The sequence below is a fragment of the Asticcacaulis sp. P2_B1 genome (assembly GCF_056404915.1).
In genome coordinates, this window is sequence record NZ_JBFUDD010000006.1 from 173,015 (window position 1) to 230,685 (window position 57,671).

Annotated in this window: 51 protein-coding genes and 1 tRNA gene (2 of these 52 running past the window's edge); 27 read left to right on the forward strand and 25 right to left on the reverse strand. The window is 58.6% G+C overall.

Annotated features, from left to right (window positions below; translation table 11 throughout):
- Both AC1DX3_RS15160 and AC1DX3_RS15165 read right to left on the reverse strand, forming a co-directional pair.
- On the reverse strand, positions 1 to 153 hold the 5' portion of the coding sequence (locus AC1DX3_RS15160) for a DUF167 family protein (RefSeq protein WP_476990154.1). It extends 117 nt beyond the left edge of the window; 153 of the gene's 270 nt are visible here — the first part of the coding sequence; it begins with the start codon at positions 151 to 153; its stop codon lies off the left edge, out of view.
- A gap of 1 nt (position 154) precedes the next feature.
- On the reverse strand, positions 155 to 478 hold the full coding sequence (locus tag AC1DX3_RS15165; protein ID WP_476990155.1) for a YggT family protein: 324 nt from the start codon (positions 476 to 478) through the stop codon (positions 155 to 157).
- Between the two features lie 120 nt (positions 479 to 598).
- Here AC1DX3_RS15165 and AC1DX3_RS15170 point away from each other — a divergent pair.
- Positions 599 to 674, forward strand: a tRNA-Ala gene (locus AC1DX3_RS15170).
- 138 nt (positions 675 to 812) lie between these two features.
- Here the strand turns inward: AC1DX3_RS15170 and AC1DX3_RS15175 are convergent.
- The 4 genes from AC1DX3_RS15175 to AC1DX3_RS15190 all read right to left on the reverse strand — a co-directional run bounded on the left by AC1DX3_RS15175 (position 813) and on the right by AC1DX3_RS15190 (position 7,220).
- Positions 813 to 1,559 carry a transposase gene (locus AC1DX3_RS15175; RefSeq protein WP_476990156.1) on the reverse strand — a complete coding sequence of 249 codons (747 nt, stop codon included), beginning with the start codon at positions 1,557 to 1,559 and terminating at the stop codon, positions 813 to 815.
- A 182-nt stretch (positions 1,560 to 1,741) separates the two neighbouring features.
- Positions 1,742 to 2,356 carry a DUF416 family protein gene (locus AC1DX3_RS15180; protein WP_476990157.1) on the reverse strand — a complete coding sequence of 205 codons (615 nt, stop codon included), beginning with the start codon at positions 2,354 to 2,356 and terminating at the stop codon, positions 1,742 to 1,744.
- The gene (locus AC1DX3_RS15185) at positions 2,350 to 4,791 is read right to left on the reverse strand and encodes an RHS repeat-associated core domain-containing protein (protein ID WP_476990158.1); all 2,442 of its coding nucleotides are present in this window, start codon (positions 4,789 to 4,791) and stop codon (positions 2,350 to 2,352) included. Before AC1DX3_RS15185 ends, AC1DX3_RS15180 begins: the two co-directional genes overlap by 7 nt.
- Before the next feature lie 23 nt (positions 4,792 to 4,814).
- Complete coding sequence (locus AC1DX3_RS15190; protein ID WP_476990159.1) at positions 4,815 to 7,220, reverse strand: hypothetical protein; 2,406 nt, start codon at positions 7,218 to 7,220, stop codon at positions 4,815 to 4,817.
- 634 nt (positions 7,221 to 7,854) lie between these two features.
- On the opposite strand from AC1DX3_RS15190, the gene AC1DX3_RS15195 reads away from it, so the two are divergent.
- Both AC1DX3_RS15195 and AC1DX3_RS15200 read left to right on the forward strand, forming a co-directional pair.
- A complete protein-coding gene (locus AC1DX3_RS15195) occupies positions 7,855 to 8,616 on the forward strand; it encodes an RHS repeat domain-containing protein (protein ID WP_476990160.1) in 762 nt (253 codons plus the stop codon).
- A gap of 85 nt (positions 8,617 to 8,701) precedes the next feature.
- Positions 8,702 to 8,986: a hypothetical protein gene (locus tag AC1DX3_RS15200; RefSeq protein ID WP_476990161.1), complete on the forward strand. Its 285-nt coding sequence runs from the start codon at positions 8,702 to 8,704 to the stop codon at positions 8,984 to 8,986.
- 6 nt (positions 8,987 to 8,992) lie between these two features.
- Here AC1DX3_RS15200 and AC1DX3_RS15205 read toward each other — a convergent pair whose 3' ends face one another.
- The 11 genes from AC1DX3_RS15205 to AC1DX3_RS15255 are packed head-to-tail and all read right to left on the reverse strand — an operon-like array spanning position 8,993 to position 18,205.
- A complete protein-coding gene (locus AC1DX3_RS15205) occupies positions 8,993 to 10,201 on the reverse strand; it encodes a type II secretion system F family protein (protein ID WP_476990162.1) in 1,209 nt (402 codons plus the stop codon).
- Positions 10,202 to 10,208: 7 nt separating this feature from the next.
- The gene (locus AC1DX3_RS15210; RefSeq protein ID WP_476990163.1) at positions 10,209 to 11,882 is read right to left on the reverse strand and encodes a GspE/PulE family protein; all 1,674 of its coding nucleotides are present in this window, start codon (positions 11,880 to 11,882) and stop codon (positions 10,209 to 10,211) included.
- Positions 11,879 to 12,622, reverse strand: coding sequence for a prepilin peptidase (locus AC1DX3_RS15215; RefSeq protein ID WP_476990164.1), 744 nt, complete (start codon positions 12,620 to 12,622; stop codon positions 11,879 to 11,881). The genes AC1DX3_RS15210 and AC1DX3_RS15215 overlap by 4 nt, the downstream gene beginning before the upstream one ends.
- Complete coding sequence (gspG, locus tag AC1DX3_RS15220) at positions 12,619 to 13,053, reverse strand: type II secretion system major pseudopilin GspG (protein ID WP_476990165.1); 435 nt, start codon at positions 13,051 to 13,053, stop codon at positions 12,619 to 12,621. The genes AC1DX3_RS15215 and gspG overlap by 4 nt, the downstream gene beginning before the upstream one ends.
- Entirely contained in the window at positions 13,026 to 13,691 is a 666-nt protein-coding gene (locus AC1DX3_RS15225; RefSeq protein WP_476990166.1) for a hypothetical protein, read from the reverse strand. Before AC1DX3_RS15225 ends, gspG begins: the two co-directional genes overlap by 28 nt.
- On the reverse strand, positions 13,663 to 15,591 hold the full coding sequence (gene gspD, locus AC1DX3_RS15230; protein WP_476990167.1) for a type II secretion system secretin GspD: 1,929 nt from the start codon (positions 15,589 to 15,591) through the stop codon (positions 13,663 to 13,665). The genes AC1DX3_RS15225 and gspD overlap by 29 nt, the downstream gene beginning before the upstream one ends.
- Complete coding sequence (locus tag AC1DX3_RS15235; protein WP_476990168.1) at positions 15,588 to 16,055, reverse strand: hypothetical protein; 468 nt, start codon at positions 16,053 to 16,055, stop codon at positions 15,588 to 15,590. The genes gspD and AC1DX3_RS15235 overlap by 4 nt, the downstream gene beginning before the upstream one ends.
- Positions 16,037 to 16,567: a GspMb/PilO family protein gene (locus AC1DX3_RS15240; protein ID WP_476990169.1), complete on the reverse strand. Its 531-nt coding sequence runs from the start codon at positions 16,565 to 16,567 to the stop codon at positions 16,037 to 16,039. Before AC1DX3_RS15240 ends, AC1DX3_RS15235 begins: the two co-directional genes overlap by 19 nt.
- Positions 16,564 to 17,307 (reverse strand): hypothetical protein, encoded by a 744-nt coding sequence (locus AC1DX3_RS15245; protein WP_476990170.1) that lies wholly within the window; start codon positions 17,305 to 17,307, stop codon positions 16,564 to 16,566. Before AC1DX3_RS15245 ends, AC1DX3_RS15240 begins: the two co-directional genes overlap by 4 nt.
- Positions 17,304 to 17,846, reverse strand: a complete 543-nt coding sequence (locus AC1DX3_RS15250) for a prepilin-type N-terminal cleavage/methylation domain-containing protein (protein WP_476990171.1) — start codon at positions 17,844 to 17,846, stop codon at positions 17,304 to 17,306. Before AC1DX3_RS15250 ends, AC1DX3_RS15245 begins: the two co-directional genes overlap by 4 nt.
- Positions 17,843 to 18,205, reverse strand: a complete 363-nt coding sequence (locus AC1DX3_RS15255; RefSeq protein WP_476990172.1) for a hypothetical protein — start codon at positions 18,203 to 18,205, stop codon at positions 17,843 to 17,845. Before AC1DX3_RS15255 ends, AC1DX3_RS15250 begins: the two co-directional genes overlap by 4 nt.
- Before the next feature lie 196 nt (positions 18,206 to 18,401).
- On the opposite strand from AC1DX3_RS15255, the gene AC1DX3_RS15260 reads away from it, so the two are divergent.
- Positions 18,402 to 18,983, forward strand: coding sequence for a hypothetical protein (locus AC1DX3_RS15260; protein ID WP_476990173.1), 582 nt, complete (start codon positions 18,402 to 18,404; stop codon positions 18,981 to 18,983).
- 612 nt (positions 18,984 to 19,595) lie between these two features.
- On the opposite strand, the gene AC1DX3_RS15265 is transcribed toward AC1DX3_RS15260, so the two are convergent.
- Complete coding sequence (locus tag AC1DX3_RS15265) at positions 19,596 to 19,880, reverse strand: hypothetical protein (protein ID WP_476990174.1); 285 nt, start codon at positions 19,878 to 19,880, stop codon at positions 19,596 to 19,598.
- A 95-nt stretch (positions 19,881 to 19,975) separates the two neighbouring features.
- Entirely contained in the window at positions 19,976 to 20,728 is a 753-nt protein-coding gene (locus AC1DX3_RS15270) for an RHS repeat domain-containing protein (RefSeq protein WP_476990175.1), read from the reverse strand.
- Positions 20,729 to 21,281: 553 nt separating this feature from the next.
- Between AC1DX3_RS15270 and AC1DX3_RS15275 the strand changes: the two genes are divergently transcribed.
- From AC1DX3_RS15275 to AC1DX3_RS15285, 3 genes are read left to right on the forward strand one after another with little or no spacing between them, the layout of a single operon-like run.
- Complete coding sequence (locus AC1DX3_RS15275; protein ID WP_476990176.1) at positions 21,282 to 23,486, forward strand: hypothetical protein; 2,205 nt, start codon at positions 21,282 to 21,284, stop codon at positions 23,484 to 23,486.
- A 23-nt stretch (positions 23,487 to 23,509) separates the two neighbouring features.
- Positions 23,510 to 25,921, forward strand: a complete 2,412-nt coding sequence (locus AC1DX3_RS15280) for an RHS repeat-associated core domain-containing protein (protein ID WP_476990177.1) — start codon at positions 23,510 to 23,512, stop codon at positions 25,919 to 25,921.
- 11 nt (positions 25,922 to 25,932) lie between these two features.
- Positions 25,933 to 26,247 carry a DUF6572 domain-containing protein gene (locus AC1DX3_RS15285; protein WP_476990178.1) on the forward strand — a complete coding sequence of 105 codons (315 nt, stop codon included), beginning with the start codon at positions 25,933 to 25,935 and terminating at the stop codon, positions 26,245 to 26,247.
- Positions 26,248 to 26,494: 247 nt separating this feature from the next.
- On the opposite strand, the gene AC1DX3_RS15290 is transcribed toward AC1DX3_RS15285, so the two are convergent.
- The 3 genes from AC1DX3_RS15290 to AC1DX3_RS15300 form a co-directional block, all read right to left on the reverse strand.
- Positions 26,495 to 27,007: an IS30 family transposase gene (locus AC1DX3_RS15290; RefSeq protein WP_476990230.1), complete on the reverse strand. Its 513-nt coding sequence runs from the start codon at positions 27,005 to 27,007 to the stop codon at positions 26,495 to 26,497.
- A gap of 648 nt (positions 27,008 to 27,655) precedes the next feature.
- On the reverse strand, positions 27,656 to 29,245 hold the full coding sequence (locus AC1DX3_RS15295; protein ID WP_476990179.1) for a cisplatin damage response ATP-dependent DNA ligase: 1,590 nt from the start codon (positions 29,243 to 29,245) through the stop codon (positions 27,656 to 27,658).
- 136 nt (positions 29,246 to 29,381) lie between these two features.
- Positions 29,382 to 30,386, reverse strand: a complete 1,005-nt coding sequence (locus AC1DX3_RS15300; RefSeq protein WP_476990180.1) for a ligase-associated DNA damage response exonuclease — start codon at positions 30,384 to 30,386, stop codon at positions 29,382 to 29,384.
- 43 nt (positions 30,387 to 30,429) lie between these two features.
- Between AC1DX3_RS15300 and AC1DX3_RS15305 the strand changes: the two genes are divergently transcribed.
- The 7 genes from AC1DX3_RS15305 (at position 30,430) to AC1DX3_RS15335 (ending at position 37,527) form a co-directional block, all read left to right on the forward strand.
- Entirely contained in the window at positions 30,430 to 32,883 is a 2,454-nt protein-coding gene (locus tag AC1DX3_RS15305; protein WP_476990181.1) for a ligase-associated DNA damage response DEXH box helicase, read from the forward strand.
- Positions 32,867 to 33,532: a ligase-associated DNA damage response endonuclease PdeM gene (pdeM, locus tag AC1DX3_RS15310; protein WP_476990182.1), complete on the forward strand. Its 666-nt coding sequence runs from the start codon at positions 32,867 to 32,869 to the stop codon at positions 33,530 to 33,532. Before AC1DX3_RS15305 ends, pdeM begins: the two co-directional genes overlap by 17 nt.
- 128 nt (positions 33,533 to 33,660) lie before the next feature.
- Positions 33,661 to 34,353 (forward strand): pyrimidine utilization protein B, encoded by a 693-nt coding sequence (gene rutB, locus AC1DX3_RS15315; RefSeq protein WP_476990183.1) that lies wholly within the window; start codon positions 33,661 to 33,663, stop codon positions 34,351 to 34,353.
- Complete coding sequence (rutC, locus tag AC1DX3_RS15320; protein WP_476990184.1) at positions 34,346 to 34,729, forward strand: pyrimidine utilization protein C; 384 nt, start codon at positions 34,346 to 34,348, stop codon at positions 34,727 to 34,729. The genes rutB and rutC overlap by 8 nt, the downstream gene beginning before the upstream one ends.
- Positions 34,719 to 35,519 (forward strand): pyrimidine utilization protein D, encoded by an 801-nt coding sequence (gene rutD, locus AC1DX3_RS15325; protein WP_476990185.1) that lies wholly within the window; start codon positions 34,719 to 34,721, stop codon positions 35,517 to 35,519. The genes rutC and rutD overlap by 11 nt, the downstream gene beginning before the upstream one ends.
- Position 35,520: 1 nt before the next feature.
- A complete protein-coding gene (rutA, locus tag AC1DX3_RS15330; RefSeq protein ID WP_476990186.1) occupies positions 35,521 to 36,588 on the forward strand; it encodes a pyrimidine utilization protein A in 1,068 nt (355 codons plus the stop codon).
- Positions 36,589 to 37,527 carry a nucleoside hydrolase gene (locus AC1DX3_RS15335; protein WP_476990187.1) on the forward strand — a complete coding sequence of 313 codons (939 nt, stop codon included), beginning with the start codon at positions 36,589 to 36,591 and terminating at the stop codon, positions 37,525 to 37,527. It begins immediately after the preceding gene.
- Positions 37,528 to 37,698: 171 nt separating this feature from the next.
- Here the strand turns inward: AC1DX3_RS15335 and dinB are convergent, their stop codons facing one another.
- A complete protein-coding gene (dinB, locus tag AC1DX3_RS15340; protein WP_476990188.1) occupies positions 37,699 to 38,790 on the reverse strand; it encodes a DNA polymerase IV in 1,092 nt (363 codons plus the stop codon).
- A 135-nt stretch (positions 38,791 to 38,925) separates the two neighbouring features.
- Here dinB and AC1DX3_RS15345 point away from each other — a divergent pair, with 135 nt between their 5' ends.
- The 5 genes from AC1DX3_RS15345 to AC1DX3_RS15365 all read left to right on the forward strand — a co-directional run bounded on the left by AC1DX3_RS15345 (position 38,926) and on the right by AC1DX3_RS15365 (position 42,730).
- Positions 38,926 to 39,717 carry a DUF72 domain-containing protein gene (locus AC1DX3_RS15345; RefSeq protein ID WP_476990189.1) on the forward strand — a complete coding sequence of 264 codons (792 nt, stop codon included), beginning with the start codon at positions 38,926 to 38,928 and terminating at the stop codon, positions 39,715 to 39,717.
- On the forward strand, positions 39,718 to 40,725 hold the full coding sequence (locus AC1DX3_RS15350) for a Gfo/Idh/MocA family protein (RefSeq protein ID WP_476990190.1): 1,008 nt from the start codon (positions 39,718 to 39,720) through the stop codon (positions 40,723 to 40,725).
- A 110-nt stretch (positions 40,726 to 40,835) separates the two neighbouring features.
- Positions 40,836 to 41,648: a class I SAM-dependent methyltransferase gene (locus tag AC1DX3_RS15355; protein ID WP_476990191.1), complete on the forward strand. Its 813-nt coding sequence runs from the start codon at positions 40,836 to 40,838 to the stop codon at positions 41,646 to 41,648.
- A gap of 21 nt (positions 41,649 to 41,669) precedes the next feature.
- Positions 41,670 to 42,101 carry a GFA family protein gene (locus AC1DX3_RS15360; protein ID WP_476990192.1) on the forward strand — a complete coding sequence of 144 codons (432 nt, stop codon included), beginning with the start codon at positions 41,670 to 41,672 and terminating at the stop codon, positions 42,099 to 42,101.
- Between the two features lie 77 nt (positions 42,102 to 42,178).
- Positions 42,179 to 42,730, forward strand: a complete 552-nt coding sequence (locus AC1DX3_RS15365; RefSeq protein ID WP_476990193.1) for a hypothetical protein — start codon at positions 42,179 to 42,181, stop codon at positions 42,728 to 42,730.
- 285 nt (positions 42,731 to 43,015) lie between these two features.
- Here the strand turns inward: AC1DX3_RS15365 and AC1DX3_RS15370 are convergent, their stop codons facing one another.
- On the reverse strand, positions 43,016 to 43,231 hold the full coding sequence (locus AC1DX3_RS15370; RefSeq protein WP_476990194.1) for a hypothetical protein: 216 nt from the start codon (positions 43,229 to 43,231) through the stop codon (positions 43,016 to 43,018).
- Between the two features lie 146 nt (positions 43,232 to 43,377).
- Here AC1DX3_RS15370 and AC1DX3_RS15375 point away from each other — a divergent pair, with 146 nt between their 5' ends.
- Both AC1DX3_RS15375 and AC1DX3_RS15380 read left to right on the forward strand, forming a co-directional pair.
- Positions 43,378 to 44,172 (forward strand): helix-turn-helix domain-containing protein, encoded by a 795-nt coding sequence (locus tag AC1DX3_RS15375; protein WP_476990195.1) that lies wholly within the window; start codon positions 43,378 to 43,380, stop codon positions 44,170 to 44,172.
- A 192-nt stretch (positions 44,173 to 44,364) separates the two neighbouring features.
- Positions 44,365 to 45,462: a serine hydrolase domain-containing protein gene (locus tag AC1DX3_RS15380; protein WP_476990196.1), complete on the forward strand. Its 1,098-nt coding sequence runs from the start codon at positions 44,365 to 44,367 to the stop codon at positions 45,460 to 45,462.
- Positions 45,463 to 45,572: 110 nt separating this feature from the next.
- Here the strand turns inward: AC1DX3_RS15380 and AC1DX3_RS15385 are convergent, their stop codons facing one another.
- Positions 45,573 to 46,523: an alpha/beta hydrolase gene (locus AC1DX3_RS15385; RefSeq protein WP_476990197.1), complete on the reverse strand. Its 951-nt coding sequence runs from the start codon at positions 46,521 to 46,523 to the stop codon at positions 45,573 to 45,575.
- Between the two features lie 241 nt (positions 46,524 to 46,764).
- Between AC1DX3_RS15385 and galA the strand changes: the two genes are divergently transcribed.
- The 6 genes from galA to AC1DX3_RS15415 all read left to right on the forward strand — a co-directional run.
- Positions 46,765 to 49,248: a beta-galactosidase GalA gene (galA, locus tag AC1DX3_RS15390; protein WP_476990198.1), complete on the forward strand. Its 2,484-nt coding sequence runs from the start codon at positions 46,765 to 46,767 to the stop codon at positions 49,246 to 49,248.
- A 64-nt stretch (positions 49,249 to 49,312) separates the two neighbouring features.
- Positions 49,313 to 51,976, forward strand: coding sequence for a glycoside hydrolase family 31 protein (locus AC1DX3_RS15395; RefSeq protein ID WP_476990199.1), 2,664 nt, complete (start codon positions 49,313 to 49,315; stop codon positions 51,974 to 51,976).
- 233 nt (positions 51,977 to 52,209) lie between these two features.
- Complete coding sequence (locus tag AC1DX3_RS15400) at positions 52,210 to 53,148, forward strand: M14 family metallopeptidase (protein WP_476990200.1); 939 nt, start codon at positions 52,210 to 52,212, stop codon at positions 53,146 to 53,148.
- Between the two features lie 339 nt (positions 53,149 to 53,487).
- Complete coding sequence (locus AC1DX3_RS15405) at positions 53,488 to 54,774, forward strand: efflux RND transporter periplasmic adaptor subunit (RefSeq protein WP_476990201.1); 1,287 nt, start codon at positions 53,488 to 53,490, stop codon at positions 54,772 to 54,774.
- Between the two features lie 10 nt (positions 54,775 to 54,784).
- A complete protein-coding gene (locus AC1DX3_RS15410; RefSeq protein ID WP_476990202.1) occupies positions 54,785 to 56,743 on the forward strand; it encodes a MacB family efflux pump subunit in 1,959 nt (652 codons plus the stop codon).
- A 2-nt stretch (positions 56,744 to 56,745) separates the two neighbouring features.
- A protein-coding gene (locus tag AC1DX3_RS15415) for an efflux transporter outer membrane subunit (RefSeq protein ID WP_476990203.1) crosses the window boundary here: on the forward strand, positions 56,746 to 57,671 show its 5' portion. It continues 409 nt past the right edge of the window; the window shows 926 of its 1,335 coding nt (coding positions 1-926); it begins with the start codon at positions 56,746 to 56,748; its stop codon lies off the right edge, out of view.

The window sequence follows — 57,671 nt, forward strand, 5'->3', positions numbered from 1 at the left end:
AAGAAAGAGGATGAGCGCCTCATTGGCGCGGCCTTCAATCGGCGCGGCGCGGACGCGGATTTTCAGGAATTTGCGTCCCTTGTCGTCGACGTCCCAGCCGTCGATGCGGTCCGCCGACGACTTCGGCGTCAGGCGGACATGCAAGCGAGCCAATTCAGCCGCCGATTAGCTGCTGCAGGTTAGAAAAGGCCGGATACAGCAGGTAGATCTGGATACCCTTGATGACCAGGCAGGCCAGGATGAAGCTGATGTCGAGGCCGCCAATGGGCGGAATCATGCGGCGGAAGGGCTCGAGAATGGGCGCTGTCACGCGGTCCAGCAGGTCCATGATGCGATAAACGGCAGGGCTGCGCGTATTGATGATATTGAACGCGACCAGCCAACTGATGATGGCGCTCGCCACCAGACAGAAAAAGATCAGGCTGAACAGGCCGTTGACAATGAAATAGAGAAAGCCGGCAATACCTGTAATGCCCATGTGCGGAACGCCCCATAATATGATGTCAAATTCATATAGGGGATTCCTTACACACTACAAGTCAACGGAGTCTTGACAGGGGCGTATCTTGCCGTATTAAGGCGGCTCCTGCGAAGGAATGGGGCTATAGCTCAGTTGGTAGAGCGCCTCGTTCGCAATGAGGAGGTCAGCGGTTCGAATCCGCTTAGCTCCACCATCTCCTTCCGGGCAAACAGGCGTTGCCGTCAGGCGACGCCTTTTTATTGGCCGTCGCTCGTCAGCAGGCTTTCCAGGACCTCCATGCGGTCGGCTTCGTTAGCCGGCTTGTCCCAGCGATGATTTCGGGGACGGCTGACTAGGATGGGAACCGAACTTTGGTATTTTCAATTGCATAACTATTTCCACCGAACAGGGTGGGCGCTGTCGGCAACCCGGCCTTGTCACCTTTCGGCTTGGGGCCGCGCTTTTGCGGTGCTAGCGTCCGGCCTGCTACGGCTTCAAGGCGTTCGATCCACGCCTTGGCACCGACGGGGCGGCCGGTGCGTTCGGCTTTCAAGACAGTAGCCCACAAGGTATTGTCTTCCCCCGTGTCCGCAAGGAATGCAGCAAAGTCGCCGACGCGGTCAAGCGTGGGGGCGACAACGACGTGGGCCGAATCGACGCCGGCGATGTGCGCCTGTGCGCTCGACCACGGCCAGTCTTCCGCCTTGCCGACAAGCTCGGCCTTGACGGGATTGAGCGCGACATAACGAAACGCCGCCATCAGGTGATCCTCATCCATGGCGACGGAACTGAAGCGCGCCTGGAACAGGTGTCCGGTCCACCGTCCTCGCGTGCTGACAAAAGCCGTGTAGCGGCGATGGGCTTCGCCGACTGCCCGGGCCAGGCCGGTTTCATCAGAGGGGGTGAGAATAAGGTGGACGTGGTTCGGCATCAGGCAGTAGGCCCAGCACTCGACGTGGTGCCGTTTGAGTTGCGCGGTCATGAGATCGAGATAGATTTGTTCGTCGCCGGCTTCGAAGAAGATTCTTTCGCGACGATTGCCGCGCTGCGTTACGTGGTGCGGCACGCCGGGAATGACAACGCGAGCGAGGCGGGCCATCAATGCAACTCCGATTGGTTAGGTCGTAAGACTAACACGAAGTTATAATTATGCAATTGATAACCTGTCCCCGAAATGCGCTCTGGAACGCTATCGGAAACCTCATAGACCTCATCAGACCAGACGAAAGCAGAAACTACTTCATCAGTTGCGGATATGATCCAGTGTGATCGGGAAACGCTCTAGATAGATTGCTTGAGATCAAAGCACTCCGCATCACTAAGAGGCGCTTCGTGATAAGCTAACTCGCGGACCTTACTGATATCCTCCATTTGTAAGAGATCGTAATCGCGAGATTGACGTTGAAGCTCACGCTGTACTACTTCGTGAGATTTAATTATCTCTTCTGAGCCAGGCTGACCTAACCGCACCTTCAACAATCGAATTACGATCTGGTCCGCCGATTCATATGCTCGTCGCGCGGCCCATGCAGCCTCTTCTATCTTGTGTGACATTAAACAGCGAATAGCATAAGCAATTGAAGCAACAGCGTCTTCTACGATGGCATCCGCTACTGTCCACACTTTATCTTGCTCAGGCATTAATGACATCACATCCTCATATCTTTGATTCCAATCACTCGCGTGAGTAGGATCGGTAATATATTCCCAAAGATATCCCATTATCTGGCTTGGCAGGATGCGGCGAGAGGCCTCGGTTTCAGACGTGAATGTAGAAAAATTTCTCACCTGTCGAGTTGCGCATGCGGCGGCAAAGGCCACCAATGACGTAGCGCTAAGCCCGGCCAGTTTGTCTATCAACCGTTTTTCATCGTATCTGTAAGTCATCTTTACCATGGCCACTTTGCTGTCGTTGGCCCTGTCACTTTACCACCAGATTGCTCAATCTTGCTCTGGCACGCAGTGCATATAGGCCGAGAAGTCTCCATCGTTTTTAGACTTTGCCCAGTCTGCCCGGTATAATCTATTATCGTCGCCTCTGCGTGTGCCCCCGGAGATGCTGCCGCTACTTCACCAGGCAAAAGTTGAGCTCGCTGCAGCTGCGTCAGATCCCGGCCGCCTGACGCAAAAATTGTCGTTCCATCTGTTGTTGTCGCAGCGGCCGTTGTACGCATATTTGCTGCTATAGGATCAAGCACGCCATGAACATCGGCGACTCGGCTGGCCAAGTTGACACCCTCCGCTGTCTCCAAGGTAGGGGCAGCTAATGCAGAAGCTGGCGTGGCCGTGGCAACAACTGCGGCCACGTTGAGGTAATAATTGCCCACATTTTTGAGGTCCCCACTGGTTCCCTTGCCGGTTACAATATTTGTGGCGGATTGCGTCAGGCCGGCGGCGTAATTCACTGCGCCATTTGCGAAATCGTTGGAAGTCTTGTTTATCCAAGCCCCAAGATCGTGAACCCAATCCTGATTTCCAGTTGGATCACTTCCGTTTATAGGATCGCCCGCAGTATACGCGTACAGGTCCAGGTCATCCTTGCTACCGATGGGATCGGTTTGGAGGAACCTGCCATATTTGGGGTCGTAGACCCTAGCCTTATAATAATAGAGATAGGCTTCCGGCAGAGTCGTCTGGCCGGTGTAGCGGAAACGGCTGCCCGACCACAAATCGGTATCGCTGGCACTTTTCGGCTCGCCGTAAGGACCGTATTTGTAGAGTTCCTGGACCGTACCGGTGTTGTTGGTATAGGCGATGACGCTGCCTTGATAATTGCTGATCAGATATCGGGGACTGGCCGAGGTCTGGCCCTCGAACCATACCAATGGCTCATCCGTGCCTGCGCCGAAGACATAGCGGCGGCGCTGCGTACCACCGCTGGAGTATTCGCCGATCAAATTGACACCGTCATAGAGATAGGTATCTGTCGTGGCGCCGTATGTCTTCACATATAGACGTCCCAGCGGATCGTAGGACAGGGTCAGGTTGGCCGATCCGCCAGTCGCGGTCAGAAGACGGTTTTCGGCGTCGTAGGTGAAGGTGCGCGCGCCCGTACTTGTGCCTTCGCTGGTCAGATTGCCGCTGCAATCATAACCGGCCCCGGCCGTCGCGCACGTCGCCGCCAGGCTGGCGATGCCGGAATCCTGGTTCAGGCCATTATAGGTGCGCGGATCAATGGAGTTAGCGACTTCCCTGTAATCATAGCTGGTGCTGGATGCGTCCCAACCGACGATCTGGGACGCCGGGTTGTAGGCCGAGAATGTCCAGTTGATGTCATATGCGGTTGCGGCGAGGTCGTTGTTCAAGCTCGTCAACCGGCCGAGATTGTCGTAGCCATAGGTCGTCGTTGCCACCGCCCCTGAAGCACCGGCCGCACCGCGATAGAGATTGGTGCGGTGACCGAGGTTGTCGTAGGTCTGACCGAACAAGACTGAGGTTGTCGTGCCGGCGGTATAGCTTAGCGACAGAAGCCGGTTCAGGTTATCGAGGCTGTAGGTTTCATAGTCATAGGTTGTGCTCGACGTCTGAACGTACGGCAAGGTCATCTTCGTACGCGCATTGGCCTGATTATATTCGTAGATGATAGGCCGACTGATGGCGTCGGTCGTCGTGACCAAGCGCCCGAGTGCATCATAGACATTGGTGATGCCGGCATTGGTCGGCGCGGAACCGATAAAGCGGGCGTAAAGGGCATGCCCTTGCAGATCGTAACCGGTATAGACATCTTTCGAGGTGCCGTTCGTATTGCCGGCCCAAACCGGCATGTCCTTCAGGGTCTCGCGGTTCAGGGCATCGTACGTGTAGGCGATCGTTGCGCTATTACGATGACGATATGCCATGCGGTTACCATTGGCATCGTAGGTGAACTGCTCATAGTCGGCAGCGTTGATAGCACCCGACCCGACCATGGTACTGGGATATTGGACCTGCGACAACCGGTCGAAGCCGTCATAGACGAACATCGTCTTGTTGCCCTTGGCGTCCATTTCGGACGTCTTCAGGCCGTCATCCGAATAGGTATAGCGGGCATAGGCGCGTTGCGCCGACGTGCCGAAAGCCTGATCGATTTCAGTAACCTGGTTGGCGGCATCATAGATCGTCTTGGTGATTCGATCCGGGCCGTAGCTGCCTTCAGTACCAAGCGTACAGGCATCGGTACTCGAAATCGTGCTGTATACTCCCGGGTTCATCCGAACAGCGGTGCACTGGACTCTTAGGTTGGCATCGTAACGGACCTGAATGATGCTGGCGACCGTCTCTGTTGCCTCGGCAAATTGAGGCGCCATACTTCCCAGGATCAAGCCGGCTAAAGCGACGATAAAGCCTTTCATGACTCCATTTCCCCTACGCGTCATCATGGCTGCCCAACCTCCGTCTTGATAGGAAGGCCAGTGGTCGCATCATAAGTCTTACGTGTGAAACTGGTGGGGACAAAGTTGGTAACGTCCGTCGGCAGGCCCGCCGTATCGAAGACGATGGCGTCGATTGTTCCCGTCTTCGTCAGGTCTTCGCGGCCGTCGCTATCATAGTGGTGATAGACAGCGACTCGTTTCAAGCTGCCCGAACCATCTGGATCGGCACCGATCTCGTAAACGGGCCGACGCAGCAGATCATAGGTGGTGTAGGTCTTGTCATCGACATCAATACGCGGACCGTCTACCGCAACCAAATTACCGACATCATCATAGGTGTAGGCGGTGGATTCCCACAGATTGGTTGCCGAATAGGGCAGAGACGGATTCGCAGTCCCCGAACGCACCGTCTTCTTTGTCAAAAACAGGTTGGGCGAATTGTATTCGAAATCTGTGGTGGTTTCGAGGTTGGTGCCGACACATGATGCCGGGTTGGTTGCCGTTGCACTGCGGCAGGAAGAGGTCTGCGTAAGGCGCCACACAGGCGTTGACGCTATCAAGGCGCCGGCACTGTTTTTGATGTAAGGCGTTAGTTGAGCGTAGACGTATCGAGTTTGAGGATGCACCAGTTGGCCATTTACCAGATCGATGGGGGCAAGGGGATCGAAGACAGCCGGTCCCGTTTCTGACAAAATGCCCCCATGAACGGGGTCATACGTAAAGGAAGTCGTATTTCCCATTGCATCGGTAATGCTGGTGGGCTTGGTGCAATCCGCACCACAGTTGACGTAGCTATAAGAAAACGTCTGCGAAGAACTCCCATCTTTGGACGTGATATTGGCGCCGACGATTCGCTTAAATGTGTCATAAGTGTAGGTCGTTACTATACCTTCGGGACTGCTGGATGTCAGAACCAAGCCAAAATCAGAACTCCCCGAGGGATCAGTCTCGATGGTCTCGGGAATGTAGCTGTTTGAAGACTGCCTGTTCAGCGCGTCCTTAACCGACTCCAAGCCAAAAGACGACATCTCGTAGGTAGTCTTGGCGCCGGAGGGGTCGGTGACCGTTGTCGTGATGCTCTCCGGCGTGTGCGTACTGGTTGTTGCAGAACGCGTAATCGCATAGGTCCAGGTGTAGCCACCGATCTTGTAGGTGCAAGTCGCAGTGCCAAAGCCACGCAACGTTTGGTAATCTACGCTTTCGGCATATTGGTGTATAAATGCGTCCGAGCCACCTGTGTATTCCCCAGTTTTGCTGTCGTAGCTGACGCCGTCGATTTCGGTGCCCCCGCTGCCTCCCAACAACACCGTTTTATGTGTGAACGTGGTTTGCAAATCCTTGTCACAATTGAAGTAAGCCGTAATGTTGGATGGTGACGCAATAACGTCAGCGGGAGGACTATTTACATCCGAAAACTGGTTTTGCGCCATCAAAATGTTATTCCGGTAAATGCCAGAAATTTCGCCGGCGCTACCCTGTTGCGTGTAAATTTTCTGTACCGTTGGAAAATGAGCATCCACCGAACAACCTGACGCCGCTGGATCGCAATAGGTCACGCTGCTGTTGACGGCAGTGACACGATTGTTAGCTGAATCATAAATTAGAGCCCAGCCAAGAGAACTCACGACCGATTTTATTGGTTGTGGCGGCTCAAGGTCGGGCTCCTTGCCGGTCCAATCAAAGACCGTATTATCCGTCGTTATCTTGATGACTTCACCGTCGGGCCGCGTAATGCTAGTCAGAGTTCCCTTGTTCTGCCAAACACCACAGTCGGTGTAGCTGCTTGGGACGCAACTGTTGACGGCATAAGTTGCAATGCGACCGTCAAGCGTTTTCAGTGTGCAGACGCCACCTTGGTACCAACTAGCATAGGCTCCCGTGCACGTGAAACTTGTGCCAATCCCCCCCATGGTGCCTTTCATAGCCATATACGGGCCCGCGCTGGTCAGGTGATGTGGATTAACCAGGACGTTTTGCCACCGCGGGCCATCATAATTCAGCCTTTCCATGCGGAAATAGTAGTGTTGGCCTTCGAGCAACAGATCGGCAACCGTATACCGGTTGAGCAATGTCTCCGAGTACATGATGCCCCAATGCAACGACCCCGACCAATGGTCGGAATAGCTGTCTGGCTCAAGCGGGTGCGATTCGCCAATGGAACGCTGAAGTCCGCTCTGCTTATTACCTATTCCAACATCCATTTGTGGATGCGAGAACCTTCCCGTGAGGAGATTAAAGCCATTTTGATCTACCGGATGGAAGGGCGGCGGATTGAGAACGGATTGGGCAAACACTTCCGATGCAAAAGTACCTATTCCCGCGATACCAAGCAATATAACCGAACACAGGAATCGCAGATGTCTGGGACGGTGTGGTTGTAATATGTTATGTCCTAAAGGTTGGTTCACGAACCTAATCCCCCGATGCTATTAAATTCAATATGCGGTCTTGTCGTCCTTGAGGCAGCTGCCTCATACGATGCTCCAAAACAGAGCGAACTGGCACGGCCACCGCCAACGACGATTTATTACGAAAATGAACGCGTCGGCGAGGTCGGGTATGGCACCGCAGTTTGCGGTCTGGGCGATACTCGTCGCCAGCCCTTTATGTCGCATATCGCATCATGCCCCCGTTACCACTACCAAGTGGCTATCAACCAGCCAGTTGGTCCCCAATTCCACTTCACGAAGCACAATTCCCTCATCTGGGCAAGATCGATTTACACGTTTACATTGTCTAAAAAGGTTATATTCTAACAACCATCTGATTTATCTTGAGAATTTTTCCAAGTAAAATATTATTTAGCTGCGAAAATGTTTTTCTTGCGTAAATTGAAATTACGCACCAATTTGTGCTTCAGCAAATTGAGCGGGGGCTTCATTGTCACAAAGCAAATCATCAATATCAGCTGCGACACGACGCGATCTGTTCAAAGGCGCGATGGCAACGGCTTGTGTTGCTGCAACAGGGTTTGCGGCTAACCAAGCCTTCGCAGCCAGCACCGCATACCGATACGATGCCCTCGGCCGGGTGATTCAGGTCATGCTTCCCACGACCCAGATCGACTATGCCTACGATGCCGCCGGGAATCGAACGGAAGCCACCAAGACTGTCGCCATTCAGGTAACGGCGACCTCGTCCAACAATCTGCGTACTCTGGCGAATAGTGCGGGTTACACCGGCACCGCCGGTGCGCGATACTATTTTGTGGTCGACGCGGGTGTCACAATTACCGGCACCGCGGGCGGCGGTAAAGGTATCGAGACCGGCACCTGGCCCGCGGACGCTGTTCTTACCTTATTGGTTACGGGCAATGTCTATGGCGGCGGCGGCACCGGCGGCGCGGGCAGCAATAGCGGCGCAGGCGCCAATGGCACCAACGGCGGCTATGCCATCAACGTTCAAGCCCCCATCACAATTGTCGTCAGCGCCACCGGCACGGTTAAAGGCGGCGGTGGCGGTGGCGGTGGTGGCGGATATTCCGCAGGTAGCGGCAGCGGGACTATCGGTGGCGACGGTGGCGGTGGTGGCTTCCCCAATGGAAACGGCGGTGCGGGATCTTCAGGCACCAGCGGGGACGCGGCGACGTCCGGCGCGGCCGGGACAACAGCCGGCGGTGGCGTCGGCGGTTCCAGTGGGCCTCCGGGAGGCAAGGGCGGTAACGCTGGGGCTGCCGGAATCAGTGGAACGACGAGCACAGGTGCCGGCGGCGTGCGCGGCGTTGGCGGCAATGCCGTTCGCAAGAACGGCAATGCGGTGACGGTGATCAACAACGGCGGCACGATTCTTGGTACCGTCGGTTAATGTCAGGTTTGAATCTTATTTATATCGTTGTGAGGTAAATGTGCGCTCTCTGATTCTAGCCATCGGGTTCCTCGCCGGAGCATGTATGGCTTCCGCTGCGTCGGCGCAGACCGATGCTCCGCTAACGTGCAGCGATCTTGCCATGCCGATCACCGGCGTAGCTGACGGTGCGACCTTCAGTTTTACAATCCCGGTCGATGATCTGGCGGCGCAGTGCACTTCGGCGACAAACGCTACGATCACTGTGGTTACACCCACCGACGACGTGACCGTGACGCCGACGCCGCATTCCAGCCAGACGATTACCTTCACTGTGCGCGACAGTGACGGCAATACCGCTACCGGTCATGTGATTGTAACCCGGGATTGAATCACGTCACGCTCCCGACACCGAACCAATGTCGGTCAGGGCGGTCAGCACACCGGCCATCAGGGCGCCGATCATCAGTCCCAGCGCCATGATCAACAACGGCCCTAGCAGTTTCGACAACTTGTCGATCTTACCCAAAGCCGCGGTTTCCTCGCGTTCGCCGGCGCGGGCCAACATGGGACCGACGGCCGATGACGCTTCACCGACTTCGCATAGCCGAATGATAGCCTTTGGAAAGCCCTTGACCTGGCGCAAGGCTTCGCTCAGGGCGCGGCCCTGGCGTATTAGATTGACGATGATATCCAGCCGTTTGCGCGCTTCGCCATTGCCGAGGCTGCGTTGGCACAACCGCAGGCCTTCGCTGAGATTGGCGCCGGCTTCCAGGCTTTCGCCGAGCGTCTTGGCATAACCGCCAAAAACCAACGGCCGCGCCACGCCGCCTAACGGGCCGTCGAGCATCCAGACATCCAGCCACGCCTTTAGTCCGCCGTACCGCCAGGCGATATACAGGCTGGCGCCGGTGACAGGGATGGCCGCCAGCAGAAATATCCAGCCCTTTTGCAAAGTCTGGCTGAGAAACAGAATGGCGCTGAAATAGATCGGCATCTTCTGGCCGCTGTCCTGGAGTAACGGCGCGATCGCCGGCACGACGACCAGCAGGATAACGCTTAAAGCGCCCAAAGCCGTGACGAACACAAAGGCCGGATAGCTCAGAGCTTCAAACAATTGCTGGCGAATCTTGCGCCGTGTGGTCAGGACGCGCGACGCGCCTTCGAGACCGGAAGCGACATTCCCCCTCGCCTCGCCCGCTGCGATCAGGCCGCGCAAGTGCGTCAGGGATTGCGGTATGACGTGGCCGAGGGCCATGTCGAGGCTGGCCCCGCCCAGTATCTTTTGTGATACGTCCTTGATAACATCATTATCGGCACTGAGCACACCTAGGGCCGTACGGATATCGGCTCCCGCGCGCAGCAGCACGGCCAGACTTTGCAGCAATTCCTCGATATCGTTATCAGACAAACCCTTGCGCGCCGGCCACCACGCCGGTAGGGACAGCCCTTGGCCGGCTGACTTGTCGCGTTTAGCGCTGATCGACACCGGTGACAGATTTTCGGCGCGCAGCTTGGCGAAAACCTCGGCCTCGCTGACAGCCATCATTTGGCCGTGGCGGGTCTTGCCGTCGCTTTGCACGGCGCGATAGGAAAAATTGGCCATCCTGGAATTAGTCATCGGCGATGATGGCGACCTCATCCAGGGTCGTTTGACCGCGTTCGATCTGGCGCACCCCCTCTTGTACCATGGTGGTCAGGCCGGCCGTACGGCCAAAGCTTTTCAGCGCTTCGAGATGAGCGCCGTCACCGACCAGACTGAGGAACTTCTCGTCCGCCCAAATGCCTTCGGCCAAGGCGATCCGGCCGGCATAGCCGATGCCGCGGCATTTGGGGCAGCCTTTGGCGATGAATTGCCGCGCCGGGACTGGTGTACCGGAGCGCTTGGAAAAGCTGACCAAGGATTCGTGGACGGGGATCTCAACCTTGCAGACTTCACAGAGTTTGCGCACCAGGCGCTGGGCCATGACACCCTTGATCGACGCGGCTAACTGGTAGGGCTCGATTCCCATGTCATGCAGGCGCGGCGCGACCGCCAGGGCGGTATTGGCGTGGACCGACGCCAGCACCAAGTGGCCCGTCATGGCGGCCTGCACCGCGACGGCGGCGGTTTCGGAATCACGGATTTCACCCACCAGAATGATGTCCGGATCCTGACGCAGGAAGGAACGCAGGCATGAGGCGAAGGTCAGGCCAATAACAGTCTGCACCTGCGTTTGAGAGACATGCTCAAAATAGCGCTCGACCGGATCTTCGACGCTGAGGATCTTCTTGCCGGAATTGCGGAAAGCGGCCAGTAGCGCATACAGGGTGGTCGTCTTGCCCGAACCTGTCGGCCCGGTAACCAGGAACAAACCGTGGGGCGCGCGAATAGCCTTTTCCAGCAGGGTTTCGATGTGATCGGGGAATTGCAGGGCGGCCATGGTCTGGGGCGCATTGGCGCGGTCGAGCAGACGTAGTACTGCGCCTTCACCGAAGACGGTTGGCGACGTGGCGACCCGGACGTCGACCGAACGGCCGGCATTAAGGAACGAGGCGCGGCCGTCCTGCGGCAAGCGGCGTTCACCGACATTAAGGTTGGCCAGCACCTTGATACGGGAAACGCACGGTCCGGTCAGATCGGAGGGCGCTGTGACATAGTCGATCAACCGGCCGTCGACGCGCAGCCGGACCAGCAGATCGTTGCGACGCGGCTCGAAATGGATGTCCGAGGCGCCACGTTCAACCGCTGCGGCGAAGGCCTGCGCCACCAGTTCGACGGCCTGCCCTTCGACGCTATGGTCCTCGACGAAGGCCAGGTCGCGTTCGACTCGGCGTTCGTCGAGAAAACTATCAGTCTGGATTTCGTAGTTGTCGGCGTCGAAGACGCGGCGCCAGTCACTGAGGCGCGCGACTTGGAGCACAATATCCCGCCCCGTCGCGAACCCCAAGCCCGCCCTCATCTCATCATCGAACGGATCGCAGGCAGCGCAGATCAGGCGGTCGCCATCGAGACGCAACGGCACGACCCGAACCTTGCGTAAAAATTCCTGGCCGAGCCCTAAATCCTTGATATCGACTTGGGGCGGCTCTTGATCAGGATGCCATATGGGAAGACCTGTCACTTCAGCATAGGCGAGCGCCAGGTCTTCATCCGACAGCAGACCCAGTTGATTGAGAACCTGTTCGATCGGTTGCTGGGTGCGGTCGGACAGGACACGCGCCCGGGCGATAGCTTCGGGCGTGACTTTGCCTATGGAAAGCAAATGATCGAGGACATCGTCGCGGATGATATCGAAACTCATCATACCAACCAGCCTTCCGGCACCAGAACGCCGATAATGAAGGCCGCGACCGCGATCATCGGCCCAAACGGAATGGCCCCCTTGCGCTTTTGCACGAGAACGACAGCGAGCCCTAGAATGGCAGCCACGGCGATCATCGCGGGGGTTCGCCAGGCCAGCCACAGGGCCAAGGCGGCCACGAGCTTGATATCCCCAAGTCCCAACATGGGTTTGGCATGACGGCGTTCGAGCCAAAGCTTCAGGCAGTACAGAACCGCGGCGGCAGTCACCGCGGCGATGATACCCGCCAAGAGATGGCCGCCGAGCAAAGCCAGGATCAGGGCGCAAGCGGCAATGGCCAAGGTCAACAGATCGGGCAAGCGAAAGGTCTTGAGATCGATTAGGGCCGAGACCAGCAACAGCAGACACAGAAGGCCGGTGACCACGGCTGCCTCGCCAGGCAGCATAACGAGCGGGACGGCCAAGGCTACTCCACCCAGGGCTTCGCCGACCATGTGAAAACTGTCGATGCGTGAACCACAGCGGCACTGACCGCGGACGATGGCATAGCCGACGAACGGTACGGTCTCGGCCCAGCTCAACTGCCGTGCGCAGCCGTCGCATTGCGACCGGCCCTTGATGGGATCGCGGGCAGTCGCCAGGCGCAGCGCCGCGGTAGCCGCGAATGAGCCGACGACCGCGCCAACACATAGGCCGGCGAACGCGCGAAATATCGTCATGTCCGGCGCGACGACATCGATCATTTCAGTGACGCCGTCACGTCCTGGTCAACGCCCTTGCCGCCGGTCTTGCCATCAGCCCCCAGCATGGTGACACTGGCGCCATCCGTCGTTGCGGTATAGACAATCGGATGTCCCCAAGGATCGTTGAGCGCCTTGTCGGACTTGAGGTACGGCCCGAGCCATCCCTCGGTACCCGGGTCGGAAACCAAGGCCTTTAACCCTTCGCTTTGCGTCGGATAGCGGCCGATATCGTCCTTGAACATCTCAAGCGATGTGGTGGTGGTGTCGAGTTGCAGGCCAGCCGTCTTGGCGCGTGCGCGCGCCAACTGTCCAAGCAGGGACGGCGTCAGCACGGCGGCGATCAGCGCGATGATGACGATGACCACCAGCATTTCGGTCAGGGTATAACCGTCGTCGGCGCGCCTTACGGCTGTCCGGTCAGTTGCGTGCATGACGGCATCTCTCCTAAGGCATAGTCTTCCTGCGACACTACCGCAAACAGGTGATTAGGATCACCTAAAAAACGCACTAGCCGCTCTTCCAGGCGGCCGCCAGTCACCGCTCGGATGCGCCAGACCTGCCCATCATGCCCGCCGGACATGGCGATCAGACCAACACCGTGCGGCAAATCGTGTTGCGGGTCGGCAAATCCATAATTTGAAAACAGGCTGCGCAGGCAATCATTCCTATCCGATCGAGCGGCCTGAGCGACAAAATCATTGCGCGATATGGCCGTATAGGACTTCAGTAGTTTTTCATCGAGGTCGGCGATCTTGGCCATGGGCCACTTGCGCCCTTCATATTCGGCGCGCAGAGTGACCGTCATATGTCCGTCGGGCACATCGACCGTTTCGACCTTGGTCAAGGTGGCGTCGCCTTGGGCCCGCACAATGTCCCCTGAAAAATGCAGGACGGCCGTATTGATGGCCTCCAGCTGTTGAGTGCGGAACACCTGGCGCTGGGCCTGTTTCTTTTCCGCCATGACCAAGCCAAGCGCGCCGGCGGACATTAACGACAGAGCTGCGCACAGCACGATGGCGGTCATGCTGGCATAGCCGCCGTCACTGTCCGGCGGGTGGCGGGGGCACATCATTGGCGGCCGTGGGCAGGACGAGATAGGCGCCAGTTTGCATCAGGTCCTTGAGGTCGGCGCCGAGATTGGCGGTCAAGGATGTATAGTCCGACGGGTCGCGCAGGATATGTGCCTGCAACAGGACGATCAGCTCGGTACGGCCGTTCGAATGGGTTTGGCCCTTGAAAAGACCGCCGACCAGCGGAATGTTCTTCAAACCTGGAATGCCATTATCGCTCAGGGAGTCGCTGGAGCTGATCAGGCCGCCCAAGGCCACAACGGTGCCTTCCGGCACTATCAGGCTTGAATCCATCTTGCGCTGATTGATGGTCGGTGAGTCGATGCCGGATGTCACCGTCTTGGCGACCGAGCTGACCTCCTGGCTGACATCGAGCAGGATACGATTATCGCTGGTGATGCGCGGCGTTACTTTCAACATGACGCCGGTGCTGCGATAATCGACCGTATTGATGACAGGCGCACCCGTGGTGTTGGTCGCCTGGGCAGATTGCGTGACAATCGGCACCTGATCGCCGACTTCCAAGGTCGCCGGTGAATTTTCGATCGTCGTGATCTTGGGCGCCGAGACGATCTTGACCTTGGATTGCGAACTGATCGCCGTAATGGCGGCCGAGATGTCAGTGCCGACGTAGCTGATGCTGAATCCGGGCGCAATCGTATTAAAGGCAGTGTTCTTGTCCGTGAAGTTGCTGACGGTGAGGTCGCCATGGGAGGCGATTTTCGACCAGTCGACACCGTAGTTCAGGTCTTTGCTGAGCGTGACTTCAAGGATCGATGCTTCGATAAATATCTGTGCCGGCTCATGGTCGATCTCGTTCAATACTTGTTGCAATCGGATCAAGGTGGCTTCCGGGGCATTGATGATGATCGAATTGGTGTCCTTGTCGGCAACGATGCGGGTGCCCTGATTGGAGCCGCTATCCGTGCCGGCGCCTGAAGAGGTGCCCGTATCTGTAGCCGTATTGGTCGAGGTCGTCCCGCCGGTAGCCGAGGGTTGCATGACGTCACCGCCATTACCCGCAACAGCGTTCAGGGTACGCACCAGGTTTTCCGCCGAACCGCCGCGGGGATGGTAGACCCAGACCTTGACCGATGTATCCTGCGACGGAACGTCCAACTTCTGGACCCAGCGGCCGACTTGATCCAAGACGTCCGATGAGCGTGAAAAGGCGAAAATGCCGTTCAACCGGCGCATCGGTGCTATCGCAACGCTGGATGTGCCGGACGCCTTTAACAGGTCCTGCAAATCGGTCGCCATGGTGACGGCGTTGGCGCTGTTCAGCGGATAGAAACGGATGCGGGCGTCGCTCAGCGTGCTCTGATCGAACAAGGCGATGGTCGTCATCGCGTTGTCGAGTTCTTCGGCCCGCCCGCCCAATAGGATCAAACCCAGACTGTCGGACGAATAGAGCACCATGTCGGATTTCGCGACCGTGCCCAGAGCCTTGGCAATTTCGGTTGCCGAGCCGTAATTGATCGGCACGGCGCGAATCTGGAAACCGATGCCCGAGGCCGGTCCCGAACTGGTCGTGACTTGGCCGCCGATGGTGGCCTGTTTGCGTGCCTTGAGGACGATGGTGTCACCGTCCTGGGTCATGACCACATCGTAATTGCTGAGAGCGGCTTCGAAGGCCGCCAGCAGCTGCGCCTTGGTCAGGCGCTGCTCGATGCTGAAATTCATCTTGCCGGTGACGCCGGGTTCAACCCGGTAAGCAACCCCAAGACTGCTGCCGAGAATTTCTTCGGCAACCTGGGAAATATCGGCATCCTTGAAGACAAAGGTATAGGTCTGCACGCCGGCAGCGGCCGGCGCGGCTAATACCGGCGCGGCTATCATGGGCAGGCTTGAGAGAATGAGAGCAAAAGCCCCCGCTTTCCACATCATCGGCGTCGTCATCCCCCACTACCGGGCGTCGCACTCGGCGCCGGGTCATTCATGCTCACAGTGCGTTCGCCCAGCGGCGTGTCGAATCGCGCGCTTCGGGCATCGGCATCGATCAGTTGCACATCACCGCTGATCTGGCCAGCACTGACCCACACGGGCGGTGCGCCATCAATCGACACCAGCACGGCTTTGCGGCCCGCGGAGATCGACACACCGAACAATTGGAAGGTCTTGTCCTTATAGGCGCCGGCACCCGTGGTCATGACGAAGATCGGTCTTTGCGTCAAAAGCGCGAAATCCTCGCTGTAGCCAACATTTTGCGACAGAGCCGACAGGCGCGGCCCTGCCTTGGCTGCAGTGGCCACGGCATCGAGTCGCGCATTGTCGCCATGTGTCGGGTCGACCACCAGCAAGACCAGCAGTCCCGCAGCCGCCATCGCCGCGCCGGTCCCCAGGATCAGCCTTGTTTTGTCCATCGGCAATAGAGCCGTCCTTCCAAATCGAGATCGACCGAACTGGTCTGGTTGCGCAGGCTCATCGTGTCGAGGAACAGGCGCGGCCGATAATGCGCCATAACCTCCAGACTGTTGATGGCCTGTTCGTAAGTGCCGCTGGCCTTGAGCGTCAGGGAATAACCCATCAATGGATGGCCCTCCCCCGTCTTGCCACTAGGCGAGATGTCGAGCGCCGTCACGGTCAGGCCGGTGTTCATCAGTGCCGAGGTCAGTTGGTTCTTGAAAGCGTCGTCTAGGGTGTTGGTGCACACACTGCCGAGCGGATAGACGCCGAGATCGCCTTCGGCCTTGTTGGCGGCCGCGATTACCGCCGCCTGTTGTTCCAGTGCGGCCAAGCGCTGATGACTGCCCGACGGCCGCGACAGAAAGAGTAGCGCGACCGCTACAACCAGCAAGCCGGCGGCGACGGCATAGGCTTCCTTCGGGATGTCGGAGAGTTGAAACGCGGATTTGGGGCGGCGGTCGTAGATCATGGCTGACCGTCTTCTTGGGCCGAGACCCACAGCCACACGCCCTTGCGCACCGGTTTCGACGACCGTTGCAGCGGCACGGTCGCGTCCTTGATCGGCGCATCGGTGCCGCGCGCCTCGATCGCCCAATAGCCCTTGTTCCAGTAGAAGGCGTCGATACGTGTCGCAGAATCGCGCTTCAAACTCAGCTGCTTCAGATCGCTCAGAGCATTATCGAGGGAGCGGTTGCCTAATCCCAATTCAGCCAAAGCTTCGGCGTCAGCCTTGGCGCGCGCCACGCCCTCGGCCTCATGCGCCTTGCGCTGCAACTGGTTTTCGACCTCGGTCAGCCGGTCGGCTTCAGCGCCACGGCGTTGCAGGGTGATAACACTCATGAGCAACAGACAGGCGACGGCGCCGCCGACGAGACCGATCCGCCAGATACGATCATTGGCCTGCGCCGCCTTTTGAACGGGTGACGGCATGTCGACGGTCAAGCGCTGGCCCTGGATGTCGATATCGAATTTAAGGCCCTGGCGGATATCCACGCCGCGCAGGTAGATAGCGACAAACTTGCCGTCCTGGCCCAATGCCCAGGGTTTGAGACGACGCACGACAATGCTGACGTCGTCGCCCGAAACCGGCGAGGTGTGCTGGGCTTCCAGCCGCGCCGCACGCGCCTGGTCCCATGGCCACGATGGCGGCGCAGTCACCAGGCGGGTGAAGGGCTTGAAGGTGCCGCGTTCAGTAGTCAGGTCATTCATTGGGAAGCGGCTTGGGAAGTTTCGGAAGAAGAATCGGCTTGGACGCGGCAGGTTCGCGAAATCATATCAAACTGACAGTTACGATTGTGTTCAACCGGTAATTTAATCACCGTGATATTATTTCCGTGACCGTCACGAACCAGAACAGCCTCCAGGCGCGGCGGTATCGCGTTTTCGATCGCGACCGGCGGCCACTGGGCGACTGTCGCGCCACTGCCGACATAAGCGAATTGCCGGTCTTCGCCGGCGTCGATAGCACAGTTCTGGCTTTTTGTTCCTGGATCGCAGGCAAAGCGCATCTTATGCGCGTCGCCGCTGAGATCATCGCCTTCGATTGGTTGCAAGGGTGTCAATTTGGTCGTTAGATCCGCTTGAAACGCTGCGTCCTTTTGCGCGGTCTGGCGTGCGTTGAGAACGCGTCGGTCCATATGGCTGACAAACCGGCTGGCCTCGAAAACCCCGGCCAGGGACAGGCTGACGATCAATAGCGCCATCAGCGCTTCGACCAGTGTAAAGCCGTCATCGTGGCGCTGTTTCATACGGTGGCCGCGCACCAGCGCGTCCCCGTCAGGCGATAGGTATGATGACGGTCCGCCCGCACGGCGCTGGCGCTCAACTGACAAAAGGTGATGTTGTTGAAGGTCTGCTTTTTGACCTGCACACGATAGGTGAAATCACCCGACCGACCATTATAGTCGCCCGTCACATGCGGGGTCGTCTCCATCACCGCGGTGAGAACGGCCTGTGCGCCCTTGGCGTCAGCCGCGGTTTGCGACAAGGTGCGCGAGATTTTGAGGGTCGCCAGGCATACCGTGATCATCAACGCGATGATGACGGTCCCGACCAGGGCGTCGACCATCATAAATCCCCCCTCGCCTTCGTCCCCCGTCTTACGCATCGCACTCACTCGGCCTTGGCGGATATTCGCCGTGTTCGCACAAATCCTTATCAGATCGCTTCCCAGCCAGCAATCATCTGTAGTAGAGTTAAGCGGGATGACGGATGTAAAGCCAGCGAAATTTGCAAAGTTAAAACGGCCGCTGGCGATCATTGGGTCTCTGGCGTTGCACGCGCTGTTGTTGACGGCGTTTGCAGTGACGACGACGCCTAATCTGGCCAATGTCACTGCCAAGGGCGATGGTGACGCCGTTACGGGCGTGCAGATCGATCTGGTCGGCGTTCACGACAGCTCGAACTCCAAGCCGGCCGTCGTCGTGCCGCCGGAAACCAAGCGCATGAACGACTTTATGCAAATGCTGGCGACGCCGACCATCGTTGTCGATACGGCCGTCACCAAGCCCAATCCGGCCAAGTCGATCAGCGAAGCCTTGGGTGAAAATCCGTTCGAGGCCAAGGCCGCCAAGACCAGCGAAGAGGGCCACGTCAAGATCGGCAATCAGAACTCCAAGACCATCAACGATCTGTGGAAGGCCATCGCACCGTGCTGGAATCGCATTGCCGACAAGAACAGTCTGGATGTGACCCTGGAGGTCAGTTTCTCGCCGATGGGCAATCTGTCGAAACCACCGATTATTCATCGTACCGCGGGTGTGACCCTGGATGATCGGGTCTTGCGGTCGGAGTCACAGGCGATCTCGGCTTTGGCGCAATGCGGGCCGTATTTGATGGCCTATGGGCAGGAGCATGTGCAGGTGAGTTTTCCAAGGAAGGGGTAGCATTCTTGGATTATATTCGACCAGCACACGCGAATAGCCTCAGTCCGCATTGTCTCTGTTATCTTTTCGTTCAAGAGCCACGAAATAACGATCAATAATTATAGCGCCGGTCCTTGCGCCTTCGGTTTCTGTCCACGCTTTTTCGGGCTGAGGGGAGAGGCCGGCGGTCGGCGGCCGGTGCCGTGGCATGCTTTAGCCTGCCGGGTGAGGAGTACTTTCTTCCGGCTGGTGGTTCCCAAAGTCATTCCGCTCTTAGCCTGTAAGCGGGCCACAACAACCAATAGGCTCTGCCGACCCCCCGCTAAATGGGTGGAAATGGGTGAACGAACGCCGATAGGCTCTTCCGACCCCCTGCTAAATGGGTGGAAATGGGTGAACGAACGCCAATAACAGGGTGTAAGTTCCCGTGTTCACCGCCCCGCCCCGCGAAATTACCCTCGAAATCCTCGATCTCGTCGCCGCCATCGACCCGTTTGAGGGGACCTGACGGGCCTCCAAGCCCCTCCCCGCGGAGCGTTTGGCGGCCTTAAGGAGTGCCACAGCCACCGCAGGCATAGCCGCATCAAGTTCCAGGTTTCGGCGTTGCGGGAAATGTTGAGCTAAGGACTGCGCTTAATCCCGGGTTACAATCACATGACCGGTAGCGGTATTGCCGTCACTGTCGTGGACGGTGAAGGTGATCGTCTGGCTGGAATGCGGCGTCGGCGTCACGGTCACATCGTCAACGGGTGTCACCACAGTGATCGTAGCGTTTGTCGTCGAAGTGCACTGCGCCGCCAGATCATCGACCGGAATGGTAAAGCTGAAGGTCGCATCGTCAGCTACGCCGGTGATCGGCATGGCAAGATCGCTGCACGTTAGCGGAGCATCGGTCTGCGCCGACGCGGCGGAAGCCATACAGGCTCCGGCGAGCAACCCGATGGCTAGCCCGATGGCTAGAATGAGAGAGCGCACATTTACCTCACAACGAAATAAAAGATTCAAACCGAATACTAACCGACGGTACCAAGAATCGTGCCGCCATTGTTGATGACCGTCACCGCATTGCCGTTTTTGCGAACGGCATTGCCGGCCACGCCGCGCACACCACCGGCACCGGTGCTTGTTGTTCCACTGATACCGGCGGCGCCAGCATTACCGCCCTTGCCTCCTGGAGGGCCACTGGAACCGCCGACACCCCCGCCGGCCGTTGTCCCGGCCGCGCCGTTGACCGCAGTGTCAGCCGCGCCGGCCGATCCCAGGCCGCCTGCACCATTGGGGAAACCGCCGCCGCCGCCGTCCCCGCCGACGCTGGGCGGTCCCATGGTGTATCCGCCGCCGCCGCCGCCGCCGCCGCCGCCTTTAACCGTGCCGGTGGCGCTGACGACAATCGTGATGGGGGCTTGAACGTTGATGGCATAGCCGCCGTTGGTGCCATTGGCGCCTGCGCCGCTATTGCTGCCCGCGCCGCCGGTGCCGCCGCCGCCATAGACATTGCCCATAACCAATAAGGTCAGAACAGCATCTGCCGGCCAGGTGCCGGTCTCGATACCTTTACCGCCGCCTGCGGTGCCGGTAATTGTGACACCCGCGTCGACCACAAAATAGTATCGCGCACCGGCGGTGCCGGTGTAACCCGCACTATTCGCCAGAGTACGCAGATTGTTGGACGAGGTCGCCGTTACCTGAATGGCGACAGTCTTGGTGGCTTCCGTTCGATTCCCGGCGGCATCGTAGGCATAGTCAATCTGGGTCGTGGGAAGCATGACCTGAATCACCCGGCCGAGGGCATCGTATCGGTATGCGGTGCTGGCTGCGAAGGCTTGATTGGCCGCAAGACCAGTTGCGGTCATGCATGTCATTGCTAGCGCACCCTTGAACAAACTGCGCCGCGTTGCGACAGATATTTGCGCCCGCTTTGAAGTCACGAAATTCCCCCTCTACAATCCGATGCTATCGCCAAAAATGTGAGCGATTTCCAATTTTAGCAAGAAATTTATTTTGTCATATAAATATCCAAATCGATCAAAGAGTTATCCTGTAACGCCGGTAGATGTGCACGCTTAGGCAGAAAAGGCGCCTTGTCAGTATCGGCATAAATATGCAAGGTCTGCTCGGCAATGGGGTGCTGCGCCAACGAACTGCCTGATCTAGGCACGGGATTTTGGCTGGGCAATCGGGGGGATTATGGTTCGTGAATATGGATTGCGAGATGGAAGTCCGCACTCATTGCGAGTAGCGCAACCGACGCACTTTTCTCACGCCATGGTCGGCAGATACCTATCGCACCTTTTCATCAATAAGATACTTGGAACTCGCATGTTTAAGGCAATAGGCGGTCGTGACTCCGGCAATATGTCTTTCCGTTTGGACTACGTCGTCAGCGCACTGGCGCTCCTATCTTTGGTTGGCGTACCGGTTGCGGCCCGTTCGGACGAGACCGTACCGCCACCGCCAACCAAGGTGCTGGATGCCAACCATGTCAACCTGATCTCGGGGGGACCGAGCCTGGATTTACCCGGAATTTCGACGGCGGGTATCGCGCAATCGGTGACGGAAGCCGGCCTGACCTACACCAGCGGCGTTACCGACTACCTTGACAATTTTGTTGGCTATGAATCGGATCGCGATCGTGATCCAACTTCATCCAATGCCCCAGGGAGGGATTCAATTGTTATCGGCGGAAAACGCCTTGTTTATGATGCCGATATATTTTTTGACAGCTGCAATTCTAATATCTGCACCTATTGGGACAAGGCGGGGGTAGCCTATCTGTTTGATCAAACACAATACACTAAGACATCGGACGCTTATGATGGGATCACTGGGAAGTTGGGCATGCTCGTCCAGATCAATAAACCAGATGGTGAGACTATAAAAATAACCCATATAACGGCAAGTTCTGTTTTTACTACCTCGGGGGGAAATAATAACCAACTTTATACTGTTCACAATGTCGCTATATACTACCCAATAAGCGTGGTGAGCTCCAATGGCTGGATGGTAAAATACGAGTATGATGATAAGACTTACAATCTAACGGGTAACCATCAGTTCTCCGCCAAATTTCCCAAAAAGATATATATTATCAATACGTCATATGACTATTGTGATGTCGCCGCCGCCAGTTGTACGTCCTCGAACGCTCCCGCTTGGCCTACTCTAAATATCGCTTACCCCGCGACCTATTCCGATGCGGCCAATGTCGCATTAGGTCAATTCTCGCCTACGGGGTCAACCTGGCCTTCCGGGCGTTACAACGCATATTCGTTCGCTATCTCGCACCGTGTGACGGACGCATATGTCGATGGCATGCATACCACCTACGCCTACAGTTGGCAGGACCAGTCGACTGGGATAGCGCCCTATATAATTACAGCCTCGCTGCCGGATGCTGCGACCTACTCAGTTCGTTCGGAGAAGGCCAATTATCAGGGAACGGAGAGTGGCCCTCTGAAGTACTTCTACCTAGACCAGATTTCTTCTTATACAGATAGCCTCGGCCGGGTCACGAAGTACGAATATAATGACGACAATACCGCTTATAGGGCAGACAACAGAACGATCAAACGTATTATCAGTCCAGAAGCAACCTATAATCAGACGACCTTGGCTCTCACCGGTGGCTACAGTGAATATACCTACGACGCCCGCCGCAATATCACCAGTGTTTCGCAATATCCGAAGAATGGCGGCGCGCCTCTGGTCACACAATATCATTACGAGACCGATTGTACCTCCGCGAACTACAAATACTGCAACAAGGTTGAGGCCGTTATCGATCCGAATGGAAAAGAGACGGACTACACCTACAGTCCTGTTCACGGAGCTGTTTTAACAGAAACTGGACCGGCTGTCTTCGATCCCCAGGCCCCCATCGATCAGGTCAATGGCCAACAGGTGCATCCTGAGACCCGATATGTCTATACGCAGCTGACGCCCTATATCAAGAACAGTGCTGGTGTTTTGGTCGCTTCAACGCCTGTGTGGCGCCTGACAAAAACGTCATCGTGCCGTAGCGCGACAGCGACCAATTCGGCATCGTGCGTAGGTACCGCCCTCGAAACCATCACGGATTTCGAATATAATTCACCCAACCTGCTCCTAACAAAGAAAACCGTGCGCTCAGGGACGGCAAATGTGACTCTGCCCTATTCCCCAACCAATCTTTGGGAGTCGACGACCAACACCTATGACTATGTTGGTGATGTGGTTGCGGTTGACGGTCCGCGTACAGACGTCGATGACAAGACCTATACTATCTACGATGTTCGCCGCCGTCCAGTGTATGAAATCGCTGCTGATCCGGATAGTTCCGGCAGTTTGAAGCGCGTGGTCCTCTATCACCATTACGATATCGATAGCCGCGAAGACCTGACGAAAACGGGCACGATTGACGCCATCGTTTTCGATACGTCGGGCCTGCCGACGGATGTTACAAATTTTGTTCCCACCAGCTTCGTACGCAAAACCTACGATACGACCACTGGCCTTCTTATCAAGACGGAGGTTGGACAGCCATGATTGCGCATAGGGGGAAGGGAGTCATGAAACACCTTGTCGTCGGTTTGGCCAGCTTGATCTTAGGGAGTTTGGCGCCTCAATTAGTCCAGGCAGTGGAGACGATTACCAGCGTCACCCAAGTGACCTACGACGCCAATCAACGGGTCAAATGCACCGTTGTTCGGATGAACCCGGGCGGCAACAACTTTGCTTCAGTTCCGGCGGACGCCTGTACGCTCGGTGCCGAAGGCAGCTACGGCCCGGATCGAATCACCAAGACGATCTATGACGACGCCAGCCAGGTGACGGAAATTGATCAGGCTTTCGGCACGTCGGCGCAACGCGCCTATGCCCGCTATACCTATTCGGATGACGGCTTGAAAACCTCCGAAATGGACGCCAAGGGCAACAAGACGATGTTCGTCTATGACGACTTCGATCGGTTGTCGCAGGTCCAATATCCCAGTACCACGGTCGGGTCGGGCGCTATCAACGCTGCTGACTATGAGCAGTTTAGCTACGATGCCAATGGTAACCGCATGGCATATCGTCATCGTAATAGCGCTACCATTGCCTACACATACGACGCCCTGAACCGCGAGACCCTGAAGGACATGCCGGTTTGGGCCGGCAATACGAACGGTACATCGAAAGATGTCTATACCGGTTACGATCTGCAAGGGCATGCCCTTTACGCCCGCTTTATCGGTTCCGCGCCGACCAATGCCGGCATCACCAATGCTTATGATGCGCTGGGGCGCTTGGTCACGACGACCGATGCCATCAGTCGGCCTATCATCTACGAATACAATCAAGCCAACGCGCGTACGAAAATGACCTTGCCGTACGTTCAGACTTCGAGCACGACCTATGACTATGAAACCTATAGCCTGGATAACGTGAACCGGCTTCTGTCGCTAAGCTATACCGCCGGCACGACAACCTCGGTCCTGTTCGGTCAGACCTATGACAACCTGGGGCGCCGCACCAATCTCTATCGCGGTGCGGCCGGTGCTTCAGGGGCGGTAGCGACGACGACCTATGGCTACGACAATCTCGGTCGGTTGACGAGCTTGAACAACGACCTCGCCGCAACCGCATATGACATCAACTGGACATTCTCGGCCTATAATCCAGCTTCCCAGATCGCGGGCTGGGACGCGTCGAGCATCAGCTATGACTACAAGGAAATCGCCAACTCTATCGACCCGCGCACCTATAATGGCCTGAACCAGGATTCTGGCATCGCCAGTCTGGCGGCGACGTGCGCGACGGCCGGGGCCGGTTATGATTGCAGCGGCAACCTCACTAGCGAAGGCACAAGTACGGGCGCACGCACCTTTACCTACGATGCCGAAAACCGTCTTCTGACCGCCACAGGGGGATCAGCCAACCTGACCCTGTCTTATGACCCGCTGGGGCGTCTGTATGTGAAGACATATGGCGCCACGACAGACACCTATCTCTATGACGGTGTCAATTTGATCGGTGAATATTCCAGCGGTGGTACGCAGCGCCGTCGTTATGTCTTCGGCGCAGGTACGGATGAGCCATTGGTATGGTTCGAGGGCCAGACCTCGGCCAGCCCTCGCTACCTGATCAGCAATTATCAAGGCAGCATCATCGCCTATACCAACAACACCGGCATGGTCCAGGAACTCTACAAATACGGCCCCTATGGCGAGCCGAAAAGTGCCAGCGATGCCGATTTGTGGTCGGGCAGCCGTTTTCGCTACACCGGCCAGGCGACTCTGCCGGAAGCTTATCTCTATTATTACAAGGCCCGTGTTTATGACCCAAAGTACGGAAGGTTCTTACAGACCGATCCCATTGGCAGCAAGGATGACCTGGACCTCTATGCATACACTGGTGGAGATCCGATCAATGGCACGGATCCGACTGGATTGCGGAACAAGCCGTGTGATTTAGGTTGCGGAATACGCGTGGGGTGGAACCGGTATTGGCGGGAAGTTGGGGAAAGACAGCAGTATGAGATTTACCACAACAAGGAGGCCCGTAACCCCAATATAGGCGACGCAATCACCTTTGTCGCACCAGAAGTTGGCTTTCCAATGAAAATGCTTGGGGAGGACCTTCAGGTAGCCGAGACGCCTCAAGTGCTTATCAACAAGGCGAATGGTGAGGCGTTTCAGGCGGAAGTGGTCGCTCAAAAGGCGCTAACAAACTCCAATGTGCAAACCGAGATTACAGTAGTCACTAAAAGTGGAGTCAAGACTCGACTAGATATTGTATCTACTGACGCAAATGGTAAGATCATTTGCACTGAATGCAAAGGGTCTGAAACTGCCCCCCTTACCCCGAACCAGACGCAGGGCTTTCCTGAAATTGCTGAGACTGGTGCGACTGTTGTGGGACGAGGCAAGCCTGGCTATCCCGCAGGTACACAAATACCACCTCAGACAGTTGAGGTAGTAAGAAAACAAACAGGATCTTGAGATTTAAAGCTATGACTATAGAAAATGTTGACGTTGTGGATGCGATTGGATTGAGTAATGATTCCGAAGATGTCGTATTGACAATATCGGACCATTTAAATTGGACCGGTAATCACCTTCTTATTCTGCAAGAAAAGATCAATACGTATTTGTCATTTGTAGAAAGTGGTCAAATTTACTTTTCTTACCCTTTGTCGAGAGGAAAAAAAATCGTAATAGAGGTCGTCTGCAAATATCCACCTGATGAAATTGGACTTTCTTTTTTTCAAAATGCAGCCTCAATAATTTCTTCGGCAGGTATGAGCCTCCGCCATAAGCATTTATGATGTTGGATGGGCATTTTGCATTTTGGGGACTGGACTGCACCCCTTAGGTGAGACCGAATAATTTCGGGGACAAGGCTCGCAACAAGGAGCCCAGATGAGAAAGATTCACGTTTTAACGACCGAGGCCAAGGAGGCGTTGGTTTTGCGCCTTGAGGCCGGAGAGGTCGTGTTGTCGCTGGCCAAAGAAGCCGGAGGATTTCCCGGAGGATTTCGGGATTTCGCGGGATTTCGCGGGGTAGATTCCAATTCAAAACGCAACACGGTCTTCTTTTCGGACCTCGTAAGGGGTTTTGAAGTCGAGGCATTTGCGGGGCCTATGGTTTAGATTTGCGACGGCCTTAGCAAGGTCTTTTTGCGTGACGACTTTAAAATCGCAGCCCTTTGGGAAGAACTGCCTGAGCAGACCGTTGGTGTTCTCGTTGGTTCCGCGCTGCCAGGCGGCATAGGGATCAGCGAAGAACACCTTGATGCCCGTGGTGATCTCAATGTCTTTGAACCTGGCGAACTCACTACCGTTGTCGAAGGTCATGGTTCGCCGCCATGTGCGGGGTAGCGGTCGCAACAACGACACGGCCTTGATGCTGAGGGCCGGCGCCTGTTTGGATTTCAGCTTTGCCGCCAGTAGAAAGCGGCTTTTACGCTCAACCAGAGTGACGACCGCGCCTCGGCCTTGCGCGCCCATCACCGTATCGCCTTCCCAATCACCAAAGCGCTTTCTGTCGCAGTCCTCTTTTGGGCGGTCGTGGATAGAGACACGTATTGTGTTTCACATACATCCGTTCTGAGGTAGTATATTATTTAAACACCCACTCATTCGTGCGGCAAAAACATCAACCTTTTCAACAAACCTCTCTGCGAATGAGTACCGGGTCTACTCATTCGCGGCACTGCCGGCATCACACAGACATCACATATTGCTGTAAACACCGGTTTCACCGTGGAATAACGCCACTACCCGTCACCCATCCATTCGCACTGGCCCTTTGGGCCCAGCGACAAGCAAGGCACCGGTGGGCAGCATGTCGCTGTCGGCATAATTAGCAAAGTGCATTTGGCCTCTGCATATCGGACTAAACCGGCAATCAATGGTCTTGTACCGATTTAATCACGCCCATGACGGTTGTCGCCGACGATGCGATCTTCACCCGGTACGGTCGACGACTTCGTAGCCGTATTTAGACGACGGGAACGAGGCAACTGTCATGGAGGTCGCGGAAGTCGGCGACGTGACCGGTAAACTAAAGCAACAATACTGGAGAAATATCGACTGCGCGAAGCAAAAACCGAGATGGTGCCTGTTATTGCTGCTGATACGCGAACCGACCATGACAGACTGGTTAGCCACGGACTGCAACCACCATTTCTTTCCGGACAAACAGGGAGTTGCCGCAAGGTGACGCCCTTTGTTTTAGCCTTCGCCTCCTGTCAGGAGGCTTTCCAGGGCGTCCAGGCGGTCGGCCTCATTGGCCGGCTTGTCCCAACGGATGCGGCTGATGCGCGGGAAGCGCAGGGCATAGCCCGACTTGTGCCGTTTTGAGCGATGGACGGCGTCGAAGGCGACCTCGAACACCAGCTCTTTTTTCACCTCACGCACGGGGCCGAAGGTGTTGGTCGTGTGGTGGCGCACCCACTTGTCGAGTTCCTTGAGCTCTGCGTCGGTAAAGCCAAAATAGGCCTTGCCGATCGGCAGGATTTCGTCGCCTTGCCACAGGCCGAAGGTGAAGTCGGAATAGAAGCTGGAGCGCTTGCCCGACCCACGTTGGGCATACATCAGTACCGCATCGACCAGTTTTGGATTGATCTTCCACTTGTACCATGGCCCGGTCGGGCGTCCGGCGACATAGGCTGAATCCCGGCGCTTCAACATCAGGCCCTCGATGACGGAGGCATTGTCGACGCTGGCGCGCAGTTCCTCCAGCTCGGTGAAGGCCGTGTAGGGCAGTTCCGGCGACATCCGGATGCCGTCGGGTTTGTAGTGGTCCAGCGCCGCCTGAAGCAGCGCGCGGCGAGCGGCATAGGACTGCTCGCGCACGTCTTCGCCCTCCAGCATCAGGACGTCATAGACGGTGATGCCGGCGGGATAGTCGGCGATCATCTTGGCCGACGGATTCTTGCGGCCCAGGCGCTGTTGCAGGTCGTTGAACGACCCCATCTCGTCACCGTGCTGGACCAGCAGCTCGCCGTCGAGCACGGCATGGAAGTTGAGATGGTCGAGCACATCGGGAAAGCTGTGGCTGATATTGTCGCCGGTGCGGGTAAAGACGGCGCGGCCGACGGCATTGTGGACCAACTGAACGCGGATGCCGTCATATTTCCACTCGGCGGCATAGGTATCCGGCACGATCAGACCGAAGTCCTTGGCCTCAAGCGCGTGGGCCAGCATGACCGGCGTAAAGGTCAGGCTTTCATGCACCTCAGGCCTTGGACCGCGGCCTTCCAGCCAGGCGAACAGGTTTTCATAGGGCGGGTCGAGGCCATGCCACAGGGTCTCGATCTCGCCGATCTCCTGGCCGCCGTATTTGGCCAGGACCTGTTTCAGCAGTCGCGCCGATACGCCGATGCGCAGCGATCCCGTGCCGATCTTGAGCAAGGCCCAGCGCTCCGGCGACGTCATGCGATCGAGCAGGCCGGCGACATAGTCAGGCATTTGCGCCTTCGGGGTATGGCGCAGCCCGTCGATCACCGCATGCAGGGTTGGCAGGTCGAGGTCGTTGGGCGGAACCGGCGGCGCCGGCCACAGGTGGGCGACGGTTTCCGACAGCTCGCCGACATAGTCGTAGCTCATGGCCAGAAGCGTCGGGTCGGTGCGGGCACGGATCAGGTCCAGCACCATGGCTCGCTTGAAATTGGGCAGGGACAGGCCATCGGCTATGACGGCGACGGCATAGCCGCGGTCCGGGTCGGGCGTCGCCTTGAAATAGTCGAGCAATAGGCGTTCCTTGCCCAGGGTCGAGGGCTCGAAATACAGACGTTCGAGAAGGCGCGAAAAGGCTTTCATATCAATGGTCCTTTAGAAGGACCATTGATATGAAAGCCTCTTTTTAAGCTCAAGCGCCGCATGGCTCCTCGCAACAGCTCGGGCGGGCGCTTGCCCGCTACCAACGGCGATGAGTGAAGTGTGATCGCCGTTGGTATCATTCGCTGTCGTCCTCATAGCCCAAGAGGTGCAGGGCCTGAGCCTTGAAGCCGTGTTGCTCGGCATAATAGATGAGGGCGTCTTCGCGGCCGTGGGTCACCCAAATTTCCGGCGCGCCAACATCGTCAAGCGTCTCGGTCAGCTCGGCCCAATCGCAATGGTCGGAGACCACCAGCGGCAGTTCGACGCCCTTCTGCTTGGCGCGGGCGCGTATGCGCATCCAGCCGGAAGCCGCCACCGTCAGCACGTCGGGCAGTCGCCGCGACCAGCGATCCTGCAAGGCCGACGGCGGGCATAGCACCACCTTGCCGGCCAGGGATTTGGCGTTTTCCGGCGTCACCGCTTCCCACGGCCCTAAGGCGATGCCGAAGGATTCGTAGAGCTCGCACAGCCGGATCATGGCGCCGTGGAGATAGATGGTCTCATTGTAACCGGCGGCGCGCAGGGCGCACATGATACGCTGGCATTTGCCTAACGCATAGACGCCGACCAGGTGGCAACGTTCGGGGAATTGCCGCAACGACGCCAGCAGTTTCTGGATTTCGTCCTCCAGCGGCGGGTGGATAAACACCGGAAGGGCAAAGGTGGCTTCGGTGACGAAGACATCGCACGATACCGGCTCGAACAGAACACAGGTAGGGTCGGCGCGGCGTTTATAGTCGCCGGAAAAGACGATGGTAGCACCGCCGTATTCCAACCGCGCCTGGGCCGAACCGAGGATATGGCCGGCCGGATGCAGGCTTAACCTGACGCCGCCAATATCGACGACCGCCCGGTACGGCAATGCGTGTTCCGTCGCCGCGTGGTCGTCGCCGTAACGCGCACGCATGATGGCCAGAGTTTCGGTCGTGGCATAGACGCTACCATGACCGGCGCGGGCATGGTCGGCATGGCCGTGGGTGACGACGGCGGTCGCGACTGGCTGCATCGGGTCGATGTAAAAATCGCCTGCCTTGCAATAGACGCCCTGAGGCCTCACCTCTATCCATTCGCGTGGATGCATTTCCACCTTTCGCTTTTATTATGGACCACCCTACACTCACAGAATGGCGACTATCCCAACGCAATTCCGGCAGTGGTTCGACCAGCAGGGCTGGAAGATCCTGCCGCATCAACGCGCCATGGTCGAACGTTACCAGGCGGGTCGGTCGACACTTTTGACGGCACCGACCGGCACCGGTAAAACCCTGGCCGGCTTCCTCGGCTCGCTGATCGATATCGACAAGACCAAGCCCGCCGGCCTGCACACGCTCTATATATCGCCGCTCAAAGCATTAAATTACGATATTGAACGCAATGTCACGGCGATCATCGAAACGCTGTCCTTGCCCGTCCGCGTCGAGAGCCGAACCGGCGACACCACCGCCTACCGCCGCAAACGCCAGCGCGCCAAACCGCCCAACATCCTGCTGACCACGCCGGAAAGCCTGATGCTGCTGCTGTCCTATCCGGAAGCGGCGCAGATGTTCGGCCAGATCGAAGCGGTGGTCATCGACGAAATCCACAGCGTCGCGGCGTCGAAACGCGGAGACCTGATCACGCTCGCCCTGGCCCAGATCGAGGCCTATCGCCCGGGTTTTCGCCGCATCGGCCTGTCGGCGACGGTGGCCGAACCCGACCTGTTTTGCCTGTGGTTGGGCGTGGCCGGCCAACCCGTCGAGCACCTCGACAGTCCCGCGGGAAAGCCGCCACAAGTGTCGATCCTGAAGACGAAAGAGCCCGTGCCCTATACCGGCTTCATGGCGCAGTTCGCCGTGCCGGAAATCCTGACCCAGATCGCCAAGGCCGGCAGCACCATCGTTTTCGTCAATACGCGCGCCCAGGCCGAGCTGCTATTCCAGTTCCTGTGGCAGGCCAATGACGACAACCTGCCGATCGCCATCTATCACGCGTCGCTGACCAAGGATCTGCGTGCCAAGACCCTGGCGGCCATGGCGGCCGGCAAGATCCACGCCCTGGTCGCTACCTCGGCTATCGAGCTGGGTATCGACTGGAGCGCCGTCGATGTCGTCATCCAGGTCGGAGCGCCGAAAGGGGTCAGCCGGCTGTTGCAACGCATCGGCCGCTCCAATCACCAGGTCAATGTGCCGTCGAAAGCCTTCCTGGTTCCCGCCAACCGCTTCGAAGTACTGGAATGCACCGCCGCCATGACGGCGATCGCGGCGCGCAAGCTGGACGGCGACCATCCCCTGCCCGGCTCTCAGGACGTCGCCATACAGTTCATCATGAACGCCGCCTGCTCGGCGCCGGCGACCATCCGCGGCCTCTACGACATCGTGCGCTCGTCGTGGTCATACAGCCGCCTCACCTTTCCCGCATTTGAGGAACTGTTCCGCTTTTGCGTCGACGGCGGCTATGTTCTGCGCAATTACGACCGCTGGCATCGCCTGGTCGAGGATGATGCCGGCCGCTGGACGGCGGCGAACAAGGCGGTCGTCCAGCGCCATCGCCAGAATATCGGCGTCATCATCGAGGCCGGCAAGCTCAAGGTCCGGCGGCGCCATGGCCGCGGCGGCAAATATCTCGGCGAGATCGAGGAATCGTTCGGCCAGTCGATGCGGCCAGGCGACACCTTTTATTTCGCCGGCGAGATCCTGGCCTTCGAGCGTATCTACGACATGACGCTCGAAGCCCGTGCCAGCGCCGCCAAGGAGCCACTGATCCCGTCCTATTCCGGCGGCCAGATGCCGTTGTCGACCTTCCTGGCCGAGGGTGTGCGCCGCTTGCTGCACAATGATGAGGCGTTGGCGTCGCTGCCGGCGCCGGTGCGGCATTGGCTGCAGCTTCAGGCGCGCTTTTCGCTGTTGCCCGACCAGAGAAGCCTGCTGATCGAAAGCTTTCCGCGCGGCGATCTCCACACCACGGTATTTTACACCTTCGAAGGCCGGCGCGCGAACCAGACGCTCGGCATGCTGGTCAGCCGGCGCATGGACCGGCGCAACCTGCATCCTTTAAGCTTTACCGTCACCGATTACGGCCTGGCCATCACCAGTCTGCAGGCCGTCACCGAAGAGACCATTTACGACCTGATGGCGCCGGATATCCTGGCCGATGAACTGGAAGAGTGGCTGGGCGAATCCCCCATGCTGAAACGCTCGTTCCGCCGCGTCGCCACGGTCGCAGGCATTGTCGAGCAGAACAACAATTCGGCGCGCAAGTCGTTGAAACAGGTGACCTTCAGCACCGACCTGATCTATGACGTCCTGCGCAAATACGAACCCAATCACGTCCTGCTGGCCCTGGCGCGCGCCGACGCGGAACGCGAACTGCTCGATCTCGACCGGCTGACCGACATGATCCTGAAATTTCAGAGCCATATCGAATTCCGCGAATTGCCGCGCCCCTCGCCTCTGTCCCTGCCCGTCATTCTCGACGTCAAGACCGAGCGGCTGCCGGGCGGCGGTATGGAGGCCCTGCTGCAACAGGACGCCCTGAAACTGACCGCCGATACCCTGATGGAAGCGGTGGAAGACGAGGTCGCGCATGGCGTCGTGGCTTGATATCCTCTTCGCCGGCCATGACATGGTGGTCGACGCCGACCTGGCCCTATGGTGGCCGGCGCGTGACGCCCTGATCGTGTCGGACCTGCACCTGGAAAAGTCGACCTTTTTGGCCCAGTTTGGTTCGGCCGTGGCGCCCTATGATACGCTCGATACCCTGCTGCGGCTGGAAACCCTGGTCGCGCGTTATCGTCCGAAATCGTTGATCCTGCTGGGCGACAGTTTCCATGACCGCGGCGCCTGGGCACGGCTGGAAAACGCGGCGCGGCGGCAATTGCAGGCTATCTGCGGCGGGGTCGAAACCTGCCACCTGATCGAAGGCAATCACGATCTCGGCCTGGCTCACGACGCCATGCTGAACTTCGCCGACGATGTGCGCATCGACAATATCGTCTTCCGCCATGAGCCGCATGACGACATCCTGCCCCAGGTCGTCGGGCATTACCACCCGAAGCTGCGGTTGTCGTTGCGCGGGCAGAGGCTGAGCGGCAAGTGTTTCGCCATGAACGGCCGGATGCTGATCATGCCGGCCTTCGGCAGCTTCACCGGCGGGCTGGACTTGAGAGACGAGGCGTTCGTCAGGCTGGGCGGCGACGATCCATTGCGGGCGTTTTTGGTGTATCGCCAGACCGTCGTGGCGGTGGGATAACGGGCTTATCGCGCGTTGCGCTGACTTCACCTCTTTTTGCTGCGCCGCCAAAATTTCATGCTTGTGCATTTGAAACTTCTCTGATTAGCTGATCAGAAATCAGCGTTGTTCGCTTGACGAGGTGAGGCATGACGACGAGTTTTGAATTGCCGGCGCGACCCGAAAATCTCACGCTACAGGCGGCTGAGACGGCGGTTATCGTTATCGACATGCAAAACGCCTATGCCTCGATGGGCGGCTATGTTGACCTGGCAGGGTTTGACATTTCCGGCGCGCAATCGACCATTCAGAATATCAAGCGGACGTTGTCGGCGGCGCGCGAAGCCGGCATTCAGATTGTCTATCTGCAAAACGGCTGGGACCCCGACTATGTCGAGGCCGGCACGCCTTTGTCGCCCAACTGGCACAAGTCGAACGCGCTCAAGACCATGCGGCGCAACCCCAATTTACAGGGGCAGCTGCTGGCGCGCGGCGGCTGGGATTACGAGATTATCGACGAGCTGACACCGCAGCCGGGCGACATCCGCGTGCACAAGACGCGCTATTCCGCCTTCTTCAATTCGCAGCTCGATTCTATCCTGCGCGCCCGCGGCATTCGCAATCTCGTTTTTGTCGGCATCGCCACCAATGTCTGTGTCGAAAGCACCCTGCGCGACGGCTTCCATCTCGAATATTTCGGTATTGTCCTGGAAGACGCTACCCATCATCTTGGCCCGCCGTTTTTGCAGCAAGCGGCGATCTACAATATCGAAACCTTCTTCGGCTGGGTGTCGTCGGTCGGAGATTTCACCCACGCCATCGAGGATTTGACCCATGCCTAAAACCGTCATCAACCCTCCCGGTTTTCCCAAACCCCTGGCGCCCTATTCGTCCGGCACCAAGGCCGACGGCGTCGTTTATGTATCCGGCACATTGGCCATCGATCCGGACGGTTCGGTGCACGCGCCCGGCGACGCCACGGCACAGACACGGCATATCCTGGAGACCATCAAGAAGGTCGTCGAGGCCGGCGGCGGAGCCATGGATGACATCACCTTCAACCATATCTTCCTGACCGACTGGGCGCATTACGCCGCCATGAACGCGGTCTATGCCGAGTATTTCCCAGGCGAAAAGCCGGCGCGGTTCTGCATCCAGTGCGGCCTGGTCAAGCCCGGCCTGGTGGTCGAGATCGCCAGCGTCGCCCATGTCAGCTGACGGGCAATTCCAGTTTATCAATGGTTTGGCGGTTACCGTTTACGGTGACGGTCCGGCGGTTGTGATGTCGGCGGGCCTGGGTGGGTTGGGCAGCTATTGGAAGCCGCAACTGGCGGCCTTGGAAGGCTACCAAGTCATCCTCTACGATCACCGCGGCACGGGCGACAGCGCGCGCGATCTGCCCTCGCCCTATGCAGTTTCGGATCTTGCCGACGATATCAAAATCATTCTCGATGGGCTGGAAATCGAGGCCGCCCATGTGGTCGGCCATGCCGCCGGCGGAGTCGCCGGTCTGGAGCTGGCGCGGACATTTCCGGATCGTGTGAAATCCTTAACTGTCGTGAACGGTTGGGCGGTCGCCGACCGGCATTTCAAGCGCTGTTTCGAGATCAGAACGGCTATCTATAAGGCTGGTGGGCCGGAAGCCTATCTCAGGGCGCAGCCGTTGTTCCTGTTTCCGGCCGAGTGGATTTCCGAGCATTTGGGCGAGCTGGACGCCCAGGCGGCGCATCACTTACCGGGTTTCCAGAGCGAAGCCGTGTTGATGGCGCGCATCCAGGCCTTGGCCGATTTCGATATTTCCGAGACTCTGGATACGGTCACCTGCCCGGTTCTCGTGATCGCTGCCTTGGACGACATGCTGGTGCCCGTGCGCAGTTCGGTGCAACTGGACGACGGCCTGCCGGACTCGCAACTGGTGGCCCTGCCGTGGGGCGGGCACGCGGTCAATGTCACCGTGCCGGAAGATTTCAATTCCTACCTCAACGCTTTTCTGAAGGATCTTGGCTGACATGGACATCGGTGTTTTCATCCCCATCGGCAATAATGGCTGGCTCATCTCCGAGAACGCGCCGCAATATATGCCGTCGTTCGAGCTCAACAAGACGATCGTCCAGAAGGCGGAGGCCTATGGACTGGACTTCGCGCTCAGCATGATCAAGCTGCGCGGGTTCGGCGGGAAGACCGAGTTCTGGGAGCACAATCTCGAGAGCTTTACCCTGATGGCCGGGTTGGCCGCGGTGACCGAGCGCATCAAGATCTACGCGACCTCAGCGACCCTGACTCTGCCGCCGGCGATCGTGGCGCGGATGGCGTCGACCATCGATTCGATCGCGCCGGGACGGTTCGGGGTCAATCTGGTCACCGGCTGGCAGAAGGCCGAGTACGATCAGATGGGGTTATGGCCAGGCGAAGAGCATTATCTCAAACGCTACGATATGTTGAAGGAATATGCCCAGATTTTGCGCGATCTGTGGGACACCGGGGTATCGAATTTCAAGGGCGATTATTTCGAGATGACGGATTGCCGCGTCAGTCCGCGGCCGGCAGTCTCGCCCAAGATCATCTGCGCCGGATCGTCGGATGAGGGACTGGCGTTTTCGGCGCAATATGCCGATTACGCTTTTTGTTTGGGTGTCGGGGTCAATACGCCGAAAGCCTTTGAAAAGAACAATATTCGGCTGAAGGCCGCGACCGACAAGACCGGCCGCAAGGTCGAGGTTTTCGTCTTGATGATGGTCATCGCCGACGAAACCGACGAAGCGGCGGAGGCCAAGTGGCAGTCCTATCGCGACGGTGTCGACGAGGACGCGGTCAAGTGGTTGAAGGCGCAGTCGGCGCCCAATGCCGTCAACAAGACGACCAATACGGTGCAGTTGTCGGATACCGTGTCGGCGGTCAATATCAATATGGGCACCCTCGTCGGATCCTATGCCAAGGTCGCGGCCATGCTGGACGAGATGGCTGAGGTCGAGGGCACCGGCGGGGTGCTGCTGACCTTCGACGATTTCATCAAGGGCATGGACGATTTCGGCACCAAGATCCAGCCGCTGATGAAGACGCGGAAACATATTGCCTGAATGAGCCCGCGCAAGATCATTATCGATACCGATCCGGGCCAGGACGATGCGTTGGCGTTGATGCTGGCCCTGGCGTCGCCGGAGGAGCTGGAGGTGCTGGGGGTTGTGGCGGTGGCCGGCAATGTCGGGCTGCACCACACGCTCAACAATGCCCGCAAGGTGGTGGAACTGACCGGGCGGATGGATGTCCCGGTCTATGCCGGATCGGACCGGCCGTTGCGGCAGGCTTTGGTGACGGCGGAGCATGTGCATGGCGTGACGGGACTGGACGGGCCGGACCTGCCGGAGCCGAGTTTGCCGGAGCAAGTCCTTGGCGGGATTCAGTTTATTGTCGATATGGTGCGGGCGGTCGATGATGTCACCTTGGTTACGCTTGGGCCGTTGACGGATATTGCCAGGGCTTTTGAGCAGGCGCCGGATATTGTCGGGCGGGTGCGCGAAGTGGTGATGATGCTGGGTGCGTTTCGCGAGCTTGGCAATGTCACGCCGACGGCCGAGTTCAACGCCTATGTCGATCCGGAGGCGGCCGATATCGTGTTTCGCAGTGGGGTGCGGATCGTCATGTTCCCGCTGGACGCGACGCATCAGGTCCAGTCGACGCAAGTGCGAATCCAGCGGTTGCGCGACATGGGTAACCGAGCCGGGCCGACGGCGGCCATCATGCTGAAGGCGTCGGAAGCCTTTGATATCAACAAGTTCGGCTGGGACGGGGCGCCTTTGCACGATCCGTGCACCATCGCGTGGTTGCTGAAACCGGAGCTGTTTTCCGGCCGAGCGGTCAATGTGATGGTGGAAACTGAGAGTGCTTTGACGCGCGGCATGACGGTGGTGGATTGGTACAAGGCGACGGATCGCGCGCACAATGCCTTGGTGATGACCAAGGCGGATGCGGACGGGTTTTATGAGCTGTTGTTCGAGCGTTTGGCGAGATTGCCGTAATATTATTATCCACAGATAAGTCAGATAAGCACAGATTTCATGATTTATTGGAAGGTATGAGGTAAGTTTAAATATTGCGAGCTCTGCTCGCGTTCTCATAATTTCGCCAAATATCTGGTCTTTCTCTATAGCATCTGTGCTTATCTGGCTTATCTGTGGATAATACTACTTCTACAATAATAAACTCATCTGGGGTTCGGCATCGTGGGCTTCGTCGGCGAGGCCCGACAGGGTCACACCCAACAGGCGGATCGGTTTCTCTGTCGGGAAGACGCCGGCCAGGAGTTCGTGCGACAGACGCAAAAGGTCGTCCTTGCCGGCGATGGGAGCATGGCCGGTGCGCGAGCGCGTGATGATCTTGAAGTCGCTATATTTGACCTTCAAGGTCACGGTGCGGCCCTTGATTTCGCCGTCATTGCAGTAGCGCCACAGCTTATCGATGATGGGCAGAAGCCTGTTCCACGCCTCGTCGAAGTCGGAAACGTCGTCGAAAAAGGTGTTTTCGCCACCGACCGATTTGCGCACCTGGTCGGCATGGACGGCGCGATGGTCGATGCCGCGCGAGATGCCGTAATAGTAATTTCCGGAGATCCCGAAATGTGTCACGAGGAACTCGTGCGTTTGGTTGCGAATATCGAGGCCGGTATAGAGGCCAAGGCGGTTCATCTTGGCAGCGGTGGCCGGGCCGATACCGTGGAATTTCTTGACCGGCAGGCTTTCGACAAAGACGGGTCCCATGGCCGGTTTGATGACGAACAGGCCGTCGGGTTTGTTCTGATCCGAGGCCAGTTTGGCGAGGAATTTGTTGTAGGAGACGCCAGCGGAGGCGGTTAACCCAGTCGCTTCCTTGATCTTGGCGCGGATTTCTTCGGCGATCTGGGTGGCCGAAGCGATGTTTTTGAGGTTTTCGGTGACGTCGAGATAGGCTTCGTCGAGCGATAAGGGCTGAATGACGGGAGTATATTCGGCGAAAATGTCGCGGATCTGACGGGACACCTGCTTATATTTGTCGAAATTCGATTTGACGAAGATCAGGTCAGGGCATTTGCGCTTGGCGGTGACGCTGGGCATGGCGGAATGGACGCCGTATTTGCGCGCTTCGTAGCTGGCCGCGGCAACGACACCGCGCAGGGACGAGCCGCCGACAGCGACCGGCTTGCCGCGCAGTTCGGGATTGTCGCGTTGTTCGACCGAGGCGAAAAAAGCATCCATGTCGATATGGATGATTTTCCTCTGCGGAGCGTCCATGGAATCTGCACTCATGTCGGGCTTCGATTCGACCTGTATAGCTGCGATTGACACTATGGCATATTCGGAACATAAAGTGAACATATTATTTATCGCCCTTGCCGGAAACGGACGGGACCGATAGAAAAGCAGCACACACGGAGACGCGAGATGGCGAAGATTTATGTCGGGATCGGCGGATGGGTCTATGAGGACTGGCGCGGGCCGTTTTATCCGGAAGGGTTGTCGCAGAAGAAGGAGTTGGAATATGCCAGCTCGAAACTGACCTCGATCGAGGTCAACGGGACCTATTACGGTTCACACAAGCCGGAAACCTACCGCAAGTGGGCCGAGGAGACGCCGGACGGGTTCGTCTTCACGCTGAAGGGGTCGCGTTTCGCCACCAATCGCAAGGACCTTTCGCAGTCGAAGGAGTCGGTCGAGCGATTTTTGACCAGCGGCATCACCGAGATGAAGGAGAAGCTGGGCCCCCTCAACTGGCAGTTCATGGCGACCAAGAAGTTCGATCCGGTCGATTTCGAGAACTTCCTCAAGCTGTTGCCGCCCGAACAGGACGGCCTGGCTTTGCGCCACGCCGTTGAGGTGCGTCACCCGACCTTCCAGTGCGAGGAGTTCGTCGATTTGGTGCGCAAGTACAAGGTGGGTATCGTGACCGGGGTTGACGATCCCGATTTTCCGGTCATTGCCGATTTGACCGCCGATTTCGCCTATGTCCGTATCATGGGGACCCAGGACCGTGACGATATGGGTTATGACGACGCGGCGCGCGACGCCTGGGTCTATCGGTTAAGGACCTTGAGCGAAGGCCAGGTGCCGCACGATCTGGCCAGCTACGGCAAGGACCAGCCCAATAAGCCGCACGACGTTTTTGCCTATATTATCAGCGGTCACAAGGTGAACAATCCGGCCGTGGCCATGTCGCTGATCGAACGGTTGGGATAGATGACAAAGACAGTATGGGGCGTGCTCAGCACGGCGAAAATCGGCGTCAACAAGGTCATTCCGGCCCTGATGCAAAGCGACATGATCCGCGTCAAGGGGATCGGTTCGCGGTCTTTGGAGGCGGCGCAAGGTGCGGTGGACAAACTGGGGCTCGAGCAGGCCTATGGGTCGTACGAAGAGCTGCTGGCCGACCCGGAGATCGAGGTCATCTATAACCCGCTGCCTAACCATCTGCATGTGCCGATGACCCTGGCGGCAGCGCGCGCCGGCAAGCATGTCCTGTGCGAAAAGCCGATGGCCTTGAATGCCGGCGAGATCGATCAGTTGAGCGAGTTCGATGGTAAGGTGCTAATCCAGGAAGCCTTTATGGTGCGGCATTCGACGCAATGGATCGAGGCGCGGCGGCTGATCCGCGAGGGTACGATCGGCGCCCCGCATATGGTCCAGTCCTATTTCAGCTATGAGAATCTCGACGACCAGAATATCCGCAACAAGGTCGAATGGGGCGGTGGCGGGCTGATGGATATCGGCTGCTACTGCGTCGTCGCCGGGCGCTATTTCTTCGAGGCGGAACCAGTACGAGCGATAGTTTTGGGCGAACGCAGCGTGCAATTCGGCACCGATGTCATCACCTCAGGGATGCTCGATTTCGGCCAGGGCCGTCAGCTGACCTTCGCCGTGTCGACCATGTTGGGGCGCAGCCAGTGCGTCAATATTTTCGGCCCGAAGGCGCGGATGTCCTTGCCTATCCCGTTCAATCAACCGGTCGATAGCCCGAGCCATATCGTGGTCGACAGTGGCCAAACACTCGACGGCGGCACCGCGGTGACCTATACTTTGCAGACATCGAATCAGTATCAGCTGATGGGTGAAGCTTTCAGCCGGGCGGTGCGCGGCGAAGCGCCCCTGCTCTACGGCTTGGACGATGCGCGGGCCAATATGCGGATTATCGACGCCTTATTTGCGTCGGAAACGTCCGGGCGGTGGGAGACTGTGGTTAGGTTTTAGCCGGCGCACTTCGCGTGGGCCAGGCCGGTTCACGACATGGCAGCCAATAGCCTTGGGGCCTGCGGCGATGTATAGTCCCGCGCGTTGGAAGCCTTACAGGATCATCAGTCATGCCAGCGACGGACAAGCTGTTCGCGGGATCCATCCCCGAGATTTACGATACCCACATGGTGCCCCTCATCTTCGAGTCCTATGCGGCTGACCTGGCCCAGCGGGTCACGGCGACAGCGCCTTTGCGGGTCCTGGAAACAGCGGCGGGAACCGGGGTCGTTACGCGTGCCTTGGCCCCGCTTCTTAGTGAAAGCGCCGACTATATCGTCAGCGATCTCAATCCACCCATGCTGGAAAGGGCGGCGGCGCGGCAAGGCAAGGACGCGCGCATCACCTGGCAACAAGCGGACGCGCTCAGCCTGCCCTTCACGGCCGCAAGTTTTGACGCGGTTGTCTGTCAGTTCGGCGCCATGTTCTTCCCGGACCGGGTGACCGGCTATCGCGAGGCGCTGCGTGTTCTTAAGCCGGGTGGACGGTTTTTCTTTAGCGTGTGGGATCGCATCGAAGAGAATGATTTCGCGCGCATCGTGATGGAGGTGACCGGCGCCATGTTCCCGGACGATCCGCCGCAGTTCATCACGCGAACGCCGCACGGATATTTCGATGTCGCGCTGATCGAAGCCGAATTAAGAACGGCGGAATTTGCCGAGATCGAGATCACCACGGTGCAACATCGCAGCGATGCTCCGGACGCCCGCACCGCGGCGACGGCCTATTGCCAGGGCACGCCGATACGCAACGAAATCGAAGCCCGCGATCCTGATGCTGTGCAGGCCGTTACCGACCGCGCGGCGGAGGCGATTGCCAAGGCCTATGGAGACGGCCCGGTATCGGGAAGGATCCAGGCCCACGTGATTGTGGCGCAAAGTTAGGGAGCCGGCATGGAACAGGGCATGAGGCGCGTGGCGACGTGCCGATGCGGGCAACTGAAGGCGACCTGTACCGGGGAGCCCGTCCGGGTGTCGGTGTGTCACTGCCTGGAGTGTCAAAAGCGTAGCGGCAGCGCGTTTGCGGCCCAGGCGCGGTGGCCGGAGGCGCAGGTCGAAATCAGCGGTGAAGCGAAGACGTGGGAACGGGTCGCCGACAGCGGTCATCGGGTGACCTATCGCTTCTGTCCGCACTGCGGATCGACGATCGCCTATGTGATCGAAGGCTGGCCAGGCGTGATTGCCGTGCCCTTGGGCGGATTTGCCGATCCGGTATTTCCGGCGCCGCGCTTTTCGGTTTACGAGCATCGCAAGCATGCCTGGGTCGATATACTGGGGGAGGTCGAGCATTCATCGACGCCCAGTATCGCGCGCAATCCGGGAAGCCCTACCCGGTAAGGTGCGGCGCGTTTTGCCATGTGGCGAAATTTGCGATAGGGTTAACATGGGAAACGCACGGGCCATAAGGGGGCGCCATGGAAAGCCACAAGTCGATCTTTTCGCTGATCGGCCGCAATATGCAGGCCTATACCATCACCTGGGTCACGACTTTCGTGACGTCGATCGTCAATGTTTTGTGGTCGACCCAGGTCTTTCATTTTGACTTCGTGTCGAACATCGACGGCGCCCTGGCCAGCCAGATTGGCGTGGTTTTGGTGAATGAGCTGTTCCTGCTGTATTCCGTGTGGATCAGCCGCAAATACCTGTTCGGGATCGGCGGTATCGTCAATGCGGTTTGGATTCTGCTGATGGCGGCGGTGATCTGCTTCCTGATCTATGCGCCCATGACCGCGTTCAAGACCTATGCCTTGCTTCAGGGGGTCGAGATCAGCGGCCATTCACCGCTGTATGACGAGATCAATAGCTGGTCGGGCCAGATCATGGCCTTTGTCAGCGCCGTGGCCGGCCGGCATTTGGCGGCTTTTCATGCCCAATATGACGCCCTGTTCGGCCAGGTTTCGGGCTGGATCAGCGGCGCCGTGGCATTGGTGTTCGTGTTGTCGTTCATCCACCGCAAGCGGGCTTGAGCGGCGACCTTTTTTTAGCCGGTCTTATGCAGTAGTCAAGCCCGCTGCATAAGAGGCATTTAGCGTTGAATTTATTGATTTTTTAGAGATTAGTGCAGAGCCCCCTTTTGCGGCTATAGCGTACCGCATAACGGATAAACGGCATTATGTTTTGTACCGTACCTTTGGCGGGACACGTGATCCAGGTCAGCGTTAGCGGCAGGGACGTCGAGCCTTGGTCAACGCCTCGTATCGCGGGCAAGCCGGGAAACTGTGCCGGGGGTCGGCGATCTCACAGGCCGAAGTCTATTTTATAATTCTGAGAAAGACGGCAAGGCCGATTTGCGATAGCGCCAGCAGAATGAAGCCAAAGCCCATTAGCTTATAGGCAAAATAGGTACGCTCTTTGTTTTTCGGTTCTGAAAAGTTCGGGATGAAGAATTTGAGGAACAGCCTGGTGAAAAACCCCATGAAAATGCCAATCGGTATTAAGACGCTTGCCAAGACGAGGGCGATTCCCATGACGATCACTCCGTGGAAGGCGCAGTTTACAATGAAATGCCCATCACGCCAGCGCGATTCATTCACAACCTTCGCAGCCTCGCTTACCGAGGTATAGGGTTGATTTCGGCGGCAAGTGCGCCGTAATACCGGCAGGAGACGTCGCCATGGCTGATTTTACGTCCGGTGAGTTTTATGGCACGCGTCGGTTCGATGTGCGGTTGCCGGGCCTCGGCCTGTCGCATTTCGCCGCGACGACGCCTGAGCATGAGGTCGAGGAACACAGCCACGATGGCGCGCACCTGGTCCTGGCGACGCGCGGCCGATATATCACCTCCGCCCATGGCGCCGATCGCGAAGGGCCGGTCCTGGTCTATAATCCGCCGGGAGTCGTCCACCGCGATCGTTTCGAAGGCGATGGCGGCTGGTTCTTCGCGGTCAGCCTGGACGGCTTTATGGACGACAGCCGGCCGGTTATCGACGCGGTCAGGTTGTCGCAACCCCAGGCCATGCGTTGCGCCTTACGCCTGCTGCACATGGCGGGCGACCCGGCAAGCACGCGTCTCGATCTTGAAAGCCTGACCCTGGAGGTCCTGGACCAGGTCGCGCCTGACACCCACAGTGCCGCCTGCCCGTCCTGGCTGAGACAGGCCCAGACCTTTATCGCCGACATGGCCGGAAGCGACATCGGTGTCGCCGATGTAGCGGCGGCAGCCGGCGTCCACCGTGTCTATCTGGCACGGCAATACCGTCACTGGTTGGGCTGTTCGCCGGGGGACGATTTACGGCGGCGGCGGATCGAACGCGCCGCGGACCTGATCATGACGACGCGGGACAGCCTGAGCGACATTGCCGCCAGTGCCGGTTATTGCGATCAGAGCCATCTCAACCGCGCCCTGGCGAAGCATTGGGGCGTGACTCCGGCCGAACTGATGCGGCTCATACCAACGGGCGCGGTGTAGAACCGCTTCGTTGGTATTCGTTTTTTTCAGCTCAAACGCCGCATGGCTCGCCGCATCAGCGGCGGCGGGCGGTCGCCCTTGCCAAACGCCATGAGTCAAAGGTCATGACGGTTGGCATTACAGGTTACAAAAATCCAAGACGCGGTTGAGGTGGCCGCATAAGGTGGGCGGATATCAAACCGGAGCTCCCCCATGACATTTACACGCGCCCTCTGCCTTGCGGCAGGCCTGTTGCTGCTGCAAACCCCGGCGTGGAGCCAGGCGGTCGACTGGACGGTGGAGACGCCGCAGTCGCAGGCCCTGGACGGCGCCAAGCTGGATGCCATGACCGCGGCCGTCACCAAGGGCGATTTTCAAAGTATTACCAGCGTCTTGATCGCGCGCCACGGCCACCTGGTTTTCGAGCATTATTTCGATGCCGACGGCGCCGAGGCCCTGCGCAACACGCGTTCGGCGACCAAGACCGTGACCGGCATGCTGGCCGGGGCGGCCTTGGCGCGGGGCGACCTGCCGTCGTTGTCGACGCCGATTCTCGGCTATTTTCCCGACAAGGCGCCGCTCGACAATCCCGATCCGCGCAAGGCGAAGATTACCGTCGAAGACCTGCTGACCATGAGTTCCATGATGGAGTGCGATGACCAAAACCAGTTTTCGCGCGGTAACGAAGAACGCATGTATCTCATCGAGGACTGGGTCAAATTCTATCTCGATCTGCCGATCAAGGGCTTTGCCGCGTGGACGACCAAGCCCAAAGACTCGCCCTATGGCCGGTCGTTCAGCTATTGCACGGCGGGCGCCACGACGCTGGGGGCCACGGTCGAACGCGCCGCCAAGATGCCCCTGCCCGATTATGCCGACAAGGTGTTGTTCGCTCCGCTGGGCATCACCCAAGTCGAATGGCAGTTTTCGCCGCTGGGGGTGGCGCAGGGCGGCGGCGGGCTGGGCCTGCGCAGCCGCGACCTGCTGAAACTGGGCCAGCTTTATGCCAATGGCGGCGTGTGGCAGGGCCGGCAGGTGTTGCCGGCGGCGTGGGTCAAAGCGGCGACGGCGCCGCATGCCCAGGTCGACGATCATCGCAATTACGGCTATTTCCTGTGGCTTTATCCGTACACTGCCAATGGCGTGTCGCATGCCGCCTACCAGATGGCGGGTTCGGGCGGCAACAAGGTGGTGGTGGTTCCCGGTCTCGACATGGTCATCGTGGTGACGACAACCAATTTCGGGGCGCACGATCCGCATGGGATTTCCGACAAGCTGATTGCCGATTATATCGTGGCGGCGGCGCAGTAACCGTAGACGTGACCCGGCGCCGGTGTGGCGAACATTCAGTCGGCAAGCTCAGGCAATTAATTTATGCAGTGGGTCTGCTGTTGCCGAAATACTCTTTAATTTCAGGCGTCTCACTTGGTGCCTGGGGATAACCAGCCGTCGGCCGTTAGCCAGTCCATGATGGTCTTTTGCCAGGTGTCGCGGGCCAGCAGAGGGAAGCCGTGCTGGCCCTTCTCGAAAAAGCGCGCCTCCGCCGGCACGCCGGCATGGCGTAGAGCTTCCAGAAAGACGATGCTGTTGTCGATATCGACCAGTTGATCGTCAGCCGCGTGCAGAAGCAGGGTCGGCGGCGTTTGGGCCGTCACGTGCAGTTCGTTTGAAAATTCCCTGACCTGCGCGTCGGACGGCGACGTCCCCAGAAGTGCGTCGCGCGAGCCCATATGGGTGATTTGGGCGTCCATGCTGATGACCGGATAGACCAGCACCACAAAGTCGGGCCGCAGGGATACCTGCTCCGCGTTGGCGACGTAGGCCGTCTGGAAATGCGTCGCCAGGGTTGAGGCCACGTGTCCGCCGGCCGAATAACCGACCGCGCCGACACGTGTCGGATCGAGGTTCCAGTCCCCGGCGTGGAGCCGAATGAAGCGCAGTCCCTGTTGCGCGTCCTGGATCGGTCCGATTGACTTGTCCAGCATGGTCGCGTCGCTTGGCAGCCGGTATTTCAGCACGAACGCGGCGATACCGTGATCGACGAAGTACTGGGCCTGCTGGACGCCTTCATAATCGAAGGTCAGGCCGGCATAGCCTCCGCCAGGGATGATCAGAACGCTGGCGCCCGTGGCCTTTATCCTGGCTGGCAGATAGACCTGGATGACGGGTCGCGAGACATTCTGTATCCATCCCTTGTCGGCGCCGGTCTCGGTATCCGGCCCCGGCTTCGAATTGGGAATGGCGCCGTCGCCATACAGGGGGAAGGCCTGCATCTTGGCGGGGAAGGTCGCGGCCGGATCCAGCGGCGCCGTCAGGGCGGGCGTGGCGAATATCGCCGTGGCGATGATGAGAATTAAAGCTCTCAGTCCCATGGTTTCCGTCCCTATTTATGAACCGCCGACAGCGGGCGCAGTTTGATTCAAACCAGATAGCTATAGCGGCTTGCGTGTCAATGTCCGCCTTGGGCGAAGGCTGCGGGGTTTTTGATTCTAATCCCCTAAAAATTTGCCCGCTTAAAGGTTTGTAATACCTGGCGCACCAGCCTGCATTCTCTCCTTGCGCGCCGCCTCAAGCTGTTGCACTAATAAAAGCAACTATCATCAGGGAGAGCGCATGAACCGCCGCGAATTGTTTAGGGGCGCGAGCGCGCTGGGTTTGGCCGCGTCGACTCCGGGTTTTGTGTCACGCGCCGTTGCCGCCACAACGTCACCGTCGGTGGCAGCCCCGGTTGCCGCGCCGCGCCAGGTACTGTTGCTCAATAAGGGCTGGCGCTTCTTTGCCGGCGACATCCCCTTCCCGCCGATCACCGGACACGACGACACCTATAATGCTGCCAAGGCCGGCGCAGCGCGCGCAGCGGCCTCGCCCAAGTTCGACGACAGTGCATGGCAGCCAGTCACCCTGCCGCACGACTTTGTCAGCTTCCAGCCGATCGAGGAGAGCGGCAATGTCGATCAGGGCTACCGCCGCCGTGGTGTGGCCTGGTACCGCAACATGCTGCGCTTCGAGCCGCAGGATGACGGCAAGCATATCGAGCTGCAACTGGACGGCGCCGCCACCTTTGCCACCGTGTGGTTCAACGGCACGCTGGTTAACCGCAACTGGAGCGGCTATAACTCGATCTATATCGACCTGACGCCGTACGCCACCTATGGCGACGAGCTTAATTCGCTGGTGGTGCGCGTCGATGCCGAAGCCATGGAAGGCTGGTGGTATGAAGGCGGCGGACTTTACCGCGACGCCTGGATCGTCAAGCGTAATCCAGTGCATTTCAAGACCGACGGCGTCTTCGCGCATCCGGTCAAGGACGAACATGGCTGGCATGTGCCGGTCGAGGTCACGATCTACAATTCCGGCGACAAGACCGAGACCGTCCAAATCGCGACTGATATTTGGGACGACCAGCCTATTGCCGGCATGCCCCCGGCAGCAGGCACGGTTGCCACGGTCGCCCCCTTGAGCCAGACCACCGTCCATTACGATATACCCTTCAGCCATCCGGAACTGTGGAGCGTGGACAATCCGCATCTGTATCAGGTGACGACGCGCATGTGGAGGGCGGACAGCGATTTCGCAGCCGGCCAGCTTGATGAAGTCTCCACCCATTGCGGCTTCCGTACCCAGCGTTTCGACGCCCAAAAAGGCTTTTTCCTCAACGACCAGCCGGTGAAGATCAAGGGCGTCTGTCTGCACCAGGACCATGCCGGCGTCGGCACCGCCGTGCCGGACGGCGTGCTCGACTTCCGCCTGCGCCGCCTGAAATCGCTTGGCTGTAACGCCATCCGCTTCTCGCACAATGCGCAAAGCAAGGAACTGATGGACGCGTGCGATCGCCACGGCTTCCTTGTCATGGCCGAGAACCGCAATTTCAACGCCTCTACGGACTACATGGCGCAACTTGAATGGCTGGTGCGGCGCGATCGCAATCACCCCAGCATCTATCTGTGGTCGGTGTTCAACGAGGAACCGATGCAGGGCACCCCGGCCGGCTATCAAATGGTGCGGCGCATGAGTTCTGTGGTCAAGTCGCTCGACACCACGCGCCCGGTCACCGCAGCGATGAGCGGCGGGCTGTTCACCCCGCTCAATGTGTCGCACGCTGTCGACGTCGTAGGCATCAACTACCAGCAGAGCCAGTACGATCCCTTCCACGCGGCGCACCCGGACAAGCCGGTGTTCTCCTCGGAGGACAGCTCCGCCCTCATGACGCGCGGCGCTTTCGTGACGGATCAAAAGGCGCAAGTCCTCGCCAGCTATGACGACGAAGCTGCCCCTTGGGGCGAGACGCACCGCGACGCCTGGAAACAGATCGATACGCGCGATTTCGTCGCCGGCACCTTTGTCTGGACCGGGTTTGATTACCACGGCGAGCCGAAGCCGTTTTCCTGGCCGTCGAACAGTTCCTATTTCGGCATCATGGACCTGTGCGGATTCGACAAGACAGCGGTCCACATTCACCGCGCGCAATGGATCAAGGACAGGCCTGTGCTGGGCCTCGTGCCGCACTGGAACTGGGCCGGCAGTGAGGGCAAGGCCATCATGGTCATGGCCTGTACCAATGCCGAGGAGGTCGAGCTGTTCGTCAACGGCAAGTCGGCCGGTCGGCAGAAGACCGATAAATACGACATGAACCGCTGGACCGTGCCCTATGCGGCCGGCCGCATCGAAGCCCGCGCCTATAATGGCGCAAAGGTGGTGTCGACGATCCTCAATGAGACCACCGGCGAGCCGGTGGCGCTGCGGTTGACGCAGGACCGGCCAGCGCTTATCGCCGATGGCCGGGACGCCCAACCGATCATGGTCGAAGCCGTGGACGTCAAGGGTCGCACTGTGCCGCTCGCCAATCACATGATCACCTATGACATCGCGGGCGGCGCCATCATCGGCCTCGGCAACGGCGATCCGACCTCTCTTGAGCCGGAAAAAGGCAACCGCCGTTCGCTGTTCAACGGCCTGGGCCAGGTCATCGTGCAGTCGATCGAGGCACAGACCGGAACGCTCAAACTGCGCGCCACGGCGCCCGGGCTGAAGCCGGCGGAGCTGTCGTTCCCCGTCAAGGCCGGACCGATCCCGCCGTCGCAGCCGACGCGGGCGTGAGCAAATACGCCGGCCGAGTTCGCTTTGTTTGCCTATCTCGCTAATTACCAGATTGAGGCGTTTCATGGGAGAAGACTCCGTGGGAAAATCTAAACTTTCACGCCGGGAAATATTGCTCGGCGGCGCGGCTATAGGCTTTGCAGCAGCATCGCCTGGGAAAGCCTCACCGACGAAGGTGCGGCAGCCGGACCTTCTGCTTGAAACCTCTCAGGGCCTTCTCAAAGTCACCGCGATGAATGATCGCGCTTTTCGCGTGGTCTTGGCGCCGTTGTCCGGAGGGCTGGGCACCGGCGCGCACACCTTTGAAAGCCAGATGCTTCTGCCGCAAATGCCTGCGGTCAAGGTCCATCTTAGCCGGCGCGGGACTTCAGCCCGCCTGGAAATCGCACACGCGGTCTGCGAGGTAGATACGCAGAATGGCCAGGTTCGACTCTTCGATAAGAAGGGCAACCTGCTCTTAAGTGAAACGGCGGGTGGACGAACCCTTGAACGTGTCGAACTGAGCGACGGCTCCGCATTTGCCGTATCGCAATCTTTTGAGTCCGGCGGGGATGAGCGTATTTTCGGCACCGGCTGTTTCCAGGACGGCGCCCTGAACATCCGCCGGTTGCCCCGGCGGCTGACTCAGGTCAATACCCAAATCAGCCTGCCCTTCGTCATTTCCAACAAGGGCTATGGCCTGCTGTGGAATAATCCGGGTATGAGCGAGTTCAATACGCCAACCGGGAAGCTGGTTCTTGAAAAGGTAGATACTCAGACACAAGCTCAAAGCGTCGATGTCACCACGACCGCCGGCAATGCCCGGATAACGCGCCAGGGTGCGGCGTTTGAGGGAAAATTCACGACGGAAAAAGACGGCGATTTTGCCTTTTTAATGGACATCGGGCGCAAGATGGCCTCGCGCCACTGTGTCGAAATCGATGGCGTGCCCTGTGTGGACTTTACCAACCAATGGCTTCCACCGACAACAAGCTTCCTGAAACACCTGCCGGCCGGGGAGCACAGGGTTAGCGTGCTCGCCAACGATAAGGACGCGCCGGTGCTTTATTGGGGCGCGGCGCAGGACCGCACCCAATGGCGCTCACCTGTGGCAACGGCGCTCGATTATGTGGTCATTGCCGGGCCGGACGCCGACGGGATCATGGCCGGTTACCGGCAGCTATGCGGTGAAACCCCACTGTTTCCGCTTTGGGCGTATGGTTATATCCATTGTCGTGAGCGTTTCAGTTCGCAAGCCGAGATCGTCGAGACGGCGCTGGAATTCCGGCGGCGCAAGCTGCCGGTCGACGTCATGGTTCAAGACTGGCAGTATTGGGGCAAGTATGGTTGGAACGCCATGCGGTTCGACGAGGACCAGTACCCTGACCCGGCCGGCATGGTGAAGGATCTGCACGCGCTTAATGCTCGCCTGATGGTGTCGGTATGGGCCAAGCTGCCTGACAGTACGCAATTGGGCAAGGAGGCCGTTGAAAAGGGGTATATTATTCCGGGTACCGAATGGGTCGATTTCTTCAATGCGAAGGCGTCCGCGTTTTATACTGAAAACCAAAACAAGCGTCTCGCTACCCTGGGTATCGACGCCTGGTGGCAGGATGCGACCGAGCCGGAAAACGACGACCTGGAAGGGCGTATGACCGCGGCGGGCGCCGGTGAGCGCGTGCGCAACGTCTTTCCCCTCCAGATTACCCAGGCCGTTTATGACAGCCAGAGGCAATTTGCACCCGATCGGCGCGTGATGATCCTGACCCGTTCAGCTGCAATCGGCCAGCAGCGGTATGCCGCCGCGACATGGTCAGGCGATATTGGCAATGACTGGGAGACGTTGAAACGTCAGATACCTGCCGGCCTGAACATGGCGGCCGCCGGCTATCCTTACTGGACGGTTGATGGCGGCGGGTTCTTTCGTCCGGGAGAGGGACAATATACAGATACGGCCTATCACGAACGCTTCCTGCGCTGGTTCCAGTACTGCACCTTCCTGCCCCTTCAGCGCGTGCACGGCTATCAGACCAAGACCGAATTCTGGCGGTTTGGCGAGACCGTAGAGACAGTGTCACGCACATATCTGGAACTGCGCTACCGTCTTCTTCCCTATATTTATAGCGCCGCCGGCGAAACCTGGCGTACGGGCGTGCCGATGTTGCGTCCCCTTGTCTTCGATTTCCGCCACGAGCCTAAGGCGCTTGAGGAAAGCCACACCTACATGTTTGGGCGCGCCTTGCATGTTGCACCGGTTTTGGCTGAGGGCGTGACTAGCTGGCCCGTCTACCTGCCGGAAAACCCAGGTGGCTGGTACGATTTCTGGACGGGTGAACACCGCGAGGGTGGAAAGACCTACGACGTACCCGCGCCGGTCGATCGACTCCCCCTGCATGTTAAAGCAGGTACGATTTTGCCGATGGGACCCGTAATGCAGTCCACGGCAGAGGTGACAGACGAGGAGATCGACCTGCATGTCTTCCCGGGACAAGATGGTCATTTCACGCTCTACGAGGATGCGGGGCTCGACTATGGCTACGAAAAGGGGCGCTACAGCCTGATCGACATGACGTGGGAAAACGACGGCAAGGCATTGAAAATAGGTTCTCGGATGGGACAGTACAAAGGTATGTCAGCCTCCCGTCGTTTCAATGTGTCAATTGCCGCGCCCGGGACGTCGTCGATCTGGGATCCGCAAAGGCGCGCGCTTGACTATCATGGCCGGTCCACGAGACTTATCTTGACCTGACCCGTAAGCATAAATTTATTTTCGGCGTCACCGCCACTTTTTCCCGAAAAATCCCTTCGGCTTGCGAGATATTTCTCAAATGGGAAAGATATAATATTGGCAAATTATGTATGCCCAGACGTTGATAATTTGGCGATGAGTGCAGATTTGAAAGGTGTAAAGCAAAGATTAGCGACGATCGTTGCGCGGTCTAGCTGCGTGAGGATAGCCATTTCGACCTTTGAGAGACGACCATGACCACCACCGCTTTTTATCCTATCGGAACGCCGGGACAGCCCTGGGACGAGGCTGAGTTGAAGGCTTGGCGGGGCCAGCGGGTGCGGCTGCGGAGCTATGCGGAGGATGTGGTGCCGCGTATCGAGGGCTTAAGCGAACGGTTCGAGGTGTCGGTCTATGGGCAGCTCGACTATGCGGGGGAGGGTTACAGGCTTTATGCTCTACGCAGCCGGAATTGGGATCCGGGTTTGCCGACGGCTTTGGTGACGGGCGGGGTGCATGGTTATGAGACCAGCGGGGTGATGGGGGCTTTGGCGTTTTTGGAAACGCGGGCCGGGGATTATGCCGGCCGGGTCAATCTGATGGTCGCGCCGTGCGTCAGTCCTTGGGGCTATGAGCGGATCAACCGGTGGAACTATGACGCCATCGATCCGAACCGCAATTTCCGGGTTGATGGTCCTGCGGTTGAGGCGACGGCTTTGATCGGGCTGGTGGCGCCCTTGAAGGGGGAGTTCATGCTGCATATCGATTTGCATGAGACGACCGATAGCGATGAGGCGGAATTCAGCCCGGCTTTGGCGGCGCGCGATGGCAAGATGTTTGAGCCGGGTATCGTGCCGGATGGGTTTTACCTGGTTGACGATGTGGAAAATCCGCAGCCGGGGTTTCAGCAGGCTATTATTGCGGCTGTGGAAAAGGTGACGCATATCGCGCCGGCGGATGGTGAGGGGAAGATTATCGGGTCTCCGGTCGTGGCGCATGGGGTGATTGAATATCCTTTGACCGAGTATGGTTTGTGTGCGGGGATTACGGGGGCTCGGTTTACGACGACGACCGAGGTTTATCCGGATAGTCCGAAGACGACGGCGGATGAGTGTAATCGGGCACAGGTGGCGGCTGTGTGTGCGGCTTTGGATTATGTTTTGGCGGGCGGCGTTGGTGGTACTGACGGTTAGGCCCGCCCACCACCGCTTCGCGGCGGTCCCCCCTCCCCGTAAACGGGGCGGGCGAAGATATTGAATTCGCTTTATTTATGATGCTCTTTCCGTTGTTACTGCGAACTTAGGCTAATGCCATACATCTTGTCTTCGTCGGCGGCCCCTCATCCCCTTTCGCCGAGGCTTCGGGCGACTTCGCCACCGCACGAACCACATCGTTTCCTTACGACAGATATTTCACGCTTGTTCGTAGAACGGACGAAGGCGCGGCAAGCGGCTGTCCGGCGATCGTCACAATGCAGCTAAAACGCGTGCTTTGTAACAGGACCTGACATTCGCCCGTCGAAAGGCGGTGTTATGGCCTTCATGACGGCCGGCAAGTTGCCGGCGCAAACGGACGATGGCCCGATGACAAAGTGGTATAAGAACAAACGTTTCCTGTGGGCGGCAGCGCTGGTCGCGGTGGTGGTGATCGCCGTCGTGCTGTGGCTGACCGTGTTCAACCATCCCAAGCGCCCCGATGTGGTGACCCAGGCCGCGGTGATCGGCAATGTCGAGAAGACGGTCCTGGCCAGCGGGACTTTGGAGCCGTTCGAAGAGGTCAATGTCGGCGCCCAGGTGTCGGGACAGGTGACGCGGTTGGCCGTCGATCTGGGCGACCAGGTCAAGAAGGGCGATGTCATCGCCGATATCGATTCCCAGAAGCAGCACAACGATTTGCTGACCGCCCAGGCGCAGCTCAACAATGTCCAGGCGCAAAAGGCGACCGCCATGGCCAATCTGGCCCAGGCGCAGAGCAATTTCACGCGGCAGCAGACCTTGTACAAGGCCGATGCCGGACCCCAGGCGGATTATGAGGCCGCGGTCGCGACACTGAAAAGCGCCCAGGCCAGTGTCGACGCCGTCAATGCCCAGATCGCCAGTGCCACGGTTTCGGTCAATACGGCCAATGTCAATGTCGGGTACACCCACATCGTGGCGCCGATGGACGGCACGGTCATCGCCATCGTCACCAAGCAGGGCCAGACGGTCAATGCCAATCAGTCGGCGCCGACCATCGTGGTGTTGGGGCAGTTGGACAAGATGACGGTCAAGGCGGAAATTTCCGAAGCCGACGTCATTCACATCAAGTCCGGCATGCAGGTCTATTTCACCACCTTGGGCGACCCGCAAAAGCGTTATTACGCCACCTTGCGCAGCATCGAGCCGGCGCCGACGGATTTTTCCGGCGATACGTCGACGACCAACACGACATCGAGCACGGCGGTTTACTATTACGGGCTGTTCGATGTCGAAAACCCCGATGGCATCCTGCGGCCGGAGATGACGGCGCAGGTCTATATCATCCAGCAAGGGGCGCAGAACGTCCTGACCATTCCGTCGGCGGCTTTGGGACGGAAATCGAAGGACGGCAGCTATGTCGTGCGCGTCGTGGGCAAGGACAAGAAGCCAAAGCCGGTCAAGATCAAGACCGGCGTCGACGACGGCACCAATGTCCAGGTGCTGTCGGGACTGAAAGAAGGCGACCAGGTCGTGGTGGCCCAGGCCGATGCGGCGGCCAATGCTTCGGCTTCGGGTAATGGCGGCCGGCGCTATAGCGGTGGCGGCGGTGGCGGTCGCGGCGGCCCGGCGGGCGGGCTGTAAGGTGGGTGCCATGACCACGCCTCCTGCCCTGGAAATCACGAAGTTGCGGCGGGAATTCCCCGCCGGCGAAGGCACCATCACGGCGCTCAACGATATCGACCTGGTTATCCAGCCCGGCGAGATGGTCGCCATTGTCGGCCAGTCGGGGTCGGGCAAGTCGACCCTGATGAACATACTCGGTTGTTTGGATCGGCCGACATCCGGGACTTACAAGGTCGGCGGGCGGGTGACGTCGGACCTGGAGCCGGACGAACTGGCCGAGCTGCGGCGCGAGCATTTCGGCTTTATCTTTCAGCGTTATCACCTGCTGGGCGACCTGACGGCGCTGGGCAATGTCGAGGTGCCGGCCATCTATTCCGGCACGTCGCCGGAGCAGCGCAAAACGCGGGCGACGGAGTTGCTGGGGCGGCTGGGGTTGGAGGCGCGGACTGGACACCGGCCGGGGCAGTTGTCGGGCGGGCAGCAGCAGCGCGTGTCGATTGCGCGTGCGCTGATGAACGGCGGCGAGATCGTATTGGCCGACGAACCGACGGGCGCCCTGGACACCACCAGCGGTGAAGAGGTGATGCGCATCCTGAAGGGGCTGCACAGCGAGGGCCATACGGTCATTATCGTCACCCACGATCTGGAGGTCGCCGACCACTGCGAACGCGTCATCGAGATCCGCGACGGGTCGATCATCAATGACCGCAAGGGCGCCGGATTGGGCGAGGCGGAAAGCCAGGGCCTGCCGCCGATCACGACGCGGACGCAAGGCGGGTGGCAGACCCTGGTCGACAGTTTCAACGAGGCGCTGCACATGGCGCTGCTGGCGATGAACGCGCACCGCATGCGGACGTTCTTGACCATGTTGGGGATTATTATCGGTATCGCCTCGGTGGTGTGCGTGGTCGCTTTGGGCGAAGGCTCGCGGCAGAATGTGCTGGCGCAGATCGCCTCGATCGGGACGAATACGCTGGAAATCATGCCCGGGCGTGGGTTCGGGGATATCCGGTCGGGACGGATCCGGACATTGGTGGTGGCCGATGCCGATGCGTTGGCCAGGCAGCCCTATGCCGACAGCGTGACGCCGACGGTGACGACCAATGTCACCTTGCGGTACGGACCGACGGCGGCGACGGCGACGATCAATGGCGTGGGCGAGCAGTATTTCCGCGTGCGCGGATTGACGTTAGCGCAGGGGCGATTGTTCGATGCGAGTGATGTGGCGGCTTTGTCGCAGGGCATCGTCATCGACCAGAATACGGTCAAGACGTTATTCCCCAATGAATCCCCCATCGGCAAGGTCATATTGCTGGGGTCGGTGCCGGCGCGGGTGATCGGGGTGATCAGCGCGACGGGGCAAAGCTTTGGCGGCAATCAGGACGCACTCAACATCTATATGCCCTATACGGCGGTCAATGCGCGCATGTTGGGCACCAGTTCGCTGCGCAGCATCACTATGCGGGTCAAGGACGATACCGACAGCGCCACGGCTCAGACCGGGGTGACCAATCTCTTGACCAAGCGGCATGGGACGGTCGATTTCGTCATCGTCAATACCGACCAGATCCGCGCTACCATCACGGCGACAACGACAACCCTGACTTTGCTGATTTCGGCGATCGCAGTGATATCTCTGATCGTCGGCGGTATCGGGGTGATGAACATCATGCTGGTGTCGGTGACCGAACGGACGAGCGAGATCGGAGTGCGCATGGCGGTGGGGGCCAGGCAACGCGATATCCTGCAGCAGTTCCTGATCGAGGCGGTTCTGGTGTGCCTGATCGGCGGGGTGCTGGGGATATTGGTGGCGCTGGGGTTCGGGGTGGTGTTCAGCCTGTTCAGCTCGGACTTTACCCTGATCTATTCGGCGACGTCGATCATCGCCGCCTTCCTGTGTTCGACCCTGATCGGCGTTGTCTTCGGCTTCCTGCCGGCGCGTAACGCCGCTCGGCTGGACCCTGTCACCGCGCTTATGAGGGATTGATCATGAAAATCGGAATAATGAGCGTGGGGGTTTTGGCGTTGCTGTTAGGCGGTTGCGCGGCAACGCCCTATGAGACGCCCAAGGTGCCGATGCCGGCGGCGTTTGCGCATGCGGGTGAAGGTACCGGGGCGACCACGGTCGCGACCAATTGGTGGATGCAGTTCAACGATCCGGAATTGAACAGCCTCGTTTCCACGGTTCTGGAAAAGAACAACGACCTGGCTGCGGCGGCCTTGCGCGTGCAGCAGGCGCAGCTGCAGGCGAAGCTGACGCGGCTGGATCAGTTTCCGGATATCTCGGGTGGTTTGGGCGCGTCGACGTCATCGTCGACCAATTTCAGCGCCAATCTGTCGGTGGCCTATGAGGCGGATCTGTGGGGCAAGCTGGCGGCCAATACGCGGGCGGCCAGTTGGGAGGCGGAGGCGACCGAACAGGACCGGCAGTCGGCGCAACTGGCGCTGATCGGGACGGTCTGCGAGCTCTATTGGAACATAGGTTATACGCATCAGCAGATCGCGGTGGCGCAGCAGAGTTTGGACTATGCCGTCAAGGTGCGTGACCTGGTCGATATCCAGCACAAGGCCGGAGCGGTGTCGGGCGTCGAGGCGGCCGAGGCCGATCAGAGCGTCAATTCGCAGCAGGCCAATCTGGCGACCCTGCAGCAGCAATTGGTCGAGGACCGCTCGGCCTTGACGGTGTTATTGGGTGGCGAAGCATGGCCGGAGACGAGCGAGCCGCAGGTCTTGCCTGATACGCCCTTGCCGGATGTGCGGGCGGGTTTGCCGGCGGAATTGCTGAGCCGGCGGCCGGATCTGCAGGCGGCTGAGTATCGCTTGCGCGAGTCGCTGGCCGATGTCGATATCGCCAAAAAGTCGCTCTATCCGGGTTTGAATTTGACGGCTTCGGGCGGGTCGTCGAGCAGCGAATT

Coding starts and splice junctions, on each gene's coding strand:
- AC1DX3_RS15165 (WP_476990155.1), bottom strand. CDS start 478: ATGGGCATTACAGGTATTGCCGGCTTTCTCTATTTCATTGTCAACGGC.
- AC1DX3_RS15175 (WP_476990156.1), bottom strand. CDS start 1,559: ATGGCCCGCCTCGCTCGCGTTGTCATTCCCGGCGTGCCGCACCACGTA.
- AC1DX3_RS15180 (WP_476990157.1), bottom strand. CDS start 2,356: ATGGTAAAGATGACTTACAGATACGATGAAAAACGGTTGATAGACAAA.
- AC1DX3_RS15185 (WP_476990158.1), bottom strand. CDS start 4,791: ATGAAAGGCTTTATCGTCGCTTTAGCCGGCTTGATCCTGGGAAGTATG.
- AC1DX3_RS15195 (WP_476990160.1), top strand. CDS start 7,855: ATGCTTCCCACGACCCAGATCGACTATGCCTACGATGCCGCCGGGAAT.
- AC1DX3_RS15200 (WP_476990161.1), top strand. CDS start 8,702: ATGGCTTCCGCTGCGTCGGCGCAGACCGATGCTCCGCTAACGTGCAGC.
- AC1DX3_RS15205 (WP_476990162.1), bottom strand. CDS start 10,201: ATGGCCAATTTTTCCTATCGCGCCGTGCAAAGCGACGGCAAGACCCGC.
- AC1DX3_RS15210 (WP_476990163.1), bottom strand. CDS start 11,882: ATGATGAGTTTCGATATCATCCGCGACGATGTCCTCGATCATTTGCTT.
- AC1DX3_RS15215 (WP_476990164.1), bottom strand. CDS start 12,622: ATGATCGATGTCGTCGCGCCGGACATGACGATATTTCGCGCGTTCGCC.
- gspG (WP_476990165.1), bottom strand. CDS start 13,053: ATGCACGCAACTGACCGGACAGCCGTAAGGCGCGCCGACGACGGTTAT.
- AC1DX3_RS15225 (WP_476990166.1), bottom strand. CDS start 13,691: ATGTGCCCCCGCCACCCGCCGGACAGTGACGGCGGCTATGCCAGCATG.
- gspD (WP_476990167.1), bottom strand. CDS start 15,591: ATGACGACGCCGATGATGTGGAAAGCGGGGGCTTTTGCTCTCATTCTC.
- AC1DX3_RS15235 (WP_476990168.1), bottom strand. CDS start 16,055: ATGGACAAAACAAGGCTGATCCTGGGGACCGGCGCGGCGATGGCGGCT.
- AC1DX3_RS15240 (WP_476990169.1), bottom strand. CDS start 16,567: ATGATCTACGACCGCCGCCCCAAATCCGCGTTTCAACTCTCCGACATC.
- AC1DX3_RS15245 (WP_476990170.1), bottom strand. CDS start 17,307: ATGAATGACCTGACTACTGAACGCGGCACCTTCAAGCCCTTCACCCGC.
- AC1DX3_RS15250 (WP_476990171.1), bottom strand. CDS start 17,846: ATGAAACAGCGCCACGATGACGGCTTTACACTGGTCGAAGCGCTGATG.
- AC1DX3_RS15255 (WP_476990172.1), bottom strand. CDS start 18,205: ATGCGTAAGACGGGGGACGAAGGCGAGGGGGGATTTATGATGGTCGAC.
- AC1DX3_RS15265 (WP_476990174.1), bottom strand. CDS start 19,880: ATGGCTTCCGCCGCGTCGGCGCAGACCGATGCTCCGCTAACGTGCAGC.
- AC1DX3_RS15270 (WP_476990175.1), bottom strand. CDS start 20,728: ATGCTTCCCACGACCCAGATTGACTATGCCTACGATGCCGCCGGGAAT.
- AC1DX3_RS15275 (WP_476990176.1), top strand. CDS start 21,282: ATGTTTAAGGCAATAGGCGGTCGTGACTCCGGCAATATGTCTTTCCGT.
- AC1DX3_RS15280 (WP_476990177.1), top strand. CDS start 23,510: ATGAAACACCTTGTCGTCGGTTTGGCCAGCTTGATCTTAGGGAGTTTG.
- AC1DX3_RS15285 (WP_476990178.1), top strand. CDS start 25,933: ATGACTATAGAAAATGTTGACGTTGTGGATGCGATTGGATTGAGTAAT.
- AC1DX3_RS15295 (WP_476990179.1), bottom strand. CDS start 29,245: ATGAAAGCCTTTTCGCGCCTTCTCGAACGTCTGTATTTCGAGCCCTCG.
- AC1DX3_RS15300 (WP_476990180.1), bottom strand. CDS start 30,386: ATGCATCCACGCGAATGGATAGAGGTGAGGCCTCAGGGCGTCTATTGC.
- AC1DX3_RS15305 (WP_476990181.1), top strand. CDS start 30,430: ATGGCGACTATCCCAACGCAATTCCGGCAGTGGTTCGACCAGCAGGGC.
- pdeM (WP_476990182.1), top strand. CDS start 32,867: ATGGCGTCGTGGCTTGATATCCTCTTCGCCGGCCATGACATGGTGGTC.
- rutB (WP_476990183.1), top strand. CDS start 33,661: ATGACGACGAGTTTTGAATTGCCGGCGCGACCCGAAAATCTCACGCTA.
- rutC (WP_476990184.1), top strand. CDS start 34,346: ATGCCTAAAACCGTCATCAACCCTCCCGGTTTTCCCAAACCCCTGGCG.
- rutD (WP_476990185.1), top strand. CDS start 34,719: ATGTCAGCTGACGGGCAATTCCAGTTTATCAATGGTTTGGCGGTTACC.
- rutA (WP_476990186.1), top strand. CDS start 35,521: ATGGACATCGGTGTTTTCATCCCCATCGGCAATAATGGCTGGCTCATC.
- AC1DX3_RS15335 (WP_476990187.1), top strand. CDS start 36,589: ATGAGCCCGCGCAAGATCATTATCGATACCGATCCGGGCCAGGACGAT.
- dinB (WP_476990188.1), bottom strand. CDS start 38,790: ATGAGTGCAGATTCCATGGACGCTCCGCAGAGGAAAATCATCCATATC.
- AC1DX3_RS15345 (WP_476990189.1), top strand. CDS start 38,926: ATGGCGAAGATTTATGTCGGGATCGGCGGATGGGTCTATGAGGACTGG.
- AC1DX3_RS15350 (WP_476990190.1), top strand. CDS start 39,718: ATGACAAAGACAGTATGGGGCGTGCTCAGCACGGCGAAAATCGGCGTC.
- AC1DX3_RS15355 (WP_476990191.1), top strand. CDS start 40,836: ATGCCAGCGACGGACAAGCTGTTCGCGGGATCCATCCCCGAGATTTAC.
- AC1DX3_RS15360 (WP_476990192.1), top strand. CDS start 41,670: ATGAGGCGCGTGGCGACGTGCCGATGCGGGCAACTGAAGGCGACCTGT.
- AC1DX3_RS15365 (WP_476990193.1), top strand. CDS start 42,179: ATGGAAAGCCACAAGTCGATCTTTTCGCTGATCGGCCGCAATATGCAG.
- AC1DX3_RS15370 (WP_476990194.1), bottom strand. CDS start 43,231: ATGGGAATCGCCCTCGTCTTGGCAAGCGTCTTAATACCGATTGGCATT.
- AC1DX3_RS15375 (WP_476990195.1), top strand. CDS start 43,378: ATGGCTGATTTTACGTCCGGTGAGTTTTATGGCACGCGTCGGTTCGAT.
- AC1DX3_RS15380 (WP_476990196.1), top strand. CDS start 44,365: ATGACATTTACACGCGCCCTCTGCCTTGCGGCAGGCCTGTTGCTGCTG.
- AC1DX3_RS15385 (WP_476990197.1), bottom strand. CDS start 46,523: ATGGGACTGAGAGCTTTAATTCTCATCATCGCCACGGCGATATTCGCC.
- galA (WP_476990198.1), top strand. CDS start 46,765: ATGAACCGCCGCGAATTGTTTAGGGGCGCGAGCGCGCTGGGTTTGGCC.
- AC1DX3_RS15395 (WP_476990199.1), top strand. CDS start 49,313: ATGGGAGAAGACTCCGTGGGAAAATCTAAACTTTCACGCCGGGAAATA.
- AC1DX3_RS15400 (WP_476990200.1), top strand. CDS start 52,210: ATGACCACCACCGCTTTTTATCCTATCGGAACGCCGGGACAGCCCTGG.
- AC1DX3_RS15405 (WP_476990201.1), top strand. CDS start 53,488: ATGGCCTTCATGACGGCCGGCAAGTTGCCGGCGCAAACGGACGATGGC.
- AC1DX3_RS15410 (WP_476990202.1), top strand. CDS start 54,785: ATGACCACGCCTCCTGCCCTGGAAATCACGAAGTTGCGGCGGGAATTC.